This window comes from Aeromonas sp. QDB62 (genome assembly GCF_027705695.1).
GTDB lineage: Bacteria > Pseudomonadota > Gammaproteobacteria > Enterobacterales > Aeromonadaceae > Aeromonas > Aeromonas allosaccharophila.
Window position 1 is genome coordinate 54350 of the sequence record NZ_JAPDCD010000004.1, and the last position, 57671, is coordinate 112020.

At 57.8% G+C, this 57671-nt stretch carries 52 protein-coding genes and 1 pseudogene (2 of these 53 running past the window's edge); 33 read left to right on the forward strand and 20 right to left on the reverse strand.

Annotation, left to right across the window (positions count from 1 at the left end; translation table 11 throughout):
* From OKC27_RS03230 to OKC27_RS03245, 4 genes are all read right to left on the reverse strand, one after another.
* Positions 1 to 98 carry the 5' end (the start) of a DNA-binding protein gene (locus OKC27_RS03230; RefSeq protein WP_182939057.1) on the reverse strand. 199 nt of this gene lie to the left of the window's left edge, so the window shows 98 of its 297 coding nt (coding positions 1-98); it begins with the start codon at positions 96 to 98; its stop codon lies off the left edge, out of view.
* Between the two features lie 84 nt (positions 99 to 182).
* Complete coding sequence (locus tag OKC27_RS03235) at positions 183 to 419, reverse strand: DUF2789 family protein (RefSeq protein ID WP_005338602.1); 237 nt, start codon at positions 417 to 419, stop codon at positions 183 to 185.
* A 74-nt stretch (positions 420 to 493) separates the two neighbouring features.
* Positions 494 to 793, reverse strand: coding sequence for a DUF3301 domain-containing protein (locus OKC27_RS03240; protein ID WP_182939058.1), 300 nt, complete (start codon positions 791 to 793; stop codon positions 494 to 496).
* A gap of 111 nt (positions 794 to 904) precedes the next feature.
* Positions 905 to 1945, reverse strand: coding sequence for a DUF3549 family protein (locus OKC27_RS03245; RefSeq protein WP_182939059.1), 1041 nt, complete (start codon positions 1943 to 1945; stop codon positions 905 to 907).
* Positions 1946 to 2221: 276 nt separating this feature from the next.
* Here OKC27_RS03245 and OKC27_RS03250 point away from each other — a divergent pair, with 276 nt between their 5' ends.
* The 6 genes from OKC27_RS03250 (at position 2222) to ptsG (ending at position 8572) form a co-directional block, all read left to right on the forward strand.
* A complete protein-coding gene (locus OKC27_RS03250) occupies positions 2222 to 2557 on the forward strand; it encodes a YqcC family protein (protein ID WP_005338596.1) in 336 nt (111 codons plus the stop codon).
* Complete coding sequence (gene truC / locus OKC27_RS03255) at positions 2554 to 3327, forward strand: tRNA pseudouridine(65) synthase TruC (protein ID WP_182939060.1); 774 nt, start codon at positions 2554 to 2556, stop codon at positions 3325 to 3327. Before OKC27_RS03250 ends, truC begins: the two co-directional genes overlap by 4 nt.
* A gap of 90 nt (positions 3328 to 3417) precedes the next feature.
* On the forward strand, positions 3418 to 3858 hold the full coding sequence (locus OKC27_RS03260; protein WP_182939061.1) for a flavodoxin: 441 nt from the start codon (positions 3418 to 3420) through the stop codon (positions 3856 to 3858).
* 529 nt (positions 3859 to 4387) lie between these two features.
* On the forward strand, positions 4388 to 5626 hold the full coding sequence (lamB, locus tag OKC27_RS03265) for a maltoporin LamB (RefSeq protein ID WP_019445215.1): 1239 nt from the start codon (positions 4388 to 4390) through the stop codon (positions 5624 to 5626).
* Between the two features lie 82 nt (positions 5627 to 5708).
* Positions 5709 to 6716, forward strand: coding sequence for a MalM family protein (locus tag OKC27_RS03270; protein WP_182939062.1), 1008 nt, complete (start codon positions 5709 to 5711; stop codon positions 6714 to 6716).
* Between the two features lie 425 nt (positions 6717 to 7141).
* Entirely contained in the window at positions 7142 to 8572 is a 1431-nt protein-coding gene (gene ptsG / locus OKC27_RS03275; protein WP_005338586.1) for a PTS glucose transporter subunit IIBC, read from the forward strand.
* 269 nt (positions 8573 to 8841) lie between these two features.
* Here ptsG and OKC27_RS03280 read toward each other — a convergent pair whose 3' ends face one another.
* From OKC27_RS03280 to map, 4 genes are all read right to left on the reverse strand, one after another.
* A complete protein-coding gene (locus OKC27_RS03280; RefSeq protein ID WP_182939063.1) occupies positions 8842 to 9225 on the reverse strand; it encodes a DUF3461 family protein in 384 nt (127 codons plus the stop codon).
* 127 nt (positions 9226 to 9352) lie between these two features.
* On the reverse strand, positions 9353 to 10180 hold the full coding sequence (dapD, locus tag OKC27_RS03285; protein WP_005338581.1) for a 2,3,4,5-tetrahydropyridine-2,6-dicarboxylate N-succinyltransferase: 828 nt from the start codon (positions 10178 to 10180) through the stop codon (positions 9353 to 9355).
* Between the two features lie 174 nt (positions 10181 to 10354).
* On the reverse strand, positions 10355 to 12991 hold the full coding sequence (gene glnD / locus OKC27_RS03290; protein WP_182939064.1) for a bifunctional uridylyltransferase/uridylyl-removing protein GlnD: 2637 nt from the start codon (positions 12989 to 12991) through the stop codon (positions 10355 to 10357).
* Positions 12992 to 13077: 86 nt separating this feature from the next.
* Positions 13078 to 13866, reverse strand: coding sequence for a type I methionyl aminopeptidase (gene map / locus OKC27_RS03295; protein ID WP_103251469.1), 789 nt, complete (start codon positions 13864 to 13866; stop codon positions 13078 to 13080).
* 371 nt (positions 13867 to 14237) lie between these two features.
* Between map and rpsB the strand changes: the two genes are divergently transcribed.
* The 17 genes from rpsB to accA all read left to right on the forward strand — a co-directional run bounded on the left by rpsB (position 14238) and on the right by accA (position 33556).
* On the forward strand, positions 14238 to 14966 hold the full coding sequence (rpsB, locus tag OKC27_RS03300; protein WP_005303470.1) for a 30S ribosomal protein S2: 729 nt from the start codon (positions 14238 to 14240) through the stop codon (positions 14964 to 14966).
* A 104-nt stretch (positions 14967 to 15070) separates the two neighbouring features.
* Positions 15071 to 15952, forward strand: coding sequence for a translation elongation factor Ts (gene tsf / locus OKC27_RS03305; RefSeq protein ID WP_005338578.1), 882 nt, complete (start codon positions 15071 to 15073; stop codon positions 15950 to 15952).
* A 71-nt stretch (positions 15953 to 16023) separates the two neighbouring features.
* Positions 16024 to 16758 carry a UMP kinase gene (gene pyrH, locus OKC27_RS03310; protein WP_005338577.1) on the forward strand — a complete coding sequence of 245 codons (735 nt, stop codon included), beginning with the start codon at positions 16024 to 16026 and terminating at the stop codon, positions 16756 to 16758.
* Positions 16759 to 16859: 101 nt separating this feature from the next.
* Entirely contained in the window at positions 16860 to 17417 is a 558-nt protein-coding gene (gene frr / locus OKC27_RS03315) for a ribosome recycling factor (protein WP_005338576.1), read from the forward strand.
* Positions 17418 to 17489: 72 nt separating this feature from the next.
* The gene (uppS, locus tag OKC27_RS03320) at positions 17490 to 18266 is read left to right on the forward strand and encodes a polyprenyl diphosphate synthase (protein ID WP_042058437.1); all 777 of its coding nucleotides are present in this window, start codon (positions 17490 to 17492) and stop codon (positions 18264 to 18266) included.
* Between the two features lie 27 nt (positions 18267 to 18293).
* Positions 18294 to 19151, forward strand: coding sequence for a phosphatidate cytidylyltransferase (locus tag OKC27_RS03325; RefSeq protein ID WP_033137949.1), 858 nt, complete (start codon positions 18294 to 18296; stop codon positions 19149 to 19151).
* The gene (gene ispC, locus OKC27_RS03330) at positions 19151 to 20347 is read left to right on the forward strand and encodes a 1-deoxy-D-xylulose-5-phosphate reductoisomerase (protein ID WP_182939065.1); all 1197 of its coding nucleotides are present in this window, start codon (positions 19151 to 19153) and stop codon (positions 20345 to 20347) included. The genes OKC27_RS03325 and ispC overlap by 1 nt, the downstream gene beginning before the upstream one ends.
* Complete coding sequence (gene rseP / locus OKC27_RS03335; RefSeq protein ID WP_182939066.1) at positions 20347 to 21699, forward strand: sigma E protease regulator RseP; 1353 nt, start codon at positions 20347 to 20349, stop codon at positions 21697 to 21699. The genes ispC and rseP overlap by 1 nt, the downstream gene beginning before the upstream one ends.
* Before the next feature lie 34 nt (positions 21700 to 21733).
* A complete protein-coding gene (bamA, locus tag OKC27_RS03340) occupies positions 21734 to 24262 on the forward strand; it encodes an outer membrane protein assembly factor BamA (RefSeq protein WP_182939067.1) in 2529 nt (842 codons plus the stop codon).
* Positions 24263 to 24411: 149 nt separating this feature from the next.
* Positions 24412 to 24924 (forward strand): OmpH family outer membrane protein, encoded by a 513-nt coding sequence (locus OKC27_RS03345; protein ID WP_005338563.1) that lies wholly within the window; start codon positions 24412 to 24414, stop codon positions 24922 to 24924.
* A gap of 3 nt (positions 24925 to 24927) precedes the next feature.
* Positions 24928 to 25947: a UDP-3-O-(3-hydroxymyristoyl)glucosamine N-acyltransferase gene (lpxD, locus tag OKC27_RS03350; RefSeq protein ID WP_197970786.1), complete on the forward strand. Its 1020-nt coding sequence runs from the start codon at positions 24928 to 24930 to the stop codon at positions 25945 to 25947.
* Between the two features lie 24 nt (positions 25948 to 25971).
* On the forward strand, positions 25972 to 26433 hold the full coding sequence (fabZ, locus tag OKC27_RS03355; RefSeq protein ID WP_005338559.1) for a 3-hydroxyacyl-ACP dehydratase FabZ: 462 nt from the start codon (positions 25972 to 25974) through the stop codon (positions 26431 to 26433).
* A gap of 5 nt (positions 26434 to 26438) precedes the next feature.
* Positions 26439 to 27230: an acyl-ACP--UDP-N-acetylglucosamine O-acyltransferase gene (gene lpxA, locus OKC27_RS03360; protein ID WP_182939069.1), complete on the forward strand. Its 792-nt coding sequence runs from the start codon at positions 26439 to 26441 to the stop codon at positions 27228 to 27230.
* Complete coding sequence (gene lpxB / locus OKC27_RS03365) at positions 27223 to 28362, forward strand: lipid-A-disaccharide synthase (protein ID WP_182939070.1); 1140 nt, start codon at positions 27223 to 27225, stop codon at positions 28360 to 28362. The genes lpxA and lpxB overlap by 8 nt, the downstream gene beginning before the upstream one ends.
* 119 nt (positions 28363 to 28481) lie before the next feature.
* Entirely contained in the window at positions 28482 to 29072 is a 591-nt protein-coding gene (rnhB, locus tag OKC27_RS03370; protein ID WP_005343795.1) for a ribonuclease HII, read from the forward strand.
* 38 nt (positions 29073 to 29110) lie between these two features.
* Positions 29111 to 32590: a DNA polymerase III subunit alpha gene (gene dnaE / locus OKC27_RS03375; RefSeq protein ID WP_182939071.1), complete on the forward strand. Its 3480-nt coding sequence runs from the start codon at positions 29111 to 29113 to the stop codon at positions 32588 to 32590.
* 15 nt (positions 32591 to 32605) lie between these two features.
* A complete protein-coding gene (gene accA / locus OKC27_RS03380) occupies positions 32606 to 33556 on the forward strand; it encodes an acetyl-CoA carboxylase carboxyl transferase subunit alpha (RefSeq protein WP_042657956.1) in 951 nt (316 codons plus the stop codon).
* Positions 33557 to 33859: 303 nt separating this feature from the next.
* Here the strand turns inward: accA and OKC27_RS03385 are convergent, their stop codons facing one another.
* Positions 33860 to 34042, reverse strand: a complete 183-nt coding sequence (locus OKC27_RS03385) for a DUF3545 family protein (RefSeq protein WP_005338547.1) — start codon at positions 34040 to 34042, stop codon at positions 33860 to 33862.
* Between the two features lie 158 nt (positions 34043 to 34200).
* On the reverse strand, positions 34201 to 35151 hold the full coding sequence (gene tal, locus OKC27_RS03390) for a transaldolase (protein WP_042058455.1): 951 nt from the start codon (positions 35149 to 35151) through the stop codon (positions 34201 to 34203).
* Positions 35152 to 35852: 701 nt separating this feature from the next.
* Here tal and OKC27_RS03395 point away from each other — a divergent pair.
* A complete protein-coding gene (locus tag OKC27_RS03395) occupies positions 35853 to 37283 on the forward strand; it encodes an alanine/glycine:cation symporter family protein (protein WP_042058457.1) in 1431 nt (476 codons plus the stop codon).
* Between the two features lie 75 nt (positions 37284 to 37358).
* Here OKC27_RS03395 and OKC27_RS03400 read toward each other — a convergent pair whose 3' ends face one another.
* From OKC27_RS03400 to OKC27_RS03410, 3 genes are read right to left on the reverse strand one after another with little or no spacing between them, the layout of a single operon-like run.
* Entirely contained in the window at positions 37359 to 39374 is a 2016-nt protein-coding gene (locus tag OKC27_RS03400; RefSeq protein ID WP_182939072.1) for a transglutaminase family protein, read from the reverse strand.
* Positions 39361 to 40356, reverse strand: a complete 996-nt coding sequence (locus OKC27_RS03405; RefSeq protein ID WP_182939073.1) for a DUF58 domain-containing protein — start codon at positions 40354 to 40356, stop codon at positions 39361 to 39363. Before OKC27_RS03405 ends, OKC27_RS03400 begins: the two co-directional genes overlap by 14 nt.
* Complete coding sequence (locus tag OKC27_RS03410; RefSeq protein WP_182939074.1) at positions 40356 to 41276, reverse strand: AAA family ATPase; 921 nt, start codon at positions 41274 to 41276, stop codon at positions 40356 to 40358. Before OKC27_RS03410 ends, OKC27_RS03405 begins: the two co-directional genes overlap by 1 nt.
* 199 nt (positions 41277 to 41475) lie before the next feature.
* Here OKC27_RS03410 and blaFOX point away from each other — a divergent pair.
* The 8 genes and pseudogenes from blaFOX (at position 41476) to dtpB (ending at position 50402) form a co-directional block, all read left to right on the forward strand.
* A pseudogene (gene blaFOX / locus OKC27_RS03415) lies at positions 41476 to 42623 on the forward strand (FOX family cephalosporin-hydrolyzing class C beta-lactamase).
* Positions 42624 to 42945: 322 nt separating this feature from the next.
* Entirely contained in the window at positions 42946 to 44118 is a 1173-nt protein-coding gene (locus OKC27_RS03420; protein WP_042058464.1) for an MFS transporter, read from the forward strand.
* A gap of 18 nt (positions 44119 to 44136) precedes the next feature.
* Positions 44137 to 45099, forward strand: coding sequence for an HTH-type transcriptional regulator YidZ (gene yidZ, locus OKC27_RS03425; protein WP_042058466.1), 963 nt, complete (start codon positions 44137 to 44139; stop codon positions 45097 to 45099).
* Positions 45100 to 45561: 462 nt separating this feature from the next.
* Positions 45562 to 45888: a Bor/Iss family lipoprotein gene (locus OKC27_RS03430; protein WP_182939075.1), complete on the forward strand. Its 327-nt coding sequence runs from the start codon at positions 45562 to 45564 to the stop codon at positions 45886 to 45888.
* A gap of 17 nt (positions 45889 to 45905) precedes the next feature.
* A complete protein-coding gene (locus OKC27_RS03435; protein ID WP_182939076.1) occupies positions 45906 to 46418 on the forward strand; it encodes a hypothetical protein in 513 nt (170 codons plus the stop codon).
* On the forward strand, positions 46415 to 46927 hold the full coding sequence (locus OKC27_RS03440) for a hypothetical protein (RefSeq protein WP_234603359.1): 513 nt from the start codon (positions 46415 to 46417) through the stop codon (positions 46925 to 46927). Before OKC27_RS03435 ends, OKC27_RS03440 begins: the two co-directional genes overlap by 4 nt.
* A gap of 310 nt (positions 46928 to 47237) precedes the next feature.
* The gene (yidZ, locus tag OKC27_RS03445; RefSeq protein ID WP_058052242.1) at positions 47238 to 48212 is read left to right on the forward strand and encodes an HTH-type transcriptional regulator YidZ; all 975 of its coding nucleotides are present in this window, start codon (positions 47238 to 47240) and stop codon (positions 48210 to 48212) included.
* 684 nt (positions 48213 to 48896) lie between these two features.
* Positions 48897 to 50402, forward strand: coding sequence for a dipeptide/tripeptide permease DtpB (gene dtpB, locus OKC27_RS03450; protein ID WP_234605777.1), 1506 nt, complete (start codon positions 48897 to 48899; stop codon positions 50400 to 50402).
* Positions 50403 to 50458: 56 nt separating this feature from the next.
* On the opposite strand, the gene ruvX is transcribed toward dtpB, so the two are convergent.
* Entirely contained in the window at positions 50459 to 50881 is a 423-nt protein-coding gene (gene ruvX, locus OKC27_RS03455; protein WP_005343821.1) for a Holliday junction resolvase RuvX, read from the reverse strand.
* A gap of 42 nt (positions 50882 to 50923) precedes the next feature.
* Positions 50924 to 51478 carry a YqgE/AlgH family protein gene (locus OKC27_RS03460; protein ID WP_182939078.1) on the reverse strand — a complete coding sequence of 185 codons (555 nt, stop codon included), beginning with the start codon at positions 51476 to 51478 and terminating at the stop codon, positions 50924 to 50926.
* A gap of 128 nt (positions 51479 to 51606) precedes the next feature.
* Here OKC27_RS03460 and OKC27_RS03465 point away from each other — a divergent pair, with 128 nt between their 5' ends.
* Complete coding sequence (locus tag OKC27_RS03465) at positions 51607 to 53232, forward strand: methyl-accepting chemotaxis protein (protein ID WP_182939079.1); 1626 nt, start codon at positions 51607 to 51609, stop codon at positions 53230 to 53232.
* An 84-nt stretch (positions 53233 to 53316) separates the two neighbouring features.
* Here OKC27_RS03465 and gshB read toward each other — a convergent pair whose 3' ends face one another.
* The 5 genes from gshB to metK all read right to left on the reverse strand — a co-directional run.
* On the reverse strand, positions 53317 to 54270 hold the full coding sequence (gene gshB / locus OKC27_RS03470; RefSeq protein WP_182939080.1) for a glutathione synthase: 954 nt from the start codon (positions 54268 to 54270) through the stop codon (positions 53317 to 53319).
* Between the two features lie 115 nt (positions 54271 to 54385).
* The gene (gene rsmE / locus OKC27_RS03475) at positions 54386 to 55117 is read right to left on the reverse strand and encodes a 16S rRNA (uracil(1498)-N(3))-methyltransferase (protein WP_182939081.1); all 732 of its coding nucleotides are present in this window, start codon (positions 55115 to 55117) and stop codon (positions 54386 to 54388) included.
* 127 nt (positions 55118 to 55244) lie between these two features.
* Positions 55245 to 55949, reverse strand: a complete 705-nt coding sequence (locus tag OKC27_RS03480; RefSeq protein WP_182939082.1) for an endonuclease — start codon at positions 55947 to 55949, stop codon at positions 55245 to 55247.
* Positions 55950 to 56022: 73 nt separating this feature from the next.
* On the reverse strand, positions 56023 to 56562 hold the full coding sequence (locus OKC27_RS03485) for a SprT family zinc-dependent metalloprotease (RefSeq protein ID WP_270805924.1): 540 nt from the start codon (positions 56560 to 56562) through the stop codon (positions 56023 to 56025).
* A gap of 68 nt (positions 56563 to 56630) precedes the next feature.
* A protein-coding gene (metK, locus tag OKC27_RS03490) for a methionine adenosyltransferase (RefSeq protein ID WP_270805925.1) crosses the window boundary here: on the reverse strand, positions 56631 to 57671 show its 3' portion. It continues 111 nt past the right edge of the window; 1041 of the gene's 1152 nt are visible here — the last part of the coding sequence; its start codon lies off the right edge, out of view; the stop codon is at positions 56631 to 56633.

The window sequence follows — 57671 nt, forward strand, 5'->3', positions numbered from 1 at the left end:
ACGGGATGGGTGAGGCGGGCCTTGATCATGGCAGTGGTGGGAGTCAGGCCCTTGGCGGCCAGCTCGTTGGCAATTCGGATGATCTCGTGGGCGGACATAAGCATGCTCTGGGTGAGAAGGAGGGATCGATATCGGGGCGGGATCTTAACCAAAGCCGGCAGGGGAGGAAAGGGGCGGGCGGCTTAGCGGGGCTGGCGCAACATCACATCGAGTTGGTCGATCGCCTCGCACCAGTCGGAGTCGTTCCACAGGGCATCACGCAGAAAGCTGGCCTGGGCGGCGTTCCAGAAACCGGCCTCCGGCAACAGGGTTTCATTGTCGAGGTGATGGTCGTGCACAAAGCGGTGCAGGCTCAGCTCGTCGTTGGCCATCCCGAGCTGGGCAAACAGGGCTGGCAGATCGTGGACAAGGGGTTCCATCTCGTCTCTCCCTTTGTTTAATCCCTGAGATTATAGACAGGCACAGCCACTGGGCGCAGAGACGAGATTGGGGATCAGGCAGAAGGGATGCGGTGAGGTGGCAGATCAACGCCGACGACGTGCAGCCCCTGCATCTTGAGGGTGCCCTGATAGTGGCTCTCGCCATCGCTGGAGAATTCAAACTGGTAGTGGGTCAGCAGCCGCAGGGGATGGCGCGCCAGCTCCCGCCGGTTGCGGGCCAGCGACAGCAGTTGCAGATCATGATGCTGGCAGTAGCGGCGCATGTATTGCCAGGCCACTTCTGCCTGTTGGCGTTGCAGCCAGAACAGGCCGGCAACGGCAATCAGCAACAAAATTCCGAGCATCTCTCCCATAGGCGGGCTTCCTTATCGTGATGTCGATAACCGGGAGTCCTGCTTGGCACTCCCAGTCTCCATTTCTATTTCCCGCCGTGTTGCCTCGTGGCGTGAGGGGGATGCGAGGGATCAGGCCGAGGCAAACAGACGGCCGATGGCCTTGCCCAGCGCCTCGCTGCGGTTGGGGTCGCGCAGTCTGGCCAGCATATCATTGCGCAGGGCCGGTAAAGTGACCAACTCGGCAAAAACCTGATTGAAGAACTGGGTTGGTTGCAGCGCCAGCTGTTCCAGATAGTGGCTGAGCAGATTGGCATCTTTCAGATCGGGCCAGAGCCGGCCGGCGATGGCGAGCAGCAGCGCCGGGCTCGGCTGAGTTTGCAGCAGGGTCAGCAGCTTGTTGCTGCGCTGTTTGTTGCCGGGGCAGGAGGCCATGGCGCGGCAGAGGTAGGCCAGGGTCTCCGGGTTGGGGGCGGCGCACTCCTGCTCCTTGCCGATCCGCTCGAGCAGGGCCCCTTGTACTGCCGGTGGCAGCGGAGCGTTTTCAAGGCTCTGGCAGAGGGCATAGAGCGGCTCTTGCGGCAGCTTGGGCAGCGCCTTGCAGACCAGCGCCAGATTGCGCTCATCATGCAGTCGTTCGGCCAGATCGGCAAAGCCCTGCAGCCCCAGCGTCTGCCAACCGGTGTTGTTGGGGGCAGCCAGATAGTGGCAGAGGGTATCGTAATAGGCCGAAGGGGCCTGCTCCAGCTGGCGCGCCAGTTTGGCGTGCAGACTGGCCATTTTGGCCTCTGCCGGGCGGAAGGTGTAGGGATTGTCGGCCAGGCGCTGGGCCTTCTCTTCATCGAGATCGCCGGTGAGCTTGTAGCCCAGGGTCTCCACCACCTGATCCATGAACAGCTTGGGGCCGTTTGACATCAGCAGGCCGCGCTCATCGAGGGCAAATTTGAGGAACCAGAGGTAGTGGCGAGACTCGCTCGGCTGGAAGAAGTGCACGCCGAGCCAGGCGTGCTGTTGCAGCGGCCAGGGGTAGGGCTCCTGCTGCTGTTCGATGCGGACAAAGGTGTCGCTTGCCAGTGGCCGCACCTGGCGGCCCATGTCAAACAGCTGGAACTGGGTGCCAGCCTGAGTCAGAAATTCGGTCAAGGTATTGATGGCAGTAGGCGTCGCAGACATGGTGAGATCCGGCTAATGGTGATGCGGGCCGATTATAAGGCCCTTGCCGAGGATAGCCAGTGGCAGCAGACGCGCGCTGCGGCAGATATCAACATGGCAGCCATGCGGGGGGCGGTGTATAGTATCGCCCTTTTTTAACGGCGGCAGGCCGCGCTGGCTGCCGTGTATGTCGTTGACCCGGCTGAATCGCCGGTGCTGCGCGACTGAATGTATCGGCATCCTGGCTGATCCTGTCGGGTCAGCGGATCAATCTGTGGTTATGAGGAAGAGAGCGAGATGAATCAATATTTGCTGGTAGCTGGCCTGTTGGGGGAACTCACCGCCGAGTTGCAGCGCCTTGAGCGCTGGCAAGCTGACCATCCCGGTGACGAAGCCCTGGCAAGTACCCTGCCTTTTTGTGTTGATACCCTGAGCTTTGATCAATGGCTGCAGTTCGTGCTGATACCGCGCATGGAGCAGTTGGTGATGTTGCAGGCTCCGCTGCCCACCAGCGTCTCCCTCTATCCCATGGCCAGCGAAGTCTACAAAGAAGATCTGGCCGAGGCAGAAGCGCTGCTGCGCCTGATCGCCCGCTTCGATCTGCTGCTTTCCGGCAAAGTGATCGAACAATGATGCCAGATCAAACCCGAGAAGAAAGTGACTTGAAGCTGACCCTGCTCTATCAGGATGAGTGGCTGGTGGCGGTCAACAAACCGTCCGGTCTGCTGGTGCACCGCAGCTGGCTCGACAAGGGCGAGACCCGTTTTGCCATGCAGATGACCCGGGATCTCATCGGTGGTCGCCATGTCTATCCGGTGCATCGCCTCGACCGTCCCACCTCCGGCGTGCTGCTGTTTGCGCTCGATCCGGTGATTGCCCGCGCGCTGACCGAAGCCTTTACCCAACGTCAGGTGCACAAGGAGTATCTGGCACTGGTGCGCGGCTGGGCGCCCGAGCAGGGGGTGATCGACTATCCCCTCAAGGAGCAGCTGGACAAGATTGCCGATGCCATGAGCAACCCGGATCGCCCGGCGCAGGATGCCGTCACCACCTTCCGTCGCCTGCATCAGGTCGAGCTGCCCCACGCGGTCTCCAAGAAGCACCCCACCAGTCGTTACAGCCTGGTCAGATTGTTTCCGAAGACCGGCCGCAAGCATCAGCTACGCCGCCATATGGATCACCTGTTCCACCCCATCGTCGGGGACACCACCCACGGAGATGGCCGTCACAACCGCTTCTTTCGCGAGCACTTTGGCTGTGAACGACTGCTGCTGGTGGCCCGCACCCTGAGTTTTACCCATCCGGTGCTTAATGTACCGATGCGGATCCAGGCTCCGCTCGGTCAGGATGTGCTACGCCTGTTTGCCGAGCTGGGCTGGCCCGCCAGCGAGAGCGACTACTAAGCGCCTGATCCTCAGCCCTGAACCGGTGGCATCTGACGCCAGCTTGCTGATAGAGTTGCTTAAAAGAGTGACTCAAACAGGGAGCGGAGAATGGCGCAGATCGATATCGTGGTAGGGAGTGTCTACGGCGCAGCCATGCTGGTGGCCGAGACCTTGGCAGATGAGCTGGAGCGCAAGGGGCATCACTGTACCCTGCACGAAGAAGCACGGCTGGCGGACATCGACCCTGGCCGTTTTTTATTGCTGGTCAGTGCCACCACAGGGCAGGGGGATATTCCTCCCAATCTGCAGCCCTTTGCCAGCGAACTGGCCGACAAGGCCCCTTGGCTCAAAGGGCTGCGTTATGCCCTGATTGCCATGGGCGACAGCAGCTATGACCATTTCTGTGGCGCGGGCCGTCGGCTGGACGGATTGCTGCAAGAGTTGGGGGCCACGCGAGTGATTCCCCCGCTGGAGCTGGATGCCACCGTGCACGACGAACCCGAACAGGTGGCACTCAGCTGGCTGCAAAAGTGGGATATTCAGCCCTGAATATTCTCTGAAATAGAGCCATATCAATCCCCTGATTCCTAATCGGCAGGGGATTGTTATTTGTACAAATTCAATAGCCTGTCACCGGCATATTTCCCTAACTGAAAGAGGGATATTCCCCTCGCGCACTATCCCATGGCTGAAATGGTTTCAACCTCGCTGCAGACCCGTCATCTAAATAAAAGTTCAATCTTGAAAGCGATCTCAGTCATGTTTTTGTCATCCAATCGTAAAATAATGACTTTGGTTCTATCGCAAATTAATTGTTGGTAACGCTTTCATGTTTGTTATGATTGCGAAGTTCATGTGATTATTGGTTATTTATTGCCTATTGTGGCGATTTTTTACTTTCTGGTGTTGAGGTGATCGTTTGCCGAGCGATTTGTCGCCATTTTGTGAGTTGCTTCATATTTGTCGTGAAATACGCTCCCTATAATCAACCTCGGTTATCACCAACAGGATTACATGGTGATAAGAAGTTGAATATTCAGGATCACACTCCTCACTGCGGGAAATAAGGAATATGACAATGAAAATGAAGTGGCTCCCGATTGCAGCAGCTGTTACTGCCGCCCTGGCTTCCCAAGCCGCCTTTGCCGTAGATTTCCACGGTTATATGCGTGGTGGTTTTGGTGTTTCTGACAATGGCGGTCAGCAGACCCTGAGCCAGCAAAAAGTTGGTCGTCTTGGTAACGAAAAAAACGTTTTCGGCGAAATTCAGCTTGGCCAAGAAGTATACAATAAAAATGATATTTCATTTTATGTTGACTCAATGATTGCTTTTGGTGATGACGATTCAGCCAAGAGCACATGGAATGACAACATTGCAGGTCGCCAATTTAACGTTCAGGCTAAGAATCTGTTTGGTGGTGGCGAGACCCTTTGGGCTGGTCAGCGCTACTATCAGCGCCATGATATTCATCTTAGTGACTTCTACTACTGGGATGTGTCTGGTATCGGTGGTGGTCTTGAAAATGTGAACATTGGCCCTGGTAAGGCATCTGTTGCTTTGATTCAATCTGATACCAGTGCTGAGTTCAAAGCAGGTAAAGAGCGTGTCGATACCAACACTTTGGATGTTCGTTATGCTGGTATCCCTTTGTGGAAAGACGCCAGCTTGGAGCTGGGTTACGATTTTGCGCAAGCAAATGTCACTGACGATCAGAAAGCTCGACTTGGTTATGATGCAGAAGATGGGCAAATGGGTACGGCAGAGCTGACTTGGGGGCTGTCTGGCGGCTTTAATAAGACAGTTCTGCAGTACATGAGTGGTGGTTTGGCCAATCAAGCTGCTGGTTACGGTGCTGGTAACGGAAACGGTTTGGTTATCGAACAAGGTGATGGGAAAGGTTTCCGTGCAATCAACCACGGTGTCATCGCTTTGGGCGCAAGTAACTTCGAAGTTGGCCATCAACTGGTCTATGGTGAAGCCAATGATGTTTACGTTAACAAAAAACTCGCAGACATTGATACCTTCTCTGTGGTTGTTCGCCCTGCCTATAACTGGACTGATACTATGAAGACCTACCTTGAGCTGGGTTACTTCAAGGATAACGAGAAGATTAAAAATAGTGCAGAAAAGTCTACCGAAGGTAGTAAATACACTATCGCGCAGGCATGGTCTGCTGGCCGTGGCTACTGGGCTCGTCCGGAAATTCGGGTTTTTGCTAGCTACCTGCAGCAAGACGGTGCACTTGAAAAAGACTCCAATGGAGTTCCGCAAGATGATGCTTTCACCGTCGGTGTGCAAGCAGAAGCTTGGTGGTAATAGGTGTATTAAATGCTTGTATAGTCACGCCCCCGCTTGTCGGGGGCTTCTTTGTTTATTCTGTTAATGGATGCGTCGAATCATGTATAACACCAAGCTCGCAGTCGTTTTGCTAGGCTCTTTGTTGTTGGGCGGGTGTGCCTCGCTCGAAGCACAGCTCTCTCCAACCAAAGGGTTCAAAGCAGCCGTTACGGATCGAGAACGTGCCATGCAATCTCTGGATTTGGCTAAAGCGTGTTGCAAGGATTTTGCGAATATCCCGTATGTTGATATGGTGCTTGGGACATCTCAGCTAGCCGCCATTGATGCAAATTCTCCCGTATATGCGTTTTCTGAAGGCAAGAGTTATTTTGCTGCTTATCGTCTCCCTACTCATTCTGGTGACCTCAGTATCACTGTCGAAGGGATCATCGATCAGACTATGTTTGAGCCAGTCGTGGTTATGTTGGACTCGCGTTTTCAGGTCACCCGAACGATGGGGCGGAACGTTTTTAGATATGACCCAGCGAGATTGATCAGTGGGAATGCTGTTAGTGGAACCTTTACCGTCGACCGTAGTCACATCGGTAATCCGAACAATGAGAGCTACCTGCTTATCTATACAGATGAATCGCGATTGAGTGAGACCCTAACGATTCCCAGTGATGCCAAGTTGATGGCCAAAGCAAAGGTTGTCAATGATTACGGCATCAAGGACCCAGTTATTCCACATTCGCCTTGGGGGGTTATCCGTTTCTCTGTTGTAGACCTTAGCGCAGGAAAAGATGGTGTAAATGTGTACAAGCCAGCGTATGCAATTGGTACTGATGAGATAAAAGAGCAGGCGAGACGCTCAACTGTGGAAGTGGTTCCTAATAAACTGGTCGTCCCTGCTGCAACTGCGGTTGTCGCAACCAGTGCCTCGGTAGTTGCCAAACCTGCTCCTGCCATGCTGAGTGAAACAGAGGCTTTCTACCAGAGCCAGATCGAAAAAGCGGTCAAGGCGGGGGATATCGACAAGGCGATGAAGCTGGTGAACGAGGCCGAGCGGGCCGGTTCAACCAAGGCAAAAAGCGTGTTTATTGATGCGGTCAAGCGCTCGCAAAAATAGAATAATACGACCATTTACTGGTCAGATATATTTATTGAGGCCTCCCTTGTTGGAGGCCTTTTTAATCGGTAGACTGTAATAAATAAAAATCAAGCCGTTACACTTGGTTACAATGAGTTGCTGTTTGATGTAAGTGGTATTGTTAAAATACAAAGTGAAACTGCTATTTATATGTCTTTGTAGTAGAGTGATAATGAGGATATATATAACTTATATTACATGCGTTTTTTAGCCGCTAAACAAGTTGTGATCTCCCCTCCAAATTCAATATTCCCCCGCCTTCGAAAGCAGCAATTTATGACCCGCTGGGTTATATTCTGATGGTCAAAATAAACAAGCCCGACTCGAAGATATCTGAATGAATCAGTCCTTATTTCATCCAGATAGATCGTTCAGGGACGACAATCCATTCAGGAGCGCACACAATGTTCAAAAATGCTTTCTCTAATCTGCAAAAGGTTGGTAAGGCTCTGATGCTGCCAGTATCAGTCTTGCCAGTCGCAGGTATTCTGCTGGGGGTGGGGGCTGCCCACTTCAGCTGGATGCCGGAAATTGTCTCCCAATTGATGGAGCAAGCCGGTGGTTCCGTATTTGGCCAGATGGCCCTGCTGTTTGCAGTGGGTGTTGCTCTGGGCTTTACCAATAACGACGGTGTATCCGGTCTGTCAGCTATCGTTGGCTACGGCATCATGGTCGCAACCCTGAAGGTCATGGCACCTGTGATGGGTGTTGAAACCATCGAAACCGGCGTGCTGGGTGGTATCCTGGCCGGTGGTATCGCTGCCTGGGCGTTCAACCGTTTCTACAAGATCCAGCTGCCAGAGTACCTGGGCTTCTTCGCGGGCAAACGTGCCGTACCCATCATCACCGGTTTCCTCTCCATCGGTCTGGGTGTGATCCTGTCCGTGATTTGGCCGCCAGTGGGTGGCGCCATCGGTGCCTTCTCTGACTGGGCTGCCAACCAGAACCCGGTACTGGCCTTCGGTATCTACGGTGTGGTTGAGCGCTCCCTGATCCCGTTCGGTCTGCACCACATCTGGAACGTACCGTTCTTCTATCAGGCTGGTACCTGTGTCAACGGTGCCGGTGAAACTGTTCACGGTATCATGACCTGCTTCCTGACTGCTGATGACGCGTCCCGCGCTGCCGGTAACGGCTTTGGTCAGCTGGCTGGTGGCTACCTGTTCAAAATGTTCGGTCTGCCTGCTGCTGCGTTCGCCATCGCTCACGCTGCCAAGCCGGAAAACCGCGCCAAGATCGTTGGTATCATGGCCTCTGCAGCCCTGACCTCTTTCCTGACCGGTATCACCGAGCCGATTGAATTCTCCTTCCTGTTCATCGCTCCGGTTCTGTACGCAATCCACGCTGTACTGGCTGGTCTGGCTTATGTGCTGACCAACTCTCTGGGTATCGTACACGGTCACACCTTCTCCAACGGCTTCATCGACTTCGTGGTGCAATCACCGCGTGCCGACAACATGCTGCTGCTGGTTGGTCTGGGTCTGGTTTACGCGGCCATCTACTACGTGGTATTCAGCTTCGTTATCCGTGCCATGAACCTGAAAACCCCGGGTCGTGAAGACGAGACTGCTGAAGAGGCCGTTGGCCAAGGCAAAGACGAGATGTCTGCTGCTCTGGTTGCCGCCTTCGGTGGTAAAGAGAACATCGCTTCTCTGGATGCCTGCATCACCCGTCTGCGTGTTGGTGTGAAAGATGTTGCCAAGGTTGACCAGGCTGGTCTGAAGAAACTGGGTGCTGCCGGTGTGGTAGTGGCTGGTTCCGGCGTTCAAGCCATCTTCGGTACCAAGTCCGACAACCTGAAAACCGACATGGACATCTGGATGAAGAGCAACTAATCCTGTTGCCTGAATATCAGCGTGTTTGAAGAGGGAGGCGAAAGCCTCCCTCTTGCTATTTGTGGTTGCTTGTAGCGTGTCTCGGGGCTTGGCCGGGGTTGTGTTTTCCAAGGGGCGATATGTAACGGGTTGCCCAATGGTGGCCCAACAGCACAAGGTGGTGTGCTCCGCTCACCTTATCGCACGGCATTGCCAGATAACCCCATAGCCCCATAAAGCCAGCCAATAAAAAGAGCGCCACCGGGCGCTCTTTTGTCGAGTCGAGGGGATTAGAGTTTCTCCAGATCCCGTTCGATTTCGCTGATCTTGTTCTGTACCACTTTTTCCAGATGGCGCAGGTCGCGCAGGATCTTTTGCTTGATGTCCGGGTCGGCCTGCTGATGGACGCCCTGGGTCAGGTTATCCAGCTCATCCACCACATATTTGAGGTTGGCGTTGATCTCGGTGACATCCTTGTACTCATGGGTACCGGAGTCGACCAGCATGGTCTTGCGCTGGCGGGGATACTTGAATTTGACACTCTTGGCGAAGAACTCGCCCTTCTGCTTCTTGAAGTAGATCTTGAGGATGTCGTGGTTGGCCTCCTGGCGCAGGGTGTAGCTGTCGACGGAGGAGGGATCCTGGATCCCCAGGCTCTTCAGATTCTCGTACATCAGGCTTCCTCGGTTTGAAACGATCCTGTCCCATCCATCTTAACCGATGCCGCATGGCTTGCCTGTGACAGGGGCGCCAAAATCAAAAGGGCGCCATAAGGCGCCCTTTTCATCACAGCAATGCTGATTACTCGTCGATGGAGCGTAGCAGGGCGTTGATGCCGACTTTGGCGCGGGTTTTGGCATCCACCTTCTTGACGATCACCGCCGCGTAGAGGCTGTACTTGCCACACTTGGAGGGCAGGGAGCCGGAGACGACCACGGAGCCAGCCGGTACGCGGCCGTAGTGGATCTCGCCGGTTTCGCGGTCATAGATGCGGGTGGACTGGCCGATGAAGACGCCCATGGAGATGACGGAACCTTCCTCGACGATGACCCCTTCAACCACTTCGGATCGGGCACCGATAAAGCAGTTGTCTTCGATGATGGTCGGGTTGGCCTGCAGTGGCTCCAGTACGCCACCGATGCCGACGCCGCCGGAGAGGTGGACGTTCTTACCGATCTGGGCGCAAGAGCCGACAGTAGCCCAGGTATCGACCATGGTACCTTCGTCAACGAAGGCGCCGATGTTGACATAGGAGGGCATCAGCACGGTATTGGGGGCGATAAAGGAGCCTTTGCGGGCGGTTGCCGGCGGCACCACGCGCACACCCGCTTCCTTGAACTGCTCGGCGGTGTAGTTGGAGAACTTGAGGGGAACCTTGTCGTAGTACTGGGCATCGTCGCCCTTGATGATGCCGTTGTCGTTGATGCGGAAGTAGAGCAGAACCGCTTTCTTCAACCACTGATGGACAACCCACTCACCGGCGATCTTCTCGGCAACCCGCGCCTTGCCGGAGTCCAGCAGGTCGATGGCTTGCAGGATGGCGGACTTGGTGGCGCTATCCACGGAGCCCGGAGTAATGGTGTCGCGGCGCTCGAAGGCCGCTTCAATGATCTGTTGCAACTCGGTCATGACAGGTTTCCTTTAAAAAATTCTGTTTGTTGTATCACACTTTTCCGACTGTTTTTAAGGGGTTGACCGGAATTCTTCCGGCCAGCGGCCATTTCTTCATCCGGTGTGCGCCAACCAGTTGTTTGGTATGGCAAAAAACGCCCGACAACCAGCCTCTTTCGAATCACTCTTCGCTTAATCCAGTACCGACTGCTGGGGATTGAGCTGGTGTACCAGTCGCTCTTCCAGCTGTTTTTGCTGCTCGGCGGTCAATGGCTCGCCATCGAGGCTGGTCAGGCTGAAAAAGTCCTCGACCCTCTCACCGAAAGTGGCGATTTTGGCGGCGTGCAGCGACAGTCCACACTGCTGGAAAACGGCACCGATCCGCGCCAGCAGGCCGGGGGTATCGAGGGCAGTCAGCTCCATCAGGGTGTGACGGCTCTCCCCTTTATGAGGCAGGAAGACTACCCGGGTCGGTACGCTGAACTGGCGGTGGCGCCGCGACAGCGGCTTGTTGCGCAGCACCAGCTTGCCCGGCTCCTGCAGCGCCTTCTCCAGCGCCTTCTTGATGGTGGCGGTGCGGTTGGGGCTGATGGGTTCGCCGCTCGGCTCCAGCACCACGAAGGTATCGAGCACATAGTTGCTGCGCGAGTTCATGATCTGGGCGTCGTGGATGTTGAGGTTCTTCTGATCCAGCGCCGAGGCGACGGTGGCAAACAGATTCGGGGTATCGCGGCAGTAGATAAACACCTCGCTGCCACCGCGGGTCGGGTGTTTGCCGATGATCACCAGCGGAGCCGGATTGTCGCCATGTTCGATGATGTGGCGGCAGTGCCAGGCGATCTGCTCCGGGCTGTGACGCAGGAAGTAATCGGCCTTGAAGTCGCCCCAGAGCTGGTTGATTGCCTCTTCCGATACATCCCGTTGCGCCAGCAGTTGCTTGGCCTGACGCTGGTTTTCGCGAATGCGCAGCCGCATGTCGGGCGGGTTCTCCAGCCCCTGGCGCAGCGCCTTCTGGGTGGCGAAGTAGAGCTCCCGCAGTAGTGTGCCCTTCCAGTCGTTCCACAGGGTATCGTTGGTGGCGCAGATATCGGCCACGGTAAGGCAGTAGAGCAGGTCGAGATGCTGCTCGTCGCGCACCTTCTGGGCAAAATCGGTGACCACGTCGGGGTCATAGATATCGCGGCGCTGGGCGGTGACCGACATCAGCAGATGGTGGCGCACCAGCCAGGCGACCAGTCGGCTCTCGTAGCGATCGAGACCGTGCAGCTGGCAGAACTCCAGCGCATCGACGGCGCCGAGTTCCGAGTGATCGCCGCGCCGCCCCTTGGCGATATCGTGAAACAGGGCGGCGATGCTGAGCAGCTCCGGTTTGCGCAGCCGGGTGAATACCTCGTGGCAGAGCGGGTGGCTCTGGCGACTGGCCGGATTGGGGAACTGATGAATGTTCTTGAGCAGCCGATGGGTGTGCTCATCTACCGTGTAGGCGTGGAACATGTCGAACTGCATCTGGCCGACGATCAGGTTCCATTGCGGCAGATAGGCCGCCAGAATGCCGTACTTGTGCATCAGGGTAAGCGGCAGGCCGATGCCGTTGGGGTGGCGCAGCAGCGCCATAAAGAGGCGACGGCAGTCAGGCAAGTCCTGCAACCAGCAGTTGAGTTTGCGGCGCGCCTCGCGCAGTTGGCGCAAGGTGGCCGAGTGGATGCCCGCAATCTCGGGATGCTGGGCCATCTGATAGAAGAGGCGCAGGATGGCGGACGGTTCACGGCTGAACAGCTCCGCATCCACCGCATCGATGAGGCGGCCACGGAGCTGGAACTCGTCGGAGAGGCGGCGCACATCCATTGCGGTGTTGCCGAGGATCGCCTCGTCAAACAGCTGCAGCAGCATCTCGTTGAGCTCCGAGACCCGCCGCACCGTCTGGTAGAAGCGCTTCATCATCTGCTCGACCGGAGTGTTGCCTTCCCCCTCGAACCCCAGCATCTGGGCCACGGTGCGCTGGCGATCGAACAGCAGGCGGTTATCTCCCTTGTTGATGGCCATATGCAGGGCAAAGCGCACCTTCCAGAGAAAATTCTGGCAGTCGAGCAGCTCACGATACTCGGCGCGGTTGAGAAAGCCGTGGCTGGTCATCTCGAACAAGGTGGTGGCGCCAAAGTGGCGGCGGGCGACCCAGGCGAGGGTTTGAATATCCCGCAGGCCACCCGGATTGCTCTTGAGATCGGGCTCCAGCTTGTAAGCGGTACCGAGAAACTGCTGATGACGCTCCGCCTGCTCCTGGCGCTTGGCGCGAAAGAAGGCTTCGCTCGGCCAGAAGTGCTGGGGGCCGGTGGCCTCTTTCAGTTGCCGGAAGCCTTCCTGGCGACCGGTGATGTAGCGGGCCTCAATGAGGTTGGTGGCGACCGTAATATCGGCGCGCCCCTGCTCGAGGCACTCCGCCACGTTGCGCACCGCCTGACCCACCTCCAGCTTGAGATCCCACAGCAAGGTGATGAACTCGCCGATCCGCAGCCCCAGCACCTCGTCCAGCTCGTCGCCGTCATAGAGGATCAGCAGGTCGATATCGGAGTGGGGGTGCAGCTCGCCGCGACCATACCCCCCCACCGCGATAAGCGTCAGGTCGCTCTTGTCGAAGCCGAACTTCTGCCACAGCCGGCAGAGCAGCTGATCCATGTACTCGGAGCGGGTGGCGACCAGCTCGATGATGTTGTCACCGGCATCGAAACGGGCGTGCAGCCAGCCGAGAAAGCGGCTCAGGTACTCTTTGCAGTTGTCGCGAGTGAGCTGGTCATCGGGTAACAAATGGGGGGAAAGCAGGCTGGCGTCCATGGCATCTCACACGCAAGTGGCAGGCAAACGGTTGAAACAGAAGTAAAAACCCCGGCGCTTTGGAAGTTCAGGGCCGGGGTTCGATGTTAGCTGTGTTTGATGAAGCGGTCGATAGTGTCATCGGGGCGCAGGGTGAGCACCTCGCAGCCATCCTCGGTCACCAGCAGGGTGTGTTCCCACTGGGCGGAGTCGCCGCCATCCTTGGTGGTCACGGTCCAGCCATCCTTCGGATTGACCTTGCAGTGATACTTCTTGCTGTTGACCATGGGCTCGATGGTGAAGCACATGCCCGCTTTCAGCTCCAGCTTGCCGCTGTTGCGGTAGTGGAGGATCTGCGGCTCTTCGTGGAACTCGGCACCGATGCCGTGACCGCAGTAGTCACGTACCACGGAGAAACCGGCCTTCTCGACGATGGGCTGGATGACGGCCCCAATCTCGGTGATGCAGGCCCCCGGACGCACCTTCTTGATGGCGGCGTAGAGGCTCTCTTGCGCAACCTTGCAGAGCTGGCGGCGCAGCGGGGTGGTTTCCCCCACGATGAACATGGCCGAGGTATCGCCGTGGTAGCCATCCTTGATGACGGTGATATCCAGGTTGATGATGTCGCCATCGCGCAGCTTCTTGTGATTCGGGATACCGTGGCAGATCACATCGTTCACCGAGGTGCAGATGGATTTGGGGAAGCCATGGTAGTTGAGCGGAGCTGGAACCGCCTGTTGTATGTCGACAATATAGTCGTGGCAGAGGGTGTTCAGTTCGTCAGTGGTGACGCCAGCTTTGACATGGGGCGCAATCATGACCAGCACATCGGCGGCCAATTGGCCGGCAACGCGCATCTTTTCAATCTCTTCCGGTGTCTTGATTTTAATGGACATGGGATCTCTCTTGCGGCCTGCCACTGGGCCTGCGAGGGCAGACAGGACAGGTAATGAAAAATAGATGCGTTTGCAATCAGGGCAAAATTTTATCCGCAACCCCTGCGTACTTCCAGTGTGATTGTCATCACAACGTCAAATCAGCGTCGCAGCATCCTCTGGCGGGATCCATATTTACACCTGTTTAGGGTGTCGGCCGGTGGTGTCCTGAACAAAGTTATGGTATAAAGCGCGCCGGAATGGGGAACTTGCGTCCCGATTTCATCACCCTTACTTAAACAACACACACACATCGACACATATGCCGGGGTGCCTTAACGGGTCGGTTATATGGGATGTGTGGAGGCCTAACCCCAATACAGAGGTATAAAATGGCTAAAGTTTCTATGCGCGACATGCTGCAAGCCGGCGTTCACTTCGGTCACCAGACTCGTTACTGGAACCCGAAAATGAAATCCTACATCTTCGGTGCCCGCAGCAAAGTTCACATCATCAACCTGGAAAAAACCGTTCCGATGTTTGACGATGCCATGAACTTCATCAGCTCCGTAGCTGCCAAGAAAGGCAAGGTACTGTTCGTTGGTACCAAGCGTGCCGCGTCTGAAGCCGTAAAAGAAGCCGCTGAGCGTTGCGACCAGTTCTATGTAAACCACCGCTGGCTGGGCGGTATGCTGACCAACTGGAAAACCGTTCGTCAGTCTATCAAGCGCCTGAAAGATCTGGAAACCCAGAGCCAGGACGGTACCTTCGACAAGCTGACCAAGAAAGAGGCGCTGATGCGTACTCGCGAAATGGAAAAGCTGGAGAAGAGCCTGGGTGGTATCAAGAACATGGGCGGCCTGCCTGACGTTCTGTTCGTTGTCGATGCCGACCACGAGCATATCGCTATCAAAGAAGCCAATAACCTGGGTATCCCGGTAGTTTCCATCGTTGATACCAACTCCAACCCGGACGGCGTTGACTATGTCATCCCGGGTAACGACGACGCTATCCGTGCCGTACAGCTGTACCTGAATGCTGCTGCTGACACCGTACTGGAAGCTCGCGCTCAGGACATCGTTGTTCAAGCCGAACAAGATGGCTTCGTTGAAGCTGAGTAATTGATAAGGACTGTAAAGCCCTTATTAACCAAGCTGATGTAATTGGTTAGCAGGGGCCCTTGTGGCCCCTGTTTCTTGTCAATTCAAGACCGAGGATACTGGACATGGCTAACGTTACTGCCGCCCTGGTAAAAGAACTGCGCGAGCGCACTGCCGCTGGCATGATGGATTGCAAAAAAGCACTGGAAGAAGCTGCTGGTGATATCGAGCTGGCAATTGAGAACATGCGCAAATCCGGTCAGGCCAAAGCCGCCAAGAAAGCTGGCCGTATCGCCGCTGAAGGCGTTATCTTTGCTCGCACCGAAGGCAACGTTGCCGTCATGATCGAGCTGAACAGCGAAACCGACTTCGTCGCCAAAGATGCCAGCTTCATGGCAATGGGCCAGAAGATCGCTGACATCGCTGCGACCCAGAAAATTGCTGACGTTGACGCGCTGAAAGCCGCTGACTTCGGTAACGGCGAATCCGTCGAGCTGACCATCACCAACCTGATCGCCAAGATCGGTGAGAACATGAACCTGCGTCGCGTGATGCTGGTTGAAGGTGACAACCTGGGTACCTACGTTCACGGTTCCCGCATTGGTGTTATCACCAAGCTGACCGGTGGTTCTGCCGAGCTGGCCAAAGATCTGGCCATGCACGTTGCTGCCAACAGCCCGCAATTCGTCAAGCCTGAAGACGTGTCTGCCGAAGTCGTTGCCAAAGAGCGCGAAATCCAGATCGACATCGCCATCAACTCCGGCAAGCCGAAAGAGATCGCCGAGAAGATGGTTGAAGGCCGCATGAAGAAGTTCACCGGTGAGGTTTCCCTGACTGGTCAACCGTTCGTGAAAGATCCTTCCATGACCGTTGCCGAACTGCTGAAGAAAGAAGGCGCTGACGTTGTCTCCTTCACCCGTTTCGAAGTGGGCGAAGGCATCGAGAAGCAAGAGACCGATTTCGCTGCTGAAGTTGCAGCCCAAATCGCGGCCGCTCAAAAGGCCTAATCGAACCGGTTTTTCCGTTTCCCCAGACCGCGACTTATGTCGCGGTCTTTATATGACCAGGAATCAGTGACATGAGTACCAATCCCAAACCTGCATACAGACGTGTTCTTCTGAAGTTGAGTGGTGAAGCCCTGCAAGGATCCGAGGGTTTCGGCATTGATCCGGCGGTGCTGGAGCGGATGGCCCAAGAGATCAAAGAACTGGTTGAGTTGGGTGTTCAGGTCGGTCTGGTCATCGGTGGCGGCAACCTGTTCCGTGGTGCCGGTCTTGCCAAAGCGGGCATGAACCGCGTGGTGGGCGACCACATGGGTATGCTGGCAACCGTGATGAACGGTCTGGCCATGCGTGATGCCCTGCATCGTGCTTATGTGAATGCCCGTCTGATGTCTGCCATCTCCCTGCAAGGCGTCTGCGACTCCTACAGCTGGGCCGAGGCAATCAGCCAGCTGCGTGCTGGCAAAGTCGTTATCTTCTCTGCCGGTACCGGCAACCCCTTCTTCACTACCGATTCTGCGGCTTGTCTGCGCGGGATCGAGATCGAAGCTGACGTGGTGCTCAAAGCCACCAAGGTTGATGGTGTATACAACGAAGATCCGGTCAAGAATCCGGATGCCGTGCTGTATCATGAACTGAGTTATGATGAAGTTCTTGAAAAAGAGCTCAAGGTGATGGATCTTGCTGCCTTTACCCTGGCACGTGACCATGATCTGCCGATACGCGTGTTCAACATGAACAAACCGGGTGCCCTGCGCCGGGTTGTCATGGGTGAACCGGAAGGCACTCTGATCCACCACGTTGGTAAATAAGATAAAAGTGAGCCACCTGGCGCTCTTATCCTATCCATCACGTCAGTAAATAAGATAGACACGGGCCGTGTAGCGGCTCGTTCGCCAAAAGGAAAACCACTGTGATCAACGAGATTAAAAACGACGCCAAGGACCGTATGGGCAAGAGCGTAGAAGCGCTCAAGACTCAAATGTCCAAGATCCGTACCGGCCGCGCTCACCCGAGCCTGCTCGACGGCATCCAGGTTGAGTATTACGGTGCTGCCACTCCGCTGAAACAGTTGGCCAACGTCGTGGCAGAAGATGCTCGCACCCTCTCCATCTCCATTTTTGACCGCTCCATGATCCAGGCGGTAGAGAAGGCGATCCTGACCTCCGATCTGGGCCTGAACCCGTCCAGCAATGGCCAGACCTTGCGTGTGCCGCTGCCGCCGCTGACCGAAGAGCGTCGTCGTGACCTGACCAAGATCGTCCGTGCCGAAGCTGAAAATGCCCGTGTTGCCGTGCGCAACATCCGTCGTGACGCCAACGCTGACCTGAAAGCGTTGCTGAAGGACAAAGAGATCTCCGAAGACGACGACCGTCGCGCCCAGGAAGAGATCCAGAAACTGACCGACTCCTACATCAAGCTGGTCGATGAGGCCCTTGCCGTAAAGGAGAAGGAGCTAATGGAAATCTAACCGTCTGAAAGGTATATTACGAGCGCCGTGTAGTGCCCCTGCACGGCGCTTTTGTCTTTGTGGGAGAATTACATGTCGCTTTTGGCTGCGTTGGGTGATTGTGCCAACTCGTCTTTACCCCGTCACGTCGCCATCATCATGGATGGTAACGGTCGCTGGGCCCAGAACCGAGGCAAGATGCGGGTTTATGGCCACAAGGCGGGCGTCAAGTCAGTGCGCGAGGCCGTTACCTTTGCTGCGCGTGCCAAGATCGAGGCATTGACCCTGTTTGCATTCTCCAGCGAGAACTGGCGCCGCCCGGAAGGGGAGGTCAGTGCCTTGATGGAACTGTTCATCACAGTGCTGGGTCGTGAGGTGCAGAAACTGCACAGCAACGGGATCCGGCTCAAGGTGATTGGCGATACTGCTCGCTTTAGTGAGCGTTTGCAGGCCAAAATTGCCAAGGCGGAAGCCTTGACCGCCAATAACAAGGGGTTGACCCTAAACATTGCGGCCAACTATGGCGGCCAGTGGGATATCGCCCAGGCGGCCCGCAAGCTGGCCAAAGCGGTCGCGGCCGGTGAACTGGCCGCTGACGACATTGATGAGTCCATGCTGACCCGCGAGGTTTGCATGGCCGATCTGCCACCCGTGGACCTGTTGATCCGTACCGGTGGCGATCATCGCATCAGCAACTTTGTGTTATGGCAGCTCGCCTATGCCGAGCTCTATTTTACCCCGGTATTGTGGCCCGATTTCAACGAGGCCGAGTTCAGTGAGGCTGTCGCCTCTTTCGTTGCCCGCGAGCGTCGCTTCGGTTGCACCGGTGAACAGATACGGGAATTGATCGCCGAGCAGCAGACCGGCTAAACCCCGCTCCCAAGAGAGAGGTTTCTTTTGCTAAAACAACGAATTATTACTGCTTTGATGTTGATCCCCCTGGTGTTGGGGGCGCTCTTCTTTCTGCCATTGAAATTTTTTGCCCTGTTGGCTGCGCTGGTGTTTTTGTTGGCCAGTCGCGAATGGAGTGGGTTTGTCTGTGCTGCCCCGCAGCAATGGTTGCCCATCGTATTTTGTCTGTTGCTCGGTGCCAGCCTCTTTTGGCTGCCGGTGGAGCAACTCTGGACGCCTCACCTGCACCCCCTGGTGATGGGCGTGCTCTGGACCGCGGTCAGCTGGTGGCTGCTGGGTCTGCTGCTGGTACTGCGCTATCCCCAGAGCGCCAAGCTGTGGAAAGAGTCCATCTGGCTCAAGTCGCTGTTTGGTCTGGTGACCCTGGTTCCCTTCTTCTGGTCGCTGGTCGCCATCCGTGGCTACAACTTTTACCATGACCCCATGATGGGCGCTTGGATCCTGTTGTTCGTGATGGGACTGGTCTGGGCGGCAGATTCTGGCGCGTATTTTTTCGGCAAGGCGTTCGGTAAACACAAGCTGGCGCCCGCCGTCAGTCCGGGCAAAACCATCGAAGGGATGTGTGGCGGCCTCTTTACCGCCAGCCTGCTGGCCATCGGTGTCACCTGGTCGATGGGATTTGTGCCTGCCAAGATGATCACCGTGCTGTTCTGCTCCCTGCTGGCGGTGCTTGCCTCTGTGCTCGGTGATCTGACCGAAAGCATGTTCAAGCGCGAAGCGGGCATCAAGGACTCCGGCACTCTGCTGCCGGGTCATGGCGGCATTCTCGACCGGATCGACAGCCTGACCGCCGCCCTGCCGGTGTTTCTGCTCAGTTATCTGCTACTCAGTCAGGAGTTTTGATGCACAAGTCACTGGTTATTCTGGGGGCCTCCGGCTCCATTGGTCAGAGTACCTTGAAAGTGCTGCGCCATAACCCGGGCAGTTGGCAAGTGTTGGCGTTGACCGCTGCCCGCAACGTGGATGCCATGTTGCGGGACTGCCTTGAATTCTCCCCCCGTTTTGCCGTGATGGTCGATGAGGAGGCCGCCCGTGAGCTGGCCGCCCGTCTGAAGGCGCACGGCAGTGCGACCCGGGTCATGTCTGGTGCTGCAGCCCTCTGCGAGGTGGCCGCTCACCCCGATGCCCATAGCGTGATGGCCGCCATCGTCGGCGCGGCCGGTCTGGCCCCGACCATGGCCGCGGTACGTGCTGGCAAGCGCATTTTGCTGGCCAACAAGGAGGCGCTGGTGATGTCCGGTGCTTTCTTCATGGATGCCGTGCGCGAGCATGGTGCCGAGCTGCTGCCCATCGACAGCGAACACAATGCCATCTTCCAGTGTCTGCCGACTGCCGTGCAGCGCCAGCCCGGTTTTTGCGATCTGGCGGCGGCGGGGATTAGCAAGATTTTGCTGACCGGTTCCGGCGGCCCGTTCCGTTACACCGAGATCAGCGAGCTGGCCAGGGTGACCCCGGCGCAGGCCATCGCTCATCCCAACTGGTCGATGGGGGCCAAGATTTCGGTCGACTCCGCCACCATGATCAACAAGGGGCTGGAGTACATCGAGGCGCGCTGGCTGTTCAATGCGGCGCCCGAGCAGATCCAGGTGGTGATCCACCCGCAGTCGGTGATCCACTCCATGGTGCAGTACAAGGATGGCTCCGTGCTGGCCCAGCTTGGCAATCCGGATATGTGTACCCCCATCGCCCATGCGCTGGCTTATCCCAATCGCATCCCCTCCAGTGTGGAACCTTTGGATTTCTTCAGTGTCGGAGAGTTCAGCTTTATCCGGCCTGATTACGATCGCTACCCCTGTCTGGCGCTGGCCATCAATGCCTGCCAGAAGGGACAAGCGGCGACCACTGCGCTCAATGCGGCCAACGAGGAGGCAGTTGCCGCTTTCCTGGCCGGGCGCATCGGCTTTATGGATATTGCCCGGATCAACGAGGCGGTAATGCTGGCGCTGGAGAGCAGCGCCGTCGGCTCCCTCGATGATCTGTTTGCCCTGGACGGTGCGGCAAGAGCCCGTGCTCACACTTTGATTGAGGAGCTTGGCTGATGGGCGGTGTGTTGTGGAATATCGGGGCCTTTGTTGTTGCACTGGGCCTGCTGGTCGCGGTGCACGAGTTTGGCCACTTCTGGGTGGCCCGTCGTTGTGGCGTCAAGGTTGAGCGCTTCTCCATCGGTTTTGGCAAGGCGATCTGGCGCCGGATGGGTAAGGATGGCACCGAATATGTGCTGGCGCTGATCCCCCTCGGTGGCTACGTCAAGATGCTCGATGGCCGGGTCGATGAACTCAAGCCCGGTGACGAGCAGTATGCCTTCAACCACAAGAGTGTCTGGGCGCGGATGGCGATTGTTGCCGCAGGTCCTATGGCCAACTTCGTCTTTGCCCTGTTTGCCCTCTGGCTGATGTTTATCATCGGGGTGCCGAGCGTCAAGCCGGTGATCGGTGAAGTGCGTCCGGCATCCATCGTGGCCGAGGCGGGTGTGCTGCCGGGGATGGAGATTGTCGGGGTCGGCGATGAGCAGACCGGTGACTGGGAGAGCGTCACTTACGCCCTTATCAGCCATCTGGGTGACGATGCTGTGACTCTCAAGGTGCAGGCCCCCAATACCAGCTACGCCACCGACAAAACCTTGTCGCTGACTGGCTGGACCTTCGATCCGGATAAAGAGTCGCCCATCGGCAGCTTGGGGATCGTCCCCCTGAGTGGCAAAGTGCTGCCAGTTGTGGCTGCCGTGGTGGCCAAGAGTGCCAGTGAAAAGGCGGGGCTGCAGGTTGGTGACCGCATCAAGCAGGTCGGAGATCAGCCAATTACCGCCTGGACCCAGTTTGTCGAACTGGTGCAGCAGGCACCGGGCGAACCCCTGCAAGTGGTGGTCGAGCGCAACAACAGTGATCTCAACGTGACCCTGACCCCTGATAGCCGCAAAGTGCAGGGCAAGCTGGTTGGATTTGTCGGCCTCTCGCCGCAACTGGTTCCATTACCGGATGAATATCGAATTCTGTTACAGTATGGGCCTTTGCAGGCGCTGTGGCAGGGGGCCGACAAAACCTGGAGCCTGATCACGCTCACCTTTGACATGATTGGCAAGCTGGTAGCTGGCATAGTGTCGCTGGATAACCTCAGTGGCCCCATCTCCATTGCCAAGGGCGCCGGCAGCAGTGCCGACTATGGTCTGGTCTATTTCTTGAGTTTTCTGGCGCTGATCAGCGTCAACCTGGGGATTATCAATCTGTTCCCCCTGCCGGTGCTCGATGGTGGCCATCTGGTCTATTTCCTGATCGAAGCGGTCACCGGCAAGCCGGTATCAGAGAAAATACAGGAAGTGGGTTTCAGGATCGGCGCCGCCATTCTGATGTTATTGATGGGCATTGCGCTGTTTAACGATTTCGCTCGCCTCTGAGGCCAGAGCATCAACAAGGACACATAAGAACAAAATGGCTGTTAAAAAAGCATTGGTGTTGAGTTGCCTGCTGGGTGCCAGTTTCCTGGCCCAGGCGGCCCCTGCCTCTTTTGTGGTGCAAGATATCCAGGTCGAAGGTCTGCAACGGGTGACCCTGGGTGCCGCACTGTTGAACCTGCCGATCCGGGTCGGTGATACCGTCGACTCCGTGGCTCTGGCCAGCGCCATCAAAAAGCTCTATGCCTCGGGTAACTTCGAGGATGTGAAGGTTTACCGTGACGGCCAGGTGCTGCAGGTGATGGTCAAGGAGCGCCCGACCATCTCCAGCATCGAGTTTGCCGGCAACAAGGATATCAAAGAGGAGCAACTGACCCAGAGTCTGGAGTCCTCCGGTATCCGTGTCGGCGACCCGCTGGATCGCACCGTGCTCACCTCCCTCGAGAAGGGACTGGAAGATTTCTACTATGGCGTGGGTAAATACTCCGCCAAGGTCAAGGCCATCGTCACCCCGTTGCCGCGTAACCGGGTCGACCTCAAGTTCACCTTCGTGGAAGGGGAAGCGGCCAAGATCCAGCAGATCAACATCGTCGGCAACAGCGTCTTCCCGGAAGACAAACTGATTGCCCAGCTCTCCCTGCGCGACGAAGTGCCCTGGTGGAACTTCACCGCCGATCAGCGCTATCAGAAGCAGAAGCTGGCCGGTGATATCGAGACCCTGCGCTCCTACTACATGGATCGCGGCTATATCCGCTTCCAGCAGGAGTCTACCCAGGTCTCCATGACCCCCGACAAGAAGGGCGTCTATGTCACTCTCAACATCAAGGAAGGGGATCAGTACAAGGTCTCCGGTGTCCAGCTCAAAGGCGATCTGATCGATCGCGGTGGCGAGATGAAGGGTTTGATCCCGATCGCTGCCGGCAGCACCTACTCCGCCAGTCAGGTGACCCATACCGAAGAGGTGCTCTCCAAGTTCCTCGGCCGTTACGGCTACGCCTATCCGAAAGTGGTCACCTTCCCGCAAGTCAATGACAAGACCAAGGAAGTGGAGCTGATCGTCAACGTTGAGCCGGGCCCCCGTGTCTATGTGCGCAACATCAATTTCAGCGGTAATGCCACCACCGAAGATCAGGTTCTGCGTCGCGAGATGCGTCAGATGGAGGGCACCTGGCTCTCCTCCGACAACATCGAGCAGTCCAAGAGCCGTCTCAACCGTCTTGGCTACTTCGAGAGCGTGGAAGTGGATACCAAGCGAGTGCCGGGCAACGATGATCTGGTTGACCTCGACTTCAAGGTCAAGGAACAGCCAGCAGGCTCCATCAACGCCGGTATCGGTTACGGCACCGAGTCAGGCCTGAGCCTGCAGGCGGGGGTCTCCCAGGACAACTTTATGGGTACTGGCAAAAAGGTCTCCATCAATGCCAGCACCAACGACTACTCCAAGAACGTTGACCTGAGCTACAACGACCCCTACTTCACCGTGGATGGTGTCAGCCTGGGTGGTCGGGTCTACTACAACCAGTTCCGCGCCGATGATGCCGATATCGTCGATTACGAGAACGAAACCATCGGTTTCCGTCTCTCCAGCGGCTTCCCGGTCAACGAGTTCAACCGTCTCGACTTCAGTACCGGTGTCGAGAGCACCAAGCTGAGTCGTCCGACTTTTAGCCCAACTAAGTACAACGAGTGTGTTGGTCCTGATGGTGTAGATGAGAACGACTACTGCTGGGATCAGTGGAACGATAACCGCCAGTCGGTGCAGATGGATCAGTTCTGGAATGCCTATTCACAGGATGGCGACAACCTCGACTTCGTGACCGTCGATGTGACCGCTGGCTGGACCCGCTCCACCCTGAACAAGGGGATGTTCCCGACCGCCGGTGATCGTCAGCGTGTCAACGCTAAGGTGACCGTACCTGGCATGGAGCTGCAGTACTACAAGCTCTCCGCCGAAGATGCCCACTACTTCCCGCTCGATGCGGACCACAACTGGGTGATGATCGGCAAGGGGCGCGTCTCCTACGGTAACGGCTATGGCGACGACTCAATGCTGCCGTTCTTCGAGAACTACTATGCCGGTGGTTTCGATACGGTTCGTGGTTTCAAGAGCAACACCATTGGTCCCAAGGCGATCTACAAGACCTACACCAAACCGGGCTCAGGGACTTGTACCGGCAATCAACCTTGCGAGACTGGCAGTTACGAGGGTTCTGATACCTCGGTGGGCGGCAACGCCCTGGCTGTTGCGTCACTGGAGCTGGTGTTCCCGACCCCGTTCGTTTCCGAGACCTATCGTCCGCAGATCCGTTCCACCATCTTTATGGATGCTGGTACCGTCTGGAGCACTGACTTTGCCAACGGGGCATATCCTTGCACTGATGGCGCAGACTGCAACTATATGAGTCAGGACTACTCCAACCCGGGCAATATACGGGTTTCTGCTGGAGTCTCCCTGCAGTGGCTCTCGCCGATGGGCCCGCTGGTGTTCGCCTTGGCCAAACCAATCAAGCAATACGAAGGGGATCGCACCGAGTTCTTCTCTTTCAACATCGGTCGTACTTTCTAAGCAGAGTATCGCCCCCACCCATGCGGTGGGGGTCTTCAATGATGGGACGCGCGGTATGCGTGCCTCACCAGGTAACAAGACGGTCCTAACACCGCTTGCATAATCGGGTAAATCAGGTAGCCCTCGCCATGAGGGAACAAGGAGTAAGTGTGAATAAAGCGTTGAAAGTAGCTGGTTTGAGCTTTGCACTGATGGCTGCCGGCATGGGTTCTGCCTTCGCTGAGACCAAGATCGCCGTGGTGGATATGGGCGAAGTCTTCCAAAAGCTGCCCCAGCGTGAAGCCGTTGCAGCCAAGCTGAAAGGCGAATTCGAGCCGCGCATGCGTGAGCTGCAGAAGCTGGAACAGGAAGGCCAGAAGCTGGTCGAGAAGTTCCGCAAGGATGAAGCCTTCATGAGCGCCGAGCAGAAGAAGCAGAACCAGGAGAAACTGGCCAAGCTGCAGATGGAGTTCAACCAGAAGCGTCAGGCGTTTGAACAGGACAACGGTCGCCGTCAGTCCGAAGAGCGCAACAAGATCCTGACCAAGGTACAGGCTGCCATCGATTCCATCGCCAAGAGCAATGGTTACGATCTGGTGCTGGAGCGTAATGCCGCCCCGTATGCCGCCAGCAAGCTGGATATCTCCGGTCAGGTTATTTCTCAGGTAAGCAAGAGCAACTAATTGATGGCATTCACTCTCGCACAGCTGGCCCAGCAACTGGGGGCCCAGGTCCATGGCGACGGAACCCTGGAAATCCGCAAGGTAGCGACACTGGAAAAGGCCGGGGAGGGGGATATCACCTTCCTGTCCAACAAAAAGTACCGGCACTATCTGGAGCAGAGCAAGGCGACTGCCGTGCTCATTACAGAAGCGGATCTGCCATTTTGTCCCACCAATGCCCTGGTGCTCAAAGACCCCTATGTGGGCTTTGCCCGGGTAGCCCAACTGCTGGACACTACCCCGCAGCCGGCCACGGATATCCATCCGAGCGCCGTCATCGCGGCTGACGTGCAACTGGGCGAGAGAGTGGCCATCGGCGCCAATGCAGTGATCGAATCCGGCGTCGTGCTGGGTGATGATGTACGCATTGGCCCGGGTTGTTTCGTTGGCAAGAATACCCGGCTGGGAGCTCGCTCCCGGCTGTGGGCCAACGTCACCCTCTATCACAATGTGACCATGGGTACCGACTGTCTGGTTCAATCCGGCACAGTGATCGGGGCCGATGGTTTCGGTTATGCCAACGAGCGTGGCGAGTGGATCAAGATCCCCCAGCTCGGCGGCGTGACCATTGGCAACCGGGTCGAGATCGGTGCCTGTACTACCATTGACCGCGGTGCGCTGGAAGATACCCGCATCGCTGACAACGTCATCATCGACAACCAGTGCCAGATCGCCCACAACGTGGAGATAGGTTACGGCACCGCCGTGGCGGGCTCCACCGTCATGGCTGGTAGTCTCAAGGTCGGCAAATATTGTATCATTGGCGGCGCTTCCGTCTTTAACGGGCATATGGAGATTTGCGATCAGGCCACCGTCACCGGTATGGCCATGGTGATGCGACCCATTACCGAGCCCGGTGTCTACTCTTCCGGCATCCCTCTGCAAACCAATAAAGAGTGGCGCAAGACCGCCGCCCGGGTGATGCGTATCGACGAGATGCACAAGCGGTTAAGCAAGCTTGAGAAGAAGCTGGATCAAGAATAATCACGATTGGTATAGGGTACTGTTTTGACTACTGAAAAGAAGAGCCTGGGTATCCAGGAAATCATGGATCTGCTGCCCCACCGTTATCCGTTCCTGATGGTGGATCGTGTCGACGATTACGAGATCAGCGATGAGCGCAAAACTCTGCGCGCCATCAAGAACGTCTCGTTCAACGAGCCGATCTTCCAGGGGCATTTCCCGGCCAAGCCGGTGTTCCCGGGCGTACTGATCCTGGAAGCGATGGCGCAGGCCACCGGTATCCTGGCCTTTACCATGGTGGGCAAGCCGTCTCCCAACGAACTCTATTATTTTGCCTCAATCGATAACGCTCGCTTCAAGCGCCCGGTCGGCCCCGGTGACCAACTGGTGCTGGACGTGGAGTTCCTGAAAGAGCGTCGCGGTATTGCCAAGTTCACCGGTGTCGCTACCGTCGACGGTGAAGTGGTCTGTACCGCCGAGCTGATGTGCGCCAAACGCGAGGTTTAACACACGTGATCGACCAGACTGCCATCATTCACGATACTGCCATCGTCCATGAGTCTGCCGTCATCGGTAAAGGGGTTGAAATCGGCCCCTTTTCTGTCATCGGCGCCGAGGTGGAAATCGGTGACAACACCTGGGTAGGTTCCCATGTGGTGATCAAGGGCCCGACCAAGATTGGCCGTGGCAACAAGATCTTCCAGCACACCTCCATCGGTGAGGATTGCCAGGACAAGAAGTACGCCGGTGAGCGCACCTTCCTCGAGATTGGCGACAACAACGTCATTCGCGAGAACTGCACCTTCCACCGTGGCACCATCCAGGATCAATCCCTGACCAAGGTGGGCAGCGGTAACCTGTTCATGGTCAACGTCCACGTTGCCCACGACTGCATCATCGGTGACAACTGCATCTTCGCCAACAACGCCACCTTGGCGGGCCACGTGGTGATCGGTGACTTCGTGATCTTTGGTGGCCTCTCTGCCATTCACCAGTTTGGCCGCGTTGGTTCCCACGCCTTCGTCGGTGGCTGCGCCGCCCTGAACAAGGATGTGCCGCCCTACGTGATGGCTGCCGGTAACTACGCCAAGCCATTCGGGGTCAACTCCGAAGGGCTGCGTCGCCGCGGTTATACGCCCGAGTCTATCTCTGCCGTCAAACGCGCCTACAAAGAGATCTTCCGTTCTGGCAAAACCATCGAAGAGGTGCTGCCGGTTCTGATCGAGATGGCGCAAGCCGAACCGGCCGTCCAGCTCTATGTGGACTTCCTCAAAGACAACGAGCGCGGGATCATCCGTGCCTGATCCGGTTCGTATCGGTATCGTCGCCGGAGAAGTCTCCGGCGACATTCTGGCTGCCGGTCTGGTGCGCGAGCTGCAAGCCCGTTATCCGGATGCGCAGTTCGAAGGGATTGCCGGGCCGCGGATGCAGGCCCTCGGCGTCAAGGCGCTGTTCGAGATGGAAGAGCTCTCCGTCATGGGGATCACCGAGGTGCTGGGCCGTCTGCCGCGCATCCTCAAGGTCCGTCGCGAATTGCTGCGCCACTTTATCGCCAATCCGCCCGATATCTTCATCGGCGTGGATGCACCGGATTTCAATATCGGAGTGGAGCTGAAACTGCGCCGCGCCGGTATCAAGACGGTTCACTATGTCAGCCCCTCGGTGTGGGCCTGGCGCCAGAACCGCATTCACAAGATCAAGGCCGCCACCGACATGGTGCTCGCCTTCCTGCCGTTCGAGAAAGCCTTCTACGACCGTTTCGACGCCCCTTGCCGCTTTGTCGGTCACACCATGGCGGACGATATTCCGTTGGTGCCGGATCAGGCTGCGGTGCGTCGCAAGCTGGGCATCGATGCCAATCGCCGCTGGCTGGCGGTACTGCCGGGCAGTCGCACTGCAGAAGTGGGCTTTATGTCTCCTCTCTTTCTCGAGGCGTGCAAACACCTGACGGTACGCTATCCGGATCTCGGCTTCATCGTGCCGCTGGTCAACCAGAAACGGCGCGAGCAGTTTACGGCCATCAAGACCGAAGTGGCACCGGATCTCGGCATGGTGCTGCTGGAAGGGCAGGGCCGCGAGGCGATGATCGCCGCCGACGTGGTGATGCTGGCCTCCGGCACCGCAGCGCTCGAAGCCATGCTGGTGAAAAAGCCGATGGTGGTGGGCTACAAGCTCAAGCCGTTCAGCTACTGGCTGGCCCAGCGACTGGTGAAGACCGAATTTGTCTCCCTGCCCAACCTGCTCGCCGGTCGGATGCTGGTGCCGGAGCTGATCCAGCACGAGTGCACCCCGGAGAATCTGGTGGAAGAGGTGAGCAAGTACTTCGAGCACGACAACAGTGCGCTGGTCAACACCTTCACCGAGCTGCACCAGCTGATCCGCTGCAATGCCGACTCGCAGGCCGCCGACGCGGTGGCGGATCTGCTCGGCAGATAACGCTATTTCGGACCATCGATTGCGCCGCGCCAACCGTTAATCCGTTTTCGAGCGGTGATGCCGCGCCAGTCGAACCCCTGTCAGGCCCCACGGGGCCTGTTTTGATTCAAGGCTACAAGATGATGATCGATATTCCTGACGACAAGCTGGTTGCCGGTGTGGACGAAGTGGGTCGTGGCCCGCTGGTGGGTGACGTGGTCACCGCTGCGGTCATTCTCGATCCCGCCAACCCCATTGTCGGGCTGGCTGACTCCAAGAAGCTCTCCGAGAAGAAACGGCTGGCGCTGTTTGACGAGATCAAAGAGAAGGCGCTCGCCTGGGCTATCGGTCGCGCCACTCCGGAGGAGATCGACGAGCTCAACATCCTGCACGCCACCATGCTGGCGATGCAGCGTGCCGTGGCAGGGCTCAAGGTCACCCCCGAGCTGGTCTTTATCGATGGCAACCGCTGCCCGGCATTGCCGATGGAAGCGCGCGCCGTAGTCAAGGGCGATAGCCTGGTGGCCGCCATCAGCGCCGCCTCGATCCTCGCCAAGGTGACCCGCGATGCGGAGATGACCGAGCTGGACAGCCGCCATCCCGAGTATGGCTTTGCCCGTCACAAGGGTTATCCGACCGCTGAGCACCTCGCCATTCTGGCCGAGCGTGGCCCGCTGCCCGAATATCGCAAGAGTTTCAAACCGGTGCGCCGCGCACTGGGGATCGAGTAGACCATGCCATTTAGTTTGAGCAGCGAGAGGAGATGACGATGGCTGAACCCCGTTTTATCCACCTGCGAGTCCACTCCGACTTCTCCATGGTCGATGGCCTGCAGAAGATCAACCCCATCGTCGGGGCGGCAGCGGCCAACAACATGCCGGCGCTGGCGCTGACCGATCAGATGAACATGTGCGGTCTGGTGCGCTTCTATGGTTCGGCCCACGGCAAGGGGATCAAACCCATCGTCGGTGCCGACTTCTGGGTGCAGAGCGATGAACTTGGCGACGAGCAGTTCCGCCTCACCCTGCTGGCCATGGACAACGACGGCTACCAGAACATCACCCTGCTCATCTCCCGCGGTTACCAGCGCGGTCACGTGCAGGGGCGCCCGGTTATCGACAAGAGCTGGCTCGCCGAGCATGCCAAGGGGGTGATCGTGCTCTCCGGCGGCCGCGAGGGGGATGTGGGCAAGTTCCTGCTCAAGGGCAACCGGCAGATGACCGAGCAGTGTCTCGCCTTCTACCAGACCCATTTCCCCGATGCCTACTACCTGGAGCTGCTGCGTACCGGTCGACCCGATGAAGAGGTCTACCTGCACATGGCGGTGGCCATTGCCACCGAGTTCGAGCTGCCGGTGGTCGCCACCAACGAGGTGGTGTTCCTCTCAGCCGATGATTTCGACGCTCACGAGATCCGTGTTGCCATCCACGATGGCTATACCCTGATGGACAAGCGCCGCCCCCGTCGCTACAGCCCGCAGCAGTACCTGCGCAGTCAGGAGGAGATGGCGGAGCTGTTTGCCGACATCCCAGAGGCGCTGGAGAACACGGTGGAGATCGCCAAGCGCTGCAACGTGACGGTGCGTCTCGGTGAGTATTTCCTGCCGAACTTCCCGACCGGCGATATGACTACCGAAGATTTTCTGGTGGCCAAGTCGAAAGAGGGTCTGGAGGAGCGACTCGAGTTCCTGTTCCCGGACCCCGCCGTGCGCGCCGCCAAGCGCGGCGAGTACGACGAGCGTCTCGACATCGAGCTGAAAGTGATCAACCAGATGGGCTTTCCGGGTTACTTCCTCATCGTGATGGAGTTTATCCAGTGGTCCAAGGACAACGGCATTCCCGTTGGCCCGGGCCGGGGCTCGGGTGCGGGCTCCCTGGTGGCCTATGCCCTCAAGATCACCGACCTCGACCCGCTGGAATTCGACCTGCTGTTCGAACGTTTCTTGAACCCCGAGCGGGTATCCATGCCCGACTTCGACGTCGACTTCTGCATGGATCGGCGCGATGAGGTGATTGAGCACGTCTCCGAGATGTATGGCCGGGATGCAGTCTCCCAGATCATCACCTTCGGCAGCATGGCGGCCAAGGCGGTGGTACGGGATGTGGGCCGGGTATTGGGCCACGCCTACGGCTTTGTCGATCGCATCTCCAAGCTCATTCCGCCGGATCCGGGTATGACCCTGGCCAAGGCGTTCGAGGCCGAGCCAAAACTACCCGAGCTCTACGAGCAGGATGAAGAGGTTAAAGACCTCATCGACATGGCCCGTCGCCTCGAAGGGGTGGTGCGCAACGCCGGTAAACACGCCGGTGGCGTGGTGATCGCGCCCACCAAGATCACCGACTTTGCGCCGCTCTATTGTGATGACGAGGGTCATCACCCGGTGACCCAGTTCGACAAGAACGATGTGGAGTACGCGGGTCTGGTGAAGTTCGACTTCCTCGGTCTGCGCACGCTCACTATCATCGACTGGGCGCTCGGCATGATAAACCCGCGTCTTGCCAAAGAGGGCAAGCCGCCGGTCGACATCGCCGCCATCCCCATCGATGACAAGAAGTCGTTCGACCTGCTGCAGCGCTACGAGACCACCGCGGTATTCCAGCTGGAATCCCGCGGCATGAAGGATCTGATCAAGCGGCTGCGCCCCGACTGCTTCGAAGACATGATCGCACTGGTGGCCCTGTTCCGACCGGGCCCGCTGCAGTCAGGCATGGTGGATAACTTCATCGACCGTAAGCACGGCAATGAAGCGATCTCCTATCCGGACGAGAAGTGGCAGCACGAGAGCCTGCAACCGATTCTGGAACCGACCTACGGCATCATCCTCTATCAGGAGCAGGTGATGCAGATCGCCCAGACCCTGGCGGGCTATACGCTGGGTGGCGCGGACATGTTGCGTCGTGCTATGGGTAAGAAAAAGCCCGAGGAGATGGCCAAACAGCGGGCCGGTTTCGAGGAGGGCGCCATCAAAAATGGCGTCGATGGCGAGCTGGCGATGAAGATCTTCGATCTGGTGGAGAAATTTGCGGGCTACGGCTTCAACAAATCCCACTCCGCCGCCTACGCGCTGGTCTCCTACCAGACCCTCTGGCTCAAGACCCACTTCCCGGCCGAGTTCATGGCGGCGGTGATGACCGCCGATATGGACAACACCGACAAGATCGTGACGCTGGTGGACGAGTGCCAGCGGATGGGGCTGACGGTGATCCCGCCGGATGTGAACACCGGTCGCTATCGCTTCTCGGTCAACGAAGATGGCCATATCGTCTACGGCATCGGGGCGGTGAAAGGGGTCGGTGAAGGCCCCATCGATGCGATCTTGAGCGCACGAGATCAGGACGGCCCGTTCCGAGATCTGTTCGACTTCTGCAACCGGGTCGACATCAAGAAGCTTAACAAGCGGGTGATGGAGAAGCTGATCCTCTCCGGCGCCATGGATCGGCTCGGCCCCCACCGCGCCGCCCTGATGGCGACGTTGGAGGAGGCGATGCGTGCCGCCGAGCAGCACGCCAAGGCGCAGGCTGTGGGGCAGGTCGACATGTTCGGCGTGCTCACCGAAGAGATTGACGACGTCAAGAAGGCGTTTGCCAACGTGCCGCACTGGCCTGACAAGGTGTGGCTGGAAGGGGAGCGCGAGACCCTCGGGCTCTATCTCACCGGTCACCCCATCAACCAGTACAGCAGCGAGTTGCGTCGTTATACCTCGGGTCGCCTGTGCGATCTGCATCCCACCTCCCGCGATACCGTGACCACGGCGGCGGGGCTGGTGATTGCAGCTCGCAGCATGGTGACCAAGCGTGGCAACAAGATGGGGATCTTCACCCTGGACGACCGTTCCGGTCGCCTCGATGTGACCCTATTCAGTGAAGCGCTGGAAAAATATGAAGAATTGATGCAAAAAGACCGCATTTTGGTGGTTTCTGGACAGGTCAGCTTTGATGACTTCTCCGGTGGCCTTAAAATGTCGGCTCGAGAATTACTGGATATCAACGATGCGAGGGAGCGTTTTGCCAGAGCAATCCGCATCTCCCTCGATGAACAGCGGATTGATGATCGCTTTTTCCCGCGTTTGTGCGAGATTTTGGAGCCCGCCCGTGCCGGAGTCTGTCCGGTTCAGGTAAACTATCGTCGCCCCGGCTCCCGGGTGCGATTGACGCTCGGTACCGAGTGGCGGGTGACGCCCACCGATCAACTGATAGATGACTTGCGAGTCCTGCTTGGACGAGAGCGGGTTGAATTGGTTTTTGATTAGAGGTTCTAAGGCCCTATGAGTCTTTTTCTGGATTTTGAACAGCCGATTGCCGAGTTGCAGGCGCAGATTGATGAACTCAAACATGTGAGTGAAGGCAATCACGCCGTGGATCTGAAAGACGAGATCCGCCGGCTGGAGAAGAAAAACGAAGAGCTGACCAAGAAGATCTTCGGTGATCTGGGTGCCTGGCAGGTATCCCAGATGGCGCGTCATCCCCAGCGCCCCTACACCTTTGACTATATCGAGCATATCTTCACCGATTTCGACGAGTTGGCTGGCGATCGCGCCTATGCCGATGACAAGGCTATCGTCGGCGGCATCGCCCGTCTCGATGGTGAGCCGGTGATGGTGATTGGTCACCAGAAGGGTCGCGAGACCAAAGAGAAGATCAAGCGCAACTTCGGCATGCCGCGTCCGGAAGGATACCGCAAGGCCCTGCGTCTGATGGAGATGGCCGAGCGCTTCAAGATGCCGATCATCACCTTTATCGACACCCCGGGCGCCTACCCCGGCGTCGGTGCCGAAGAGCGTGGTCAGTCCGAAGCGATTGCCCGCAACCTGAAAGTGATGGCCGGTCTGACCGTGCCGGTGGTCTGCACAGTGATTGGTGAGGGCGGTTCAGGTGGTGCGCTGGCCATCGGTGTGGGGGATCGCGTCAACATGCTGCAGTACTCCACCTACTCCGTCATCTCGCCGGAAGGGTGTGCCTCCATCCTGTGGAAGAGCGCTGACAAGGCCTCCGTAGCTGCCGAAGCAATGGGCATTACTGCCCAGCGTCTGAAAGAGCTGAAACTCATCGACAATATCGTCGAGGAGCCGCTCGGCGGCGCCCACCGCGACGTGGAAAAGATGGCCAAGCGTCTGAAAGACCGCATTCAGCAGGATCTGAACGCTCTGCGTCCGCTCGAGACCGAGCAACTGCTGGAACAGCGCTACCAGCGTTTGCTGGGCTACGGTTACTGCTAAGCGCAGCCTGACCTTGAGCATCCAGGCCCCCGTCATCGACGGGGGCTTTTTATTGCTGATGGCCTGTCTTGCGGTGAGTGCCCCAACACGCCCTGAAACGACGCAGGTCTGCATGGGCGGGTGAGGGGAGGGGTTGCCGTTGGCGAGGGCGGTCAGAGAGCAGGAAGAGGAGGGCTGTGCGCTTTGTCTGTCGCCGGTCTGTCTCTTGTCTGCAGTTATCCCGTGGCATCGCTTGCGGTATCCGATTTCGGCATAAAAAAGCGCCCCGGCTGTGCGGGGCGCTTTTACAGGTGTCTGGCGGTATTACAGTTCAATCTCGTCTGTAAGACCTTCATAGGCGATATCGATGGATTGCAGCTCCTTCTGCAGGCGATGCTTGTCTTTCAACGCCTCGATCTCACGCCATTTACGTTTTTTTCCCGTTGTCCCGCGGCTACGCGAACCGAGTTCAACCACCTCGTCATAATCGAAGTTGAACATTTCCATGGCTCCCTCCTTGGTTTTTATCGTTTTCACCACCCGTATAACATAACGAATCTGAAATTAAAACGTTTTCGTGACGACTCTATGACAGAGCTAGAAAAGCCCATGAAAAAAACCGGGCCCCTTGGTAGGGGCCCGGTTTTTTCAGAAAAAAGAACAGATTACAGGCGGCTTGCCAGCATGGTTTCCAGCTTGCCCTGGTCGATGGCGAACATGCGGATGCCTTCGCCCAGCTTCTCGTGGGCCATAGCGTCCTGGTTCAGTTCCCAGCGGAATTCGGCTTCGGTCATCGGAGTCGGCTTGGCTTTGCGCTCACCGGTGTAGTCCAGTTTGCGAACCACGGCGCCTTCGGTCTTGCTCAGCTCTTCCAGCAGGGCCGGGCCAATGGTCAGGCGATCGCAACCAGCCAGTTCCAGGATCTCGCCGGTGTTGCGGAAGCTGGCGCCCATCACCACGGTCGGGTAGTCGTGCTGCTTGTAGTAGTCATAGATGGCGGTGACGGATACCACGCCCGGATCTTCGCTGGCGGTGTAGTCACGGTTGTGCTTGGCCTTGTACCAGTCGAGGATGCGACCCACGAACGGGGAGATCAGGAAGGCACCGGCTTCGGCACAGGCACGGGCCTGGGCGAAGGAGAACAGCAGGGTCAGGTTGCACTGGATACCCTCTTTCTCCAGTACCTCGGCGGCACGGATGCCTTCCCAGGTGGAGGCCAGCTTGATCAGAATGCGGTCGTTGCTGATACCCGCTTCGTTGTAGAGACGGATCAGCTTGCGTGCTTTGGCGATGCTGGCAGCGGTATCGAAGGAGAGACGGGCATCCACTTCGGTGGAGATACGGCCCGGAACGATCTTCAGCACTTCCAGACCGATGTTGACGGCCAGCTTGTCGCCCGCGTCGATGATTTGCTGTGCCTTGTCCTGGCTCTGGGCTTTGGCCCAGTTGATGGCGTCTTCGATCAGCGGAGCGTACTCGGGGATCTCGGAGGCCTTCAGAACCAGAGAGGGGTTGGTGGTGGCATCGATGGGCTGATAGCGTTTGATGGCTTCGATATCACCGGTGTCGGCAACAACAGTGGTCAGGGCTTTCAGCTGGGTTAATTTATCGGCCATAGCGAATATCATCTCTTAATGAGGGAATCATCCCTGGGTTGCGGGCTTGAGACGGTGGTTCTGAAATAAAATTACAGGATCTTGGTGCCTCAGGCTCAGAAAAGCGCGATGGGGGCGGCCCATCGTCATTGCCTGCCTAATTAATACTTATGTGGTGCATCCTGCAATAGGGGCGCTTGGTTGTTAAATATTCAGGCTGGCCATTCATTCCGTTTCAATGAGCTAAAGTTGATGATTTATAAGGTTTTTTATCTTGTTTCTGCAGGCTTTTCCGGTTTGCTTCCGGCTCAACTTTTTTAGCCAATATCCATATTTGTGTCATCGATCACACAAATTGTCCTGTTGCGTACTTGAAATTTAATTACAGAGAAAACGTTTGGTGAAATATCCCCGTTTGAAAGCCATTTCAGGCAAGCGTTTGCGTTTTCGGATAACTCATCAGGGATATATCAAAGTGGTTCTCTTATGGGGCTTAATGGTGGCCTGCCTGATTAGATTATTGAGTTTGTTGAAAGTTTGCGATTTAAATGGAGCTTTATGGGCTTTTACCGTTCGTTTTTTGTGTCCCGAGTGATCGGGATCACTATTCCGGGCTCTCCCGCTGTGCTAGATTCCGCCCCTTTAGCGAAACGCTAATTAAACGACAGACAGAAAACGGTCAGCGCAGACTGACCATGGATGTGAATAACAACGAGAGAATTATGGACACCTTGATTGCGATGCTAAACGACCTGATGTGGGGAGCCGTGCTCATCTACCTGCTGATCGGGGTCGGTATCTTCTTCACCTTCAGACTGGGTTTTATCCAGATCCGTCACTTTGGCCACATGTTTTCCGTGCTGAAAAACAGCCGCAAATCGGACAACGCGGGCATCTCCTCTTTTCAGGCTCTCTGTACCAGCCTCGCCGCTCGTGTCGGCACCGGCAACCTGGCCGGTGTGGCCGTCGCCATCTATCTGGGTGGCCCGGGTGCCATCTTCTGGATGTGGCTGATCGCCTTTATCGGTATGGCGACGGCGTTTGTGGAAAGCACCCTGGCCCAGCTCTACAAGGTCAAGGATGAGGATGGCAACTACCGTGGTGGCCCGGCCTACTACATGGAAAAGGGCCTCGGCATGCGCTGGATGGGGGTGCTCTTCTCCCTCTGCCTGATCCTGGCATTTGGTCTGGTGTTCAACGCGGTGCAGGCCAACTCCATCAGTCTGGCGATGAAGGTGGCGTTTGGCATTCCTGACTGGGTCAGCGGTCTGGCGCTGGTGGCGCTCTCCGGCCTGATTATCTTCGGCGGCATTCGTGGCATCGCCCGTTTTGCCGAGCTGGTGGTGCCCTTTATGGCACTGGCTTACATCCTGCTGGCGCTGGTGATCGTGGCGATGAACATCACCGAGCTGCCCCATGTCTTCATGCTGATCATCAAGTCCGCCTTCGGGATTGAACAGGCGGGTTCCGGTGCGCTGGGTTATGCCATCTCCCAGGCGATGATCAATGGCATCAAGCGCGGTCTCTTCTCCAACGAAGCGGGCATGGGCTCTGCGCCCAACGCCGCGGCGACCGCCACTCCCTATCCGCCGCATCCGGCCTCTCAGGGTTATGTGCAGATGCTGGGGGTCTTTATGGACACCATCGTCATCTGCAGCTGTACCGCCGCCATCATCCTGATGTCCGGTCAGTTTGAGCCGGGCTCCGGCGTGACCGGTGTCGAGCTGACCCAGCGGGCGCTCTCCTCCCAGATTGGCAGCGGCGGCAACATCTTCATTGCTGCGGCCATCTTCTTCTTCGCCTTCACCTCTATCGTGGCGAACTACTCCTATGCCGAGACCAATCTGGTGTTCCTCGAGCACAACCACAAGGGCGGTCTGATGCTGTTCCGGGTGTTCGTGCTGGGGATGGTGATGTTCGGTGCCGTGGGTGAGTTGCCGATTGTGTGGGCGATGGCGGATGTCTCCATGGGGCTGATGGCCATCGTCAACCTGGTGGCGATCCTGCTGCTCTCCAGCGTTGCCATCAAGCTGGCCAAGGATTACAACGACCAGCTCCGGTTGGGCAAGGTGCCCACCTTCGATGCCAACAAGTACCCCGAGATCCGCTCCCAGCTGGAAGAGGGGATCTGGGACAATCCGACCAAAAAATAACAAGCGGTGAGTCAGACCTTGAGTCAAACCTCTTGAGTCAAAACTGAGGGGGGGAGCCAGTGGCTCCCCCTTCTTTTATCGCGTGCTCTTCGGCTGCTTATCCCAGCGCCGAACGAGCTGTCTGATACGTCGTCGCAACTGGCGCCAGCAGCGCCCTTGTTGCCGGTCGCTGAGGGGGGCATAACGCCAGCGGCGATAGAGCCACGCACTCTTTAGCAGGGGGTGGGCAAGGTCGGGGCGCAGCCGCACCAGTCGCTCGCACCATGCCCCCATGCTCTCGGCTGGCTGGGGTGGGCAGCCGCTGCGTTTGCCCCGTTTGAGCAGGGGCTGCCAGATACGCCGCTCTGGCGGCAGGCGGGCGGGCAACAGCAGGGGCAGGCTCACCAACAGTGCAACCAGCATCAGGCTGGCGAGGATCAACCAGGGGGTATGTCCCGCCAGAGCAGGCCAGCGCAGGCCGATCTGCTGCCAGAGCTGACCCGCATCGTGGCCAATCACCCAGCGGCTCCACTGGTAGTCGATATTGTTGCCCCACCAGCGCAGCTGATTGAGCAGGGCCCAGTTGCGATAACGCTGCAAAGCGAGCGGGTCGGCGGCGGTAAACTCGTCGTTCAGGGCCTCTGTTACGCCGCCTTCAATGCGCTCCGGCGCCACCGCGGCAGTGGGGTCGACTCGCCGCCATGATCCCCCTTCATCGAGATACTCCACCCAGGCGTGGGCATCGAACTGGTGTACCGCCAGATAGTTGCCTCTGGGATTCCACTCGCCGCCGAGATAACCGGTGACCAGCCGTGCCGGAATACCGGCCGCGCGCAGCACGAAGGCAGTCGCCATGGCGTAGTGGCCGCAAAAGCCGCGCTGGGTATCGAACAGGAACTCATCCACCCCGTCACTGCCAAGCCGTGGCGGGGTCAGGGTGTAGTAATAGGATTGGCTGCGAAACTGCGCGAGCAGGGCGGCGACCAGCGCTGCGCGATCCGGATAGCGCGCAGCCAGCGCTTGTCCATGGGCGCGCGCTCTCGGGTTGCCTCCGGCTGGCAGTTGCAGGTTGCGCTGGGCGGCTTGGCTATCAGCCTCGATCTGTGCTTTGCCGCGGCCAATGCGATAGCGGATCGCCACCTCGCCGCTTCCCTGACGATAGAGGGTGTCGAGAGGGGTAAGCAACACAGGACCTGCCAGCAGGCGCGGTTCACTCAGAGCAAAGGCCCAGCGGTGGCGCTGGGGCTCGGCGATCACCTCGTAGCTTCCGGCGGGTAACGGACTATCTGTCAGTTGATTGTTGGTCTGTGAAGATGACGCCAGAAGCGTGAGCCCGGTTTGCACCGGCACCGTCCGCTGCCACGCCTTGATCTCGGGGCTCAGCAGCCAGCGCTGGCCATCGAAAATCTCCTGCCGCATCACCGGAAAGTAACGCTCGCGTGCCGGGGGGGGGCCATCGGCAAAGGTGACGCGAAACGCCAGTTCGGAGGAGTTGACCAGTTCGCTGATATCGCCGGGGGCCAGCTCTTCCGAGAGCCCCGACAGGGCGCGGCTGGTGGTGGGCATCTGCCAGAGGGGCGGGAGCCTTGGCAGCAGCAAAAATAGAGTGATAAGCAGGGGAAGCGCCAGCAGCAGGGCGCCACCCGCGCTGCGCCAAGGCCGTTTCTGCTCGGGGGCGATGGCGGCGACCAGCGCGGTCACCGCCAGCCAGAGTGCCACCGCCATCCCGGCCGTCCAGCCGATACTTTGCCGCTGCACCAGCGCTAGCGCAATCAGAAAGAAGGCGAGCAGCAGCACCAGCTCGATATCCCGTTCGCGCCGGACCTCGATCATCTTCAGGCTATAGCTGAGCCAGAGTAGATTGATCAGGGCAGGCAGGGTGCCCAATGTGCGCCACTGCAGCCCCAGCAACACTAAGGTAGTGATGGCCAGCAGTGCTAACCAGCGCGCCGGAATGGGCGGCCAGCCGCGCCACAGCATCATGGCCCGGACGCAGAGGGTAGCGGCGCTTACTGTCACCACCCAGAGCTGCAACTGGGGCCAGAGCGCTGCGACCAGCAGCAGCTGTTGCAGGGCGATGAGTGGCAGCAGGCGGCGGTTATCGAGCTGCATCCCGTGTGCTCTTCGGTGGTGTCGCATCGAATCGGGCCAGTGCCAGCAGGCAGCGCTGCACAAAGGCGGCGCCGCTATCAGGCCCCAGCGTCTGGTTTGCCAGCGTCAGGGTGAAGGGGATACCCCGCTTGCCGTAATCGGCGCACCACCAGGCCAGCACCGCCAGCCGCTGCTCCAGATCCCCACCTGCGACCCGCTGCAAGGTGAGGTGAGTATCATCCTGCAGCGGTTCATGGAACTGCTTGGTCAGCAGGCCGCGCCCCTGAGCAAGCTGCTTCCAGGCGACCCGGCTCAGGGGCTCACCGGTTTGGTGTGTCCGCAGGGTATCAAAGTCACCGAGGGGGGCCGGAGCGGGCTGGCCCTGATGACCCTCGCTTTCGGTCGCATGTTCCCCTCTTAGCGCCCCGAACGCCGGTTTGGGGGCGAGCCAGCCCTCCAGCTGCAGATCCAGCAGTGACCAGCAGCGAAACAGGCCGAGAGGGTAGCGGCTCTCGACACGCAATTGGCCAAGGGGCAGTGGGCCACGGCGCGAGCCCGATACCGGCAGGATCAAGGTGCGGGGCACAGCGTCGGCCTGTGCCAGCCAGAGGGTCCCTTCGTTGAGGCTAAAACGGAGCGCCAGCACCGGGCGCCGGCTGTGCACCAAGATACGCATAGGAAGCTGGCTACCCGCTTCCCCCAGCACCAGCGGGCCCCCCAGCAGCTCCAGCCCCAACAGGTTGCGATGGGTGAGCCACATGGCGGCCATAAACAGACTGCCGAGACAGTAGGCCACCAGCAACACCAGATTGTTCTGGTAGTTGGTGCCGAGCAGATAGATGGCGAGTAGCACCAGCAGATAGAGCAGCCCCATGCGGGTGGGGAGGATAAAGAGGCTGTGAGTCCCTAGCGTGATCTGGCGGGCCGGGGGAATGCGGCGATCGAGCCAGCGTCGTTGCCAGTTTTCTCTCCTTTGCCGCCAGCGGGTGAACAAGGTGCTCATCAGGGGTTGTCCGGATCGACCCTGGCCAGCAGCCGCTGGCTCAGGGGGCTGGCCTCGCCGTGTTGCACGCCGAAGCTGCCCCGCAGCCGATGCTCGGCCACATAGGGGAAGACCGCCTGCACATCCTCCACCGTGACGAAGCGCCGCCCGGCTACCAGCGCCCAGGCCCGACTCACCGCCAGCAAGGTCTGGGCCGCCCGGGGGGAGAGGGGCTGTGGCAGATCCCCATCAAAGCGGCTCTGGTGCACCAGCGCCAGCAGGTAGTCGAGGGTGGCATCGGAAACATGGATGGCATCCCCTTCGTTTTGCAAGGCTGCCAGCTCGGCAGCATCCAGCATGGCGGGCAACGGACCACTCGGCTGGTGGCTCCGCAGCAGCTGGCGCTCCGCCACTCGCGGCGGAAAACCGAGAGAGAGTCGTACGGCGAAGCGATCGAGCTGGGACTCCGGCAGCGGATAGGTGCCCGCCTGATCCGCCGGGTTCTGGGTGGCGATGACGAAAAACGGATCGGGGAGGGGATGGGTGTGGCCCTCGATGCTCACCTTGCCCTCGGCCATCGCCTCCAGCAGGGCGCTCTGCACCTTGGGGCTGGCGCGGTTGATCTCGTCCGCCAGCAGCACCTGGGTGAAGATGGGGCCGGGGTGAAAGCGAAATGTTTGCTGCTGGGGGTCAAAGATCTGCAGCCCCAGCAGGTCGGCAGGCAGCAGATCGGCGGTGAACTGCATCCGCCGGCATGCCAGCCCCAGCACCTGCGCCAGCGCGTGGGCCAGGGTAGTCTTGCCCATGCCGGGCAGATCCTCGATCAGCAGATGACCGCGTGCCAGCAGCGTCACCAGCGCGATTTTCAGCTGTAGCGGCTTGCCCAGAATGACTCGCTCCAGTGTCGCCAGCACCGCCGTGATGTGCTCTTGTGATCTCACTTGCACCTCCATTTCTCTTTCTGGCTCTTTGGCACCTACAGCTTATACGCCAGCGAGCAGAGGGAGGGCTCATCGAGCCATAAGTGATGCAGCCTCGGCCATGTCCCTGTGACTTCACCGAGACTTCACACCGGCCCATCGTGGGCACATACATCTTGTTTATGCTAATGCCAATTTCATTCACCACGAGAATAATCATATGCAACAACTATGTGCGTTCGCGCTACTGACGCTAGGTAGCCTGCTGCTAGCCCCTTGTACTTATGCCAGCGAGGAGGCCCCGCTGACCGCCACAGTGGACGGCATTATCCAGCCGATGCTCAAGGAGTATCGGATCCCGGGGATGGCGGTCGCCGTACTGAAAGATGGCAAGGCCCACTATTTCAACTATGGGGTTGCCAACCGGGAGATTGGCCAGCGGGTCAATGAGCAGACCCTGTTCGAGATCGGTTCGGTCAGCAAGACCCTGACCGCGACCCTTGGCGCCTATGCCGCGGTCAAGGGGGGGTTGAGCTGGATGACAAGGTGAGCCAGCACGCCCCCTGGCTCAAAGGTTCCACCTTTGATGGTGTGACCATGGCCGAGATTGCCACCTACAGTGCGGGTGGTTTGCCGTTGCAGTTCCCCGATGAGGTAGATTCGAATGACAAGATGCGCACTTACTATCGGAGCTGGTCACCGGTTTATCCGGCGGGGACCCATCGCCAGTATTCCAACCCCAGCATAGGCCTGTTTGGTCACCTGGCCGCAAATAGTCTGGGCCAGCCATTTGAGCAACTGATGAGCCAGACCCTGCTGCCCAAGCTGGGTTTGCACCACACCTATATCCAGGTGCCGGAGTCGGCCATGGCGAACTATGCCTACGGCTACTCGAAGGAAGAGAAGCCCGTCCGGGTCACTCCGGGCGTGCTGGCGGCCGAGGCTTACGGGATCAAGACCGGCTCGGCGGATCTGCTGAAGTTTGTCGAGGCCAATATGGGGTATCAGGGAGATGCCGCGGTAAAAAGTGCGATCGCGCTGACCCACACCGGTTTCTACTCGGTGGGAGAAATGACCCAGGGATTAGGATGGGAGAGTTACGCCTATCCGGTGACCGAGCAGACATTGCTGGCGGGCAATTCACCAGCGGTGAGCTTCCAGGCCAATCCGGTTACGCGCTTTGCGGTGCCCAAAGCGATGGGCGAGCAGCGGCTCTATAACAAGACGGGCTCGACTGGCGGCTTTGGCGCCTATGTGGCGTTTGTGCCCGCCAGAGGGATCGCCATCGTCATGCTGGCCAATCGCAACTATCCCATCGAGGCCAGGGTGAAGGCGGCTCACGCCATCCTGAGTCAGTTGGCTGAGTGATCGGCCGAGTTCAGGGCGTCCAAATTTGACAGTGACGCCGGGGCAACCCCGGCGTCATGCGGGGATGCTCGTCTCCGGCAATCGTGCTGTGGTGGGTTTTGCTTCCTAAATGGCTCGATGATAGGAACAAAATTTCCTGATTGGAATGTACCGATCGCCATCTCTTCACTAGGTGCAGGAGAGGGCCCACCATATAGTTCCCCCCATTGCGGCCCTGTCCGATGTCATGTTCATTACGTTCGTTACCACCTTGGCCCTGCCCACTCTTCGCCTGTTGCTGCTTTCCGGCGGGGCTGGCGGGTCAATCTGCTATGGAGCATCCATGCCTGTATTCCTGTTGTGCAGTTTTCTGATGATCATCCTCTATCCGGTCGGGATCGATCTCTATCTGGTGGCAGTGCCCCAGATTGCCGATACCCTGCAGGCGAGCGAGGCGCAGATCCACACCGCCTTCTCCATCTATCTGTTCGGCATGGCGGCGACCGTGTTGCTGGGGGGAATGATTGCCGATCGCTACGGGCGGCGCTGGGTGGTGCTCGGGGGGGCGCTGATTTTTGTCGTCGCCTCGCTGGTGGCGGGTCATGCCGAAGGGATCTCCCAGTTCTACCTCGGCCGTTTCTGGCAGGGGGTCGGGGCGGGGGCGCTCTATATCATGACTTTTACCGTGCTGCGGGATGTACTGAGTCAGGAGCGGCTGGCGATGGCGCTCTCGATGATCAACGGGGTGATCTGCGTGATCCCGGTGCTAGCGCCGGTGCTCGGTTATCTCATCCTGTCCCATTTTGACTGGCGCGGGATCTTCGTGGCGATGGCGCTGGTGGCGGCCGTCAGCGGTCTGGTCAACCTGCTGCTGCTCAAGGAGACCCGTCCGGCCCGGCAACCGGGGAGTGGCGCGGCGCTGCCCTTTGCCCTGCTGCGCTCGCCGCGCTTTATGTTGCTCTCCCTGCTGACCAGTGCCAGCGTGACCGCCATTCTGGTCTATGTCAGCGTCTCGCCGCTGATCCTGATGAAGGAGTTTGGCTTCACGACCGAACAGTACTCCATCGTGATGATGGTGATGGCCGGGGTGAGTATGTCCACGTCTTTCCTGACCCCCCTGCTGTTGCGCCGTTTGGGCAAACAGAAGGTGCTGGCGGTGTCTCATCTCGCCTATCTGCTGGCGGCGTGCTCACTGCTCGGCAGCTGGCAGGCTGGGGACGATATCCATCTCTTGCTGCCGGGTTTTGCGCTGGTTTGTGTCGGCTTCTCCTGTGGCTTCGGGGTAGCGATGGGAGAGGCGCTCGATGGTTGCCAGCATAACGTGGCCTTTGCCAGCGCCGTGCTCTGCATCATGCAGATCAGCCTCTCCGGCCTCTATATCTGGTTGCTTGGCCGGCTCGGCTTTACTCCGTCCGAGATGCTGATCTATGCCCTGCTGCTGGCAATGCTCAGTTACCTGGCTGTCAAAGGGCTGGTACCATGGCTCGCGGTCCGTGAAGCGCGGTCGCAGGGCTGATGGAAGATGAGAGGGGATATGCGCAACCTGGGTGAACTCGATTTGAACCTGCTGGTGGTCTTCAAGTACCTGATGCAGGAGCGCAGTGTGGCAGGGGCGGCCAAAAAGCTCTGCGTCACCCCGTCGGCGGTGAGCAAGTCTCTGGCCAAGTTGCGGGAGTGGTTTGACGATCCCCTGTTTGTGCGGGTGCGGCAGGGGTTGCAGCCGACCAACCTCTCCCTGACCCTGGAGGAGGAGCTGAAGGTCTGGTTCCAGCTCACCGACAGCATCACCTCGCTCAATAGCGATGCGATCCCCGACGGTGCCCGCTTCACGCTGGTGATGGAGTCCCCCTTCTACATCAGCTTCCTGAGCGATCTGCCCATGACCATCTATGAGAAGTACCCGAAATCGGTGGTCAGGATGCTGGGGTGGGATCACCACTCCCTCAACGACATCGTCAATGGTGATGCGGATCTCGGCTTCTGCGCCCGCGAAACCCATGGCCGCTCCCGGGCCAAGGTCAACCGCTTGCCTTATTACATCGATCACGAGGTGCTGTTTACCGACCGTCCGGTGGTTTTTCTGCGCAAGGATCACCCGCTGCTTGAGCAGAAGTGGTCGCTGGAGAACTTTCTGGCCTGTCCCCAGATCAGCATGGTGTGGGAAGCGAACGATACCTGGGCCCTCGACAGTCTGCTGGAGGATGAGGGGCTGAAGCGGGAGGTGCCCATCATGGTCGCCAGTTTCGAGCAAGCGCTGCATATTGCCTCCCAGTCGAGCCACGAGCTGATCGCGGTGGCCCCCTCCTACTGTGGTGGTTATGCCAGTCGGCATCACGGCAATCTGATCGCCATGCCGCTGCCGCTGCCGGAGAAGCTCTATGCCCAGCTGGAGATCGCCTTCATCCTGTTGTGGCACAAACGGCACAATCAGGATGCCAAGGTGATGTGGCTGCGTAACGAGATCCGGCGACTCTATAACGACGAATTGCCACGCTAATGTGGCCGTGACGATGCCCATTGATTAGCCGGAGCCAGCTGTTTCGGCTTGTTATTGATTATTTAACCGGCGGTGATGATGGCGATGGATTATTTAGTTGCCTGTTTTTTCGCCAAACAATGTCGCAACATTCTTTCTGAAATGGAATGTTCTGACTTCTGCTTTTGCTGTAGACGCCAGCATGGGGCCGTTAGATACTGCGATTCATAACAAGAAAGGCTAACTTGCATTCAATCCCTATTGAGGGGGATGCAAGAGGTCGTACATTAAAATTGGCTTGAACAAACATCATTGCTCTGCGTTAACACGGGAAGTGTGGCAGATGATGCTGATCAAAAAACCTCATCACATATATCATTTTTAATTTTTACGGTCGTGACACTGCCATCCCAATATTGGCGGTGCCATATCTGGCAGTCAAAATTTGATGATATCATTGGCAGCACCAGCAAGGTAGTTTAAATGGTTAATTACAAAACGATCATTATCGTCTGCTTGACGGTTGTTAACTGTAGTTGTGCCAAACAGGTTATTGATGTCAATGCCTCACAGGCATTTATACTTGGTAACGAAAATAGTGTCAATTCGACAGATGTCACTAGCCACTTCTTCTTTTCAGATATTGATATTGGCCTGAGCGAGCCTATAGACGCCGCGGCTATTTGTCATGGTGCTGAAAATATTGTTCGGATTGAAACCAAGCAATCTTGGCTTGACTCTTTGGCTAGCGGAATCACCTACGGTATTTATACCCCACGGGAAGCCAGAATTTATTGTTCCAAAAAATAATAGTGAGAAATTTTCTGATGATGGATAGTCATAAATGGGTATTGTTGGGGGCTTGTATGGCCACCCTGTCTGGCTGTGGTGGCTCAGATGATCATAAATCAACTATAGAAACCAAGGTTGCACCTGTTCCTCATATTTCTGCTGAATCTTCTCAGGAGAATATCATTAAACAAGGTATCACTTTACCACAGCCGGGTATTTATCAGACCGCGCTGCTTACTCAAGGTCATATTCAGAAGATAATAAATAACATTGATAGCCTTGCCATCGTTTATCCCCGTGGTGAACACGAGTTGCGTTGGGATGTTTTGGCTGATGATGGCGACTTCGCCACTTGGTGGATTGGTCGGGCCGAGTTACTGGCCGGTAGCGACAAGCCATCGACGTTGAACCTGACGCGCATTAGCAGAAAGAAAGATGCGGGTAATTTCGTGATGATAAGGGCGATAATGGTGCTGAGTTACAAGCATCACCTTATCAAATACAAAGTAATACCCCTAGCAAAGTGTTATTTAAAAGTTGGCCTGTGATTAATGTGGATGGTATCGCAACCAGATATTCTGCATTTGATTTCTCCAGTACGGGTATTTCTGTCTACAATAATTGGAGTGGTTATGTGGCAATTATTCCGCCTCAGCGTGCCACAATCGGGACTAATATCAGGACTAATAATTGGAAAATAAAATCAGGGCTGGCAACAGAAATGTTGGGAAACATCGATGTTACCAATAATAGTGGTAAGTTAACAGTTGGTATGGAGTTGCCATCGGCTGGGTGCACTGTAGTTGGTAAAGGTGATGTGGATACCAGCAAGCCATTAAGCAAACTGACCTTTACTGGATTTGAAAAATGCAAGTTTGCTATAGATGATGATGCGGGTTGGAGTCAGGCTGATTACAAAAACACAGAGGGTTTAGCTAAAGTAAAAGGTACAGCTATTGCGTATGTGGCCGAATTTAAAGATGAAAAAAATATCGAAAATTTAGTTATCGGATTCCCTGAACTCAATGGCGTAATCTTCAAACTAGCAGATAAATAATTTATTTCTGTAATTTGAGCCACATGAGGTACCGTGTTACCTCATGTGGCTTACCATTGAAGTTATATTGAACAGATAATATCTTTTCTATCAGTCTGAGCTATCCAAGTTCCATCAGTGACGCTTTGCATTAGTTGCCAGTAGTCTTTTCTGTTAATATTCATATTTAACAGAATGCAAATAGGACCAACTGGGGGGACTACCCATTCCCTTTTTTGGCAGAGATAAGTGAATGCTTCTTCTCAGCCAGATAATGGGCCGTATCTGTTGTGGAATGGCCCCCCAGAGCACGCAAGTTGCAAGAGGTTGTATGCGAACACTGAGTGAACTCGATTTGAACCTGCTGGTGGTGTTCAAATATCTGATGGCTGAACGTAGTGCCACGGGTGCGGCTACGCTGCTCGGTGTCACGCCTTCCACTGTGAGCAAGTCGCTTGCCAAATTACGGGTCTGGTTTGGCGATCCGCTGTTTGTGCGGGGACGCAAAGAGTTGCAGCCCACTAATCTGGCCTTTGCCCTCGAAGAAGAGCTGAAACTCTGGTTTCCCCTTACCGAACGGATCGCGTCACTCAATAGCGAGGCCATCCCCGATGGCGCCCGTTTCAGTCTGGTGATGCAATCCCCGTTCTACAACAGCTTGCTCAGTGATTTGCCGATGGCCATCCATGAGAAGTACCCCAACTCTGTGGTCAAAATGCTGGGATGGAACCGCAACTCCCTCAATGACGTTGTCAACGGTGATGCGGATCTGGGGGTCTGTGTCCGCGAGAGTTATAGCCGTTCTCAGCTCAAGCTCAGCAATCTGCCCTATTACATCGATCATGAAGTGTTGTTTTGCGATCGGCCTGTGGTCTTCCTGCGCAAGGATCACCCCCTGCTTCAGCAGGAGTGGTCAATGGAGAATTTTCTCAATTGCCCTCATAGCAGCGTGGTGCTGGAGGTCAAGGAGACCTGGGGGCTGGATCTGCTGCTGGAGGATGAGGGACTGATCCGTAAAGTCCCGGTCATGGTCTCCAGCTTTGAGCAGTCATTGCACATCGCATCCCAGCCTGACAACAATCTGATCGCGGTCGCCCCCTCTTATTGCGCCGGACATGCAGCGAAATATCATCCCAATCTGATCACCAGGCCACTGCCCCTGTCTGAAGCGCTTTATCAGCAGTTGGAGCTCACCTTTATCCTGCTGTGGCATAAGCGTCACAATCAGGACGCCAAGGTGTTGTGGCTGCTCAATGAGATACGACGGCTCTATCACCGGGAGTCGATGCCCGTGGGCAGTCAATAATGGGAGCCGGGGCAAGATGCTCCGGCTTTTTTTGTTGCGTAGTGGCGTGATAGGTCGAGCGTGAACCTCATTGATCCAGAAAGCGTTCCATTCAGCGCCGCATATACACAAATGGGCACTGACTGCACGTCTCGTGTGAAGCTCTTTGCACGAAAAAAATTCATGTAGTTTCATTAGAAAACTTCACTAATTGATGATTTTAAAGTGTGATCAACCATTAAGTTCCTGTATTTCCAGTGATATAGCATGGCAACCTTCGATATGGTGGGGTTAAACATAACCCGCATGAGGTGATCCTCCGCAGAGCGGGTGAGTGAGCCAGCCTCAACGGTCGCCAGTGGTTGCGGTTGTGCCATGCCCCGGCTATCCGGCTACCCGTCGTGTGCGCCGGACCAGAGGAGAGTAAGCATCGAGGTTGATGAACCGGCTTGAGTGAAGGGATGCAGCAAAGGTGAAGCCTGGAGCCCGTAACGGCACAGGGCGACGCCATTCACCCATCCCCCGATAACCCGTGATTGCACCGGTTAGATGAAAAATATCTTTCATCGAACGGGGCGCGTGCACCCGAAAATATCCAGATTGGCAGGCTGACGGTGTCCCCTTTATAGCAATGAGGGATCAGAAAATAGTGAAGCAGCCGCCACCAGATTAATAAAAAATAAACCTCAATAAAGGCAGGTTAATATGCGTCCAGCAACAGCACCCACGGGGTTGTTACAACAACCCAAACCCTTCTTCATGATCTTTTTCGTCGAGCTCTGGGAGCGCTTCGGTTATTACGGCGTGCAGGGGATCCTGGCGGTCTTCTTCGTGCAACAACTGGGATTTTCCCAAGAGCAATCCTTTATTACCTTCGGTGCCTTCTCGGCGCTGGTATATGGCCTGATCTCGGTCGGTGGCTATGTCGGCGACCATGTGCTCGGCACCAAGCGCACCATGGTGCTCGGGGCTATCGTGTTGGTGATCGGTTACTTCATGACCGGTCTCTCTATCTATAATCCCGACCTGATCTTCTACGCGCTGGGCACTATCGCAGTCGGTAACTGCCTGTTCAAGGCCAATCCGGCCAGCCTGCTGTCAAAATGCTACCAGCCAAAAGATCCGCGGCTGGATGGGGCTTTTACCCTGTTCTATATGTCGATCAATATCGGCTCCCTTATTTCCCTCTCGCTTGCGCCAGTGATTGCCGATCACTACGGCTATACCGTGACGTATAACCTGTGCGGGGTCGGGCTGATTATTGCGCTGCTCACCTTCTTTGCCTGCCGCAATATGGTCAAGGATATCGGCTCCGAGCCGGATCACCTGCCGCTCAGTTACAGCAAGCTGCTGCTGGTGATAGCGGGCTCGGTGGCCATGGTGTTTTTCTGTGCCTGGCTGATGCACCACGTGGTGATCGCCAACATGGTGCTGATGACAGTGACCGTCGCCGTGGTGATCGTCTTCTTTCGCGAGGCGTTCAAGCTTGACACCGTCGGCCGTAACAAGATGTATGTGGCCTTCGTGCTGATGCTGGAGGCAGTGCTCTTCTACGTGCTGTACGCCCAGATGCCGACGTCTCTCAACTTCTTTGCCATCAACAACATGCATCACGAGATGCTGGGCATGAGCGTCAACCCCATTAGCTTCCAGGCGCTTAACCCCTTCTGGGTGGTGGTGGGTAGCCCGGTGCTGGCGCTGATCTATACCCGGATGGGCAGCAAGGGGCGGGATCTCACCATGCCGCTCAAGTTCACCCTCGGGATGTTCTTCTGCTCGCTGGGTTTCCTGACTGCGGCCGCCTCCGGTTGGTGGTTTGCTGATGAACAGGGACTCACTTCCCCCTGGTTTATGGTGCTTATCTATCTGTTCCAGAGTATCGGTGAGCTGATGATCAGCGCGCTGGGGCTGGCAATGGTGGCTGCGCTGGTGCCGCAACGGTTGATGGGCTTTATTCTCGGGATGTGGTTCCTGACCCAGGCGATGGCATCCCTGCTGGGGGGCTATGTAGCGACCTTTACCGCCATGCCGGAAGGGATGACGGATCCGCTGCAGACCCTGCCAATTTACACCGGTGTGTTTGGCAAGATCGGGATGGCTACCCTGCTGATTGCGGTAGTGATGGGGCTGATGGTGCCCTGGCTTAACCGGATGATGAATGCGACGCCGACAGAGGCCGAAGGGCTGGTGCCAGGTCAGTCACAGGCGTAATAGGAAGATAGTGCGAGACAAGGCAAGGGCATTGACCCTTGCCTTGTTGTTGATGGCTAGTTGTATTGCTCTTCCATCCAGGCTTCGACGATCAGTTGTGCCGATACCCCGTCCACACTGCCCTTTTCCAGCGCGCGATAGCCGCCCCGCTCAAACAGTCGGGCACGGGCATCCGTGGTGGTGAGTCGCTCATCCTTGAACTCCACCGGCTTGCCGAAGCGGCCATGCAGCCGATTGCCGAATTTGCGGGCCCGTACCGTGATCTCCTGATCGGTGCCATCCATGTTCAGCGGCAGGCCGACCACCAGCAGGTCCGGTTGCCACTCCTTGAGCAGCTTCTCAATTTCGTCCCAGTTGGGGATGCCGTCGTTGGCCTTGAGGGCGCGCAGAGGCTGGGCAGTGCCAGTCAGCTCCTGACCGATGGCGACGCCAATGCTCTTGGTGCCATAGTCAAAGCCCATGATGCTGCGTGATGACATGAAAAAAATCCTCGAAATGCAACGCCAGATGCGTTGCTGGGGTTAGCTGTGACCGATGTCGCTGGAGAGGTGAACCGGGTTCACCCCTATGCTGGCGGCGGCTTGCTGCCAACGTTTGTGAATGGGGGTTTTGAATACCAGATCCGGATTGGGGGGGATCACCAGCCAGGCACCATCGACCAGCTCCTGTTCCAGCTGACCGGCGCTCCAGCCCGCATAGCCAAGGGCTACCAGCCAATGGGCGGGTGCTTCGCTCGTGCCCAGGGTTTCCAGTATATCCTTGGATGTAGTCACCATCATTTCATCCCCCACCTGCAGGGTGGAGCTGAAACCGGGGCGGAAGCTGTGCAGCACGAAGCCGCGATCGGCGTGAACCGGCCCCCCCTGCAACACCGGTTGTTTGAGCTCCGGACTGGCGGGCGGGTTGAGTTTGAGCTGGGTCAGCATGGTTTCCAGCGACATCTCGACCGGAATGTTGACCACCAGCCCCATGGCGCCCTCTTCGTTGTGCTCGCACAGATAGACCAGCGAACGCTCGAAGTAGGGATCCGTCAGGCTTGGCATGGCAAGCAGGAAGTGATTTTGCAGTGTTTGCATAGAGGCCAAATAGTGCAAAGGTCGTTGGGAAGTGAATAGGGCAATTATGGCAGTTCATCACTTTGGGCAAAACCGCTTTTTATCGGGCGCGTCTTGCCCACTCACCAAAAGGTGTGGGAGAGAAGACCATGGAAGGTATTTCAATCAGGCAGAAGTTGATCCTGGGTTGTGTGGTGCCACTGTTGGCACTGCTGGCGTTGCTGGTGGGCGCGAGTCAGGCGATGTCCCAGCTGATGACGGGGATGAACGCCATGTATCAGGGGGAGGTGGTACAGCTCAAGGAGCTCAAACAGATTGCCGATCTCTACGCGGTCAAGGTGATCGATGCGGCCAACAAGGCCAACGTGAGGGGGATTGCACCCGCCCAAGCCAAGGCCGACATGCTGCAGGCGCAGCAGGAGATCGCCCGCATCTGGCAGCAATACAGCGAACAGGAGCGAAGCCCGTCCGAGCAGCAGGAGGCCGCGCGGGTGCAGGCGCTGTTCGGTGCCGCTGACCAGCAGATTGCCGCCGTGGTGGCGGTGCTGGATCAGATGCAGGGGACGGCGCGGGATCAGCTTTCGGCACGCATCATGCCCCTCTACGGGGTGATCGATCCGGTCAGTGACGGGGTGAGTGCGCTGGTGGAGTTCCAGCTCAAAGAGGCGGAGCAGAACATCGGCGAGCTCAACGATCTCAGGCAGCAGCTGTTTCGGCTCTTTATCGTGCTGTTTCTGGTGGGGGCCGCCTGCGTACTCTTCTTCGGCGTCTGGGCCGGACGCAGCGTCAGCCAGCCGCTGGCAGCCATGGGGCAGGTGCTGCGCGGAATGCAGCAGGATCTCGACCTGAGCCAGCAGGCGCCGGTCCTGCGCAAGGACGAGATGGGGGCGCTGGCCCAATCGCTTAATTTGGTGATCAGCCACTTTCGCGGCTTGATTAACCAGATCAACGAGATGGCGGAGCACCTTGCCAAGGAGTCCGCCCGCCTGGCCCATATCGGGGTCGAGAGTCGCCAGCGCTTTGCCCGGCAACAGGGGGAGACCGATCAGACCGCCACCGCCATGAACCAGATGAGCGCGACGGTGGCCGAGGTGGCCAACAGCTCCTCCGGCGCGGCGGATGCGGCCCGTGTGGCGGACGAGAGTGCCCGCCACGGCCATCTGGTGGTAGAGGATGCCATCGCCCGGATGTCGGCGCTGTCGTCCCATATTCAGGACACGGCATCGATGATCACCCAGCTGGCCGACGACAGCCGCGACATCAGCAGCGTGATGGATGCCATTCGCGGCATCGCCGAGCAGACCAACCTGCTGGCGCTCAATGCGGCGATAGAGGCGGCGCGGGCAGGGGATCAGGGTCGCGGCTTTGCGGTGGTGGCCGATGAGGTGCGCACCCTCTCCCAGCGAACCCAGCGTTCGACTGAAGAGATTGGCAAGACCATCGTCAAGTTGCAGCAGGGTGCCAATGATGCGGCCAGCAGCATGGTGCGCGGGCTGGATCAGGTGGAGGAGTCCAACCGCACCGTTCTGGCCTGCGGCAAGGCCCTTGGCGAGATTGTCAGTTCGGTGGAGGTGATCAACGAGATGAACACTCATATCGCCACCGCCGCGGAGGAGCAGAGCAAGGTGGCGGAGGAGATCACCCGCAACGTGGTCAATATCGCCCATATTGCTACCGAATCAACGGCGGCGGCCTCCGAGCTGAACCAGAGTTGCCACGAGCTGGAGCAGCTATCGAGCGATCTCAAGCAGAAGGTGGGGCAGTTCCGCTGTTAAGCCTTCATACCAACGCACACAGCAGGAAACAGAAGAGGCGGCCCTTGGGCCGCCTCTTGTTATGAACCTCTAGTCGGTGCTGGCTCAGGCTTTCGCCAGTCGGCGCTCGATGGCATCCATCAGCATGCCGGTGATATGCACCGGGAAGGCCGCCTCGATTTCGCGGATGCAGGTCGGGCTGGTGACGTTAATCTCGGTCAGGCGATCGCCTATGATGTCGAGCCCGACGAAGATCAGCCCCTTCTCTTTCAGGGTAGGGCCCACCGCACGGGCGATGGCCCAGTCCGCCTCGCTCAAGGGGCGCGCCTCGCCGCGGCCGCCAGCCGCTAGGTTGCCACGGGTCTCTCCCTGGGCCGGGATCCGGGCCAGGCAATAGGGCACGGGCTCGCCGTCCACCACCAGCACCCGCTTGTCGCCGTCCTTGATGGCGGGCAGGAAGGTCTGGGCCATGCAGTACTGGCTGCCGTGGGCGGTGAGGGTCTCGATGATGACCCCCACGTTGGCGTCATCTTCCTTCATGCGGAAGATGGAGGCGCCGCCCATGCCGTCCAGCGGCTTGAGGATGACGTCCTTATGCTTCGCGTGGAAGGCGCGCAGCTTGTCGGCGCGGCGGGTCACCAGCGTGGTCGGGGTGTGTTCGGCAAACCAGGCGGTGTAGAGCTTCTCGTTGGCGTCACGCAGGCTCTGCGGCTTGTTGACGATGAGGCAACCCTCATCCTCGGCCCGCTCCAGCATATAGGTGGCATAGATAAATTCGGTGTCGAACGGCGGATCCTTGCGCATCAGGATCACATCGAGGTTGGAGAGCGGCTGATCCACCACCTCGCCCAGTGTGTACCAGTCGGCATAGTCATATTTGACGGTGAGCGGGCGCATGGTGCCAAAGGCACGACCGGCTTCCATGTAGAGATCCTTCATCTCCAGATAGAACAGCTCATAGCCGCGCTTTTGCGCCTCTTCGAGCATGGCAAAGCTGGAATCTTTCTTGATGTTGATGGCCGAGATGGGGTCCATCACGATGCCGAGTTTAATGGTCATCCGCTGTTCCTTTTTAATGGCTCGATAGGGTTGTAGGGTCGATTAGCGCAGCGTAATCGGCCGCTTGCGGCTGCGTCGATGCCGCCACGCGGCTGGTCGATGCTGCCCTCTGGTATTAAGCGAGATCGCCGAAGCGGCACTGCAGCGCCGTAATGGCGGTCAGGGCGGCGGTTTCGGTGCGCAGCACCCGCGGCCCCAGCAGCATCTCCTTGAAATCCTCTTGCACGGTACGGGCGATCTCGTCGCTGGACAAGCCCCCTTCCGGGCCGATCAGCAGCCGCACCCCGTGCTCGGGGACCGGCAGGGTGTTGATGCTGTAAGGGGCGCGCGGGTGCAGGTTGAGCTTGAGCTCCTGGGTCTCTTCCGCCAGCCAGGCGTCCAGCTCCATGGGCATGCGTACCTCGGGCACTACATTGCGGCCGCACTGCTCGCAGGCGCTGATCACCACCTTCTGCCACTGCTCGCGCTTCTTCTCCAGCCGATCGGCGGGCAGCTTGACGCCACAGCGCTCGGAGAAGAGCGGGGTGATACAGGTAACGCCCAGCTCCACCGATTTCTGGATGGTGAAGTCCATCTTGTCGCCACGGCTGATCACCTGACCCAGATGAATGGCGAATGGGGATTCCACCGATTGGGCATCGCAGTGGTCGATGGTCACTTCCACCGACTTTTTGCCGACGCTGGCGATGGTAGCGGGATATTGATTGCCATCGCCGTTGAACAGCTCGAGCTGCTGGCCCGGCTGCATGCGCAGTACCCGGCCGATATGGTTGGCGCCGTCTTCCGACAGGGCGATGGTCTGGCCAACTTGCAGGGTGGCCGATTCATAGATACGTGGAATGCGCATGGCTGATTGTCAGTCTCTTGCTTGGAAACCCTTCATATCCTGCTGCGAGGCGGCGAGCAAGGCTCACGCGGCAGAGGTGAAGGGCTTCATGATAGGAGGGGCGCTCCCCCTCTCTGGTCAAATGGGGTTATTGGCACTGCTTTTCAATAAAGGGATTGGTATTGCCCTGCAGCGTGCCGATAAGGCGGTTGCGCTCGCACTCCCAGCCTTCTGCCGGGTACTGCCTGTCCCAAGCTTCAAACAGTTTACGCTGTTGCGCCGCCAGACGCAGCCCATACTGCTGGCTCATGTAGAGGTAGGCTCGGGCGATCTGGCCCCGTACCGGCCCCTTGGGCGGTTGCACCCGACGATCCTTGAAATCCACCAGCATCTGGCACTGGCCGTACTGATCCGGCTTGCCGTTCCAGTCGGAGAAGCGGTAGTTGGCCCGATCGCCGTTCACCTCGCCGATGGCGGGGAAGAGGTTGTGCATGTCCCCCTCCATCTTGTTGAACTCGGGGCTCGCTTTTTCGCAGTTCTTGCGACCGCCATCCTGCCAGCACTGCAGCTGGTGGCCGAACTCCCAGGCGGGGACCACGTGCTCCCACTCGATGCGGGCGGCGCGCTTGGGCTGCTTGCGCGGCTCGTAGCCGCAGCTGGCGAGATCCGGGCTCATCTTCTTGCCCTGATAGTTGATGTCACAGCCGCAGTAGAAGGTGGTGGCATTGGGTTGGCTACGATAGAGCTTCACCAGATCCTGCTTGGCTTCGCGAAAGGTCTGGGCGTGCAGGGGCGCGCTGAGCAGCGACAAACCGGCCAGCAGGGTCAGGGCGAGGGAAGAGATGAAATGCATGGGATTCCTTGCAAACGGGATGATAGACGAACGATGGCGGGCACCCTAACACAGGGGCGCGACACAGGCTGGCTTACTGTTGGGGCTCCGGCCGTTCCCGCTCCAGCGGCTGCTTGCAGCGGCGACAGTGATAGCGGGCCTCGCCACGCACCACCTTGTTGTGGCGGCGTATCGACAGCTGATGCTGCTGGCATTGGCAGCGATAGGGCACGGTGCGCTGGGCCAGAACAGCCAGATCGAAGCTGTGGGTGGTTCTGGGCTCAAGGCCGAACACCTCCCGCATCACCGACTGCCACTGCTTGCCGTGAGGCAACACCCGGTTTTTGCCACGCCCTTCACCGCTATGTTCACCCCAAAGGGCGTGAACCAGCAGATGGGCCACCTCGTGGGGCACCACCTCATCCAGAAACGCCTGTTGGTTGGCCTGATAGAGGGCAGAGTTGAAGCGCAGCTCCCAGGTTTGCAGCCGCGCCGATCCCGCCGCCCGGCCCCGCATATTGCAGTAGATCCGCGGGCGGGGAAAGGTGCGGCCAAGGCGCGCCTCGGCCTGCACAAAACAGGCTTCTACGCGTTGTTGCAGCAGGGCGACAAGCTGGGCAGGAGTGGCAGACATCAACATCTCGTCAGGTAGCGGATAAGCAAAAGGGGAGCCAGGCTCCCCTTTTATCACAACAGCGAGCCTTACAGGCCAGCGGCGGAACGCAGCAGTTCGGCCTTGTCGGTCTGCTCCCACGGGAACTCGTCGCGACCGAAGTGACCGTAGGCAGCAGTGGCCTGGTAGATCGGGCGCTTCAGATCCAGCATCTGGATCAGGCCATACGGACGCAGCTCGAAGTGCTCGCGTACCAGTTTGACCAGCAGATCCTCGGCGACCTTGGCAGTACCGAAGGTTTCGACGCTGATGGAGGTCGGCTCGGCCACGCCGATGGCGTAGGAGATCTGGATTTCACAGCGATCGGCCAGACCGGCGGCAACGATGTTTTTGGCAACGTAGCGGGCGGCGTAGGCAGCAGAGCGATCAACCTTGGACGGATCCTTACCGGAGAAGGCGCCACCACCGTGACGGGCCATGCCGCCGTAGGTATCGACGATGATCTTGCGACCAGTCAGACCACAGTCACCCATCGGGCCGCCGATAACGAAACGGCCGGTCGGGTTGATGAAGTATTTGGTGTCCTTGTTGACCCACTCGGCCGGCAGCACCGGCTTGATGATCTCTTCGCGCACCGCTTCAACCAGATCTTTGTGGCTGATGGATTCGGCGTGCTGGGTAGACAGCACCACGGCATCCACACCGATGATCTTGCCTGCGTCGTCGTAGGCGAAGGTCAGCTGGCTCTTGGCATCCGGACGCAGCCACGGCAGGGTGCCGTTCTTGCGCACTTCAGCCTGACGCTTCACCAGCAGGTGAGAGTAGGTGATGGGGGCGGGCATCAGCACGTCGGTTTCGTTGGTGGCGTAGCCGAACATCAGGCCCTGGTCGCCAGCGCCCTGCTCCAGCGGATCGCTGCGGTCAACGCCCTGGTTGATATCCGGGGACTGCTTGCCGATGGCATTCAGCACAGCGCAAGAGTCAGCGTCGAAGCCCATGTCGGAGTGGGTGTAGCCGATGTCACGCACGGTATCACGCACGATCTCTTCGATATCAACCCAGGCAGAGGTGGTTACTTCGCCGGCCACCATGACCATACCGGTCTTGACCAGGGTCTCACAGGCGACACG

What these genes read in the sequence shown, in the direction of transcription:
- OKC27_RS03465 (WP_182939079.1), top strand. Translation starts at nt 51,607, where the DNA reads ATGGAAGGTATTTCAATCAGGCAGAAGTTGATCCTGGGTTGTGTGGTG.
- uppS (WP_042058437.1), top strand. Translation starts at nt 17,490, where the DNA reads ATGTCGCTTTTGGCTGCGTTGGGTGATTGTGCCAACTCGTCTTTACCC.
- OKC27_RS03400 (WP_182939072.1), bottom strand. Translation starts at nt 39,374, where the DNA reads ATGCAGCTCGATAACCGCCGCCTGCTGCCACTCATCGCCCTGCAACAG.
- rnhB (WP_005343795.1), top strand. Translation starts at nt 28,482, where the DNA reads ATGATGATCGATATTCCTGACGACAAGCTGGTTGCCGGTGTGGACGAA.
- bamA (WP_182939067.1), top strand. Translation starts at nt 21,734, where the DNA reads ATGGCTGTTAAAAAAGCATTGGTGTTGAGTTGCCTGCTGGGTGCCAGT.
- lamB (WP_019445215.1), top strand. Translation starts at nt 4,388, where the DNA reads ATGAAAATGAAGTGGCTCCCGATTGCAGCAGCTGTTACTGCCGCCCTG.
- dapD (WP_005338581.1), bottom strand. Translation starts at nt 10,180, where the DNA reads ATGACCGAGTTGCAACAGATCATTGAAGCGGCCTTCGAGCGCCGCGAC.
- OKC27_RS03260 (WP_182939061.1), top strand. Translation starts at nt 3,418, where the DNA reads ATGGCGCAGATCGATATCGTGGTAGGGAGTGTCTACGGCGCAGCCATG.
- yidZ (WP_058052242.1), top strand. Translation starts at nt 47,238, where the DNA reads ATGCGAACACTGAGTGAACTCGATTTGAACCTGCTGGTGGTGTTCAAA.
- dtpB (WP_234605777.1), top strand. Translation starts at nt 48,897, where the DNA reads ATGCGTCCAGCAACAGCACCCACGGGGTTGTTACAACAACCCAAACCC.
- dnaE (WP_182939071.1), top strand. Translation starts at nt 29,111, where the DNA reads ATGGCTGAACCCCGTTTTATCCACCTGCGAGTCCACTCCGACTTCTCC.
- yidZ (WP_042058466.1), top strand. Translation starts at nt 44,137, where the DNA reads ATGCGCAACCTGGGTGAACTCGATTTGAACCTGCTGGTGGTCTTCAAG.
- OKC27_RS03395 (WP_042058457.1), top strand. Translation starts at nt 35,853, where the DNA reads ATGGACACCTTGATTGCGATGCTAAACGACCTGATGTGGGGAGCCGTG.
- pyrH (WP_005338577.1), top strand. Translation starts at nt 16,024, where the DNA reads ATGAGTACCAATCCCAAACCTGCATACAGACGTGTTCTTCTGAAGTTG.
- OKC27_RS03435 (WP_182939076.1), top strand. Translation starts at nt 45,906, where the DNA reads ATGATGGATAGTCATAAATGGGTATTGTTGGGGGCTTGTATGGCCACC.
- OKC27_RS03430 (WP_182939075.1), top strand. Translation starts at nt 45,562, where the DNA reads ATGGTTAATTACAAAACGATCATTATCGTCTGCTTGACGGTTGTTAAC.
- OKC27_RS03460 (WP_182939078.1), bottom strand. Translation starts at nt 51,478, where the DNA reads ATGCAAACACTGCAAAATCACTTCCTGCTTGCCATGCCAAGCCTGACG.
- rsmE (WP_182939081.1), bottom strand. Translation starts at nt 55,117, where the DNA reads ATGCGCATTCCACGTATCTATGAATCGGCCACCCTGCAAGTTGGCCAG.
- OKC27_RS03235 (WP_005338602.1), bottom strand. Translation starts at nt 419, where the DNA reads ATGGAACCCCTTGTCCACGATCTGCCAGCCCTGTTTGCCCAGCTCGGG.
- OKC27_RS03270 (WP_182939062.1), top strand. Translation starts at nt 5,709, where the DNA reads ATGTATAACACCAAGCTCGCAGTCGTTTTGCTAGGCTCTTTGTTGTTG.
- truC (WP_182939060.1), top strand. Translation starts at nt 2,554, where the DNA reads ATGATGCCAGATCAAACCCGAGAAGAAAGTGACTTGAAGCTGACCCTG.
- OKC27_RS03245 (WP_182939059.1), bottom strand. Translation starts at nt 1,945, where the DNA reads ATGTCTGCGACGCCTACTGCCATCAATACCTTGACCGAATTTCTGACT.
- OKC27_RS03240 (WP_182939058.1), bottom strand. Translation starts at nt 793, where the DNA reads ATGGGAGAGATGCTCGGAATTTTGTTGCTGATTGCCGTTGCCGGCCTG.
- OKC27_RS03250 (WP_005338596.1), top strand. Translation starts at nt 2,222, where the DNA reads ATGAATCAATATTTGCTGGTAGCTGGCCTGTTGGGGGAACTCACCGCC.
- OKC27_RS03480 (WP_182939082.1), bottom strand. Translation starts at nt 55,949, where the DNA reads ATGCATTTCATCTCTTCCCTCGCCCTGACCCTGCTGGCCGGTTTGTCG.
- OKC27_RS03405 (WP_182939073.1), bottom strand. Translation starts at nt 40,356, where the DNA reads ATGAGCACCTTGTTCACCCGCTGGCGGCAAAGGAGAGAAAACTGGCAA.
- ispC (WP_182939065.1), top strand. Translation starts at nt 19,151, where the DNA reads ATGCACAAGTCACTGGTTATTCTGGGGGCCTCCGGCTCCATTGGTCAG.
- gshB (WP_182939080.1), bottom strand. Translation starts at nt 54,270, where the DNA reads ATGACCATTAAACTCGGCATCGTGATGGACCCCATCTCGGCCATCAAC.
- rseP (WP_182939066.1), top strand. Translation starts at nt 20,347, where the DNA reads ATGGGCGGTGTGTTGTGGAATATCGGGGCCTTTGTTGTTGCACTGGGC.
- OKC27_RS03385 (WP_005338547.1), bottom strand. Translation starts at nt 34,042, where the DNA reads ATGGAAATGTTCAACTTCGATTATGACGAGGTGGTTGAACTCGGTTCG.
- tal (WP_042058455.1), bottom strand. Translation starts at nt 35,151, where the DNA reads ATGGCCGATAAATTAACCCAGCTGAAAGCCCTGACCACTGTTGTTGCC.
- OKC27_RS03280 (WP_182939063.1), bottom strand. Translation starts at nt 9,225, where the DNA reads ATGTACGAGAATCTGAAGAGCCTGGGGATCCAGGATCCCTCCTCCGTC.
- lpxD (WP_197970786.1), top strand. Translation starts at nt 24,928, where the DNA reads ATGGCATTCACTCTCGCACAGCTGGCCCAGCAACTGGGGGCCCAGGTC.
- rpsB (WP_005303470.1), top strand. Translation starts at nt 14,238, where the DNA reads ATGGCTAAAGTTTCTATGCGCGACATGCTGCAAGCCGGCGTTCACTTC.
- tsf (WP_005338578.1), top strand. Translation starts at nt 15,071, where the DNA reads ATGGCTAACGTTACTGCCGCCCTGGTAAAAGAACTGCGCGAGCGCACT.
- ruvX (WP_005343821.1), bottom strand. Translation starts at nt 50,881, where the DNA reads ATGTCATCACGCAGCATCATGGGCTTTGACTATGGCACCAAGAGCATT.
- ptsG (WP_005338586.1), top strand. Translation starts at nt 7,142, where the DNA reads ATGTTCAAAAATGCTTTCTCTAATCTGCAAAAGGTTGGTAAGGCTCTG.
- accA (WP_042657956.1), top strand. Translation starts at nt 32,606, where the DNA reads ATGAGTCTTTTTCTGGATTTTGAACAGCCGATTGCCGAGTTGCAGGCG.
- glnD (WP_182939064.1), bottom strand. Translation starts at nt 12,991, where the DNA reads ATGGACGCCAGCCTGCTTTCCCCCCATTTGTTACCCGATGACCAGCTC.
- OKC27_RS03485 (WP_270805924.1), bottom strand. Translation starts at nt 56,562, where the DNA reads ATGTCTGCCACTCCTGCCCAGCTTGTCGCCCTGCTGCAACAACGCGTA.
- OKC27_RS03420 (WP_042058464.1), top strand. Translation starts at nt 42,946, where the DNA reads ATGCCTGTATTCCTGTTGTGCAGTTTTCTGATGATCATCCTCTATCCG.
- map (WP_103251469.1), bottom strand. Translation starts at nt 13,866, where the DNA reads ATGTCCATTAAAATCAAGACACCGGAAGAGATTGAAAAGATGCGCGTT.